A 55303-nucleotide genomic window follows, 5' to 3' on the forward strand; every position below is an offset into this window, starting at 1 on the left:
GCAAGGCCGACCTGCTCAGCCCGGACGAGCGCACAAAGGTGGAAGCAGTGATTCAGGCGCGGGTGAGTGCCTCGGTGAAAACGCTATTTATCGATCAGACCCAGACCACCGACACCACCCAGCTGGAAGCGCTGATGGGCATTGGTGCGGCCAGCGAAGAGCATATTGATAGCATCACTAATCACCACGATAAGCACCATGCCGTCGGCGCTCACCACGATCACGCCCACGATAATTTTGATTCCTGCGTGATTACACTGGGCGAAGTCGATGGCGATGTTCTGGCCGAGAAGCTCCAGCAGCTGCTGAAAAGCTACGAGATCTACCGCGCCAAAGGCTTTGCAGCGATTCCGGGCAAACCCATGCGTCGGGTCATCCAGGCGGTAGGCGAGCGCCTGGAAGGCTACTTCGACCGGCTGTGGAGCCAGGACGAGACCCGCCAGACCCAACTGGTGATCATTGGCAAATCGCTGGACAGCCAACTGCTGCAAGACGAACTTGCCGTGGCTGAAATGAACCCTGAACAGGCGCATACGGCTACCTAATGCATTTATTTGCCGCCAAGCCCGGAGGCTTTGTCGATTATGAAGGCATCATCGACCTGCAACAGAGCCCCGCCGAGGTCGTGATACTCTCCGCCGCCGATAGCAACCTGTCGGCGCTGGCCCAGGCGGTTGACCGTCTGGGCGAGGCGTACCCTTCGGTGCGGCTGGCCAACTGGATGAACCTGGTAAAGCCAGCCGCCTATGATCTCTACGAAGATCGGGTGCTGGAAGGTGCCCGATTGGTCATCGTCTCTCTGCTTGGCGGCAAGGCCTACTGGCAGTATGGCCACGAACGTCTGCTGGCCTGGGCGGCGGCGAAATCCGAGCGCCAGCTGATACTGGTGCCGGGCTGCGATGCCCCGGATGACGCCCTGCTGGAAGACTCCACCATCCCCTTCGATGACGCTTACCGCGTGTGGCGCTACCTGCGTGAGGGCGGCACTGATAACGCCGAGCAGCTGCTGCGCTTTGTCGCCAGCGAGTATATGGATAAGGCTCTGGGCGACTGGCAAGAGCCCAAGGTCATCCCGCCAGCGGTGATTTATGCGCCGCAGGAGCAGCAGGCGTCCAGCCTCAGCGAGTGGCGAAATCGCCAGGTGCCTGGGCGTCCGGTATGCTTATTGCTGTTTTATCGTAGCCATTTGCAGGGAGCGAATACCGCCGTGCCCGATGGCATTATCGGAGCGCTTAAAGACCAGGGGCTTGAGCCGTTGGCGATCGCCGTGGCGTCCCTGAAAGAAGGGCCGTGCATTGATTTTATCAATCACCTGATTGAGCAGACCGGCGCCATGCTGGTGATCAATACCACCAGCTTTGCGGTCAATCGCAACGCCGACGGGCTGAATGCCCAGGGGGAAGAGCTACCTGAAAATCTTTTTGTAGGCCGACCCGTGGTCCTCCAGGCAATACTTGCCAGCAGCACTGCGGAAGACTGGCAGGGCATGGCCGCCGGGCTGCATAGCCGCGATGTAGCCATGCAGGTGGTGCTCCCCGAGATGGATGGCCGCATCATCACCCGCGCCGTGGGGTTTAAAGCCGAGGCCCACTACAACCCGCGCTGCCAGCTGGCGGTGACCCACCACGTGATCCACCCGGAGCGGGCCGCCTTTGTGGCCGAGCTGGCGCGGCGCATTTGTTCGCTGCGGCTGACCCCCAACGGGCAAAAGCGGGTCGCGCTGATCATGGCCAACTACCCCAATCGCGATGGCCGGATCGGTAACGGTGTCGGGCTGGATACCCCCGCGTCGACGCTGCAGATTCTCAGCGCCCTCAAGGAGGCGGGTTATCCGCTCAGCCAGCTGCCGGAAAGTGGCGATGAGTTGATCCGCCAGCTTCAGGGCGCGGTGACCAACGATCACGGCAGCCTCGACCAACGCGCCTGCTGGCAGAGCATCAGCGTTGATGACTACCTGGCCTGGTTTCAAACCCTGCCCACCGAGCTGCAGGAAACCGTATGGACGCGCTGGGGCGCACCTCACGAAGACCCCAAGTGCCGCCAAGGTCGACTGATGATCGCGGGTGTTCGTCTGGGGGAGACCTTCGTGGGTATCCAGCCGGAACGGGACTTTATCGACGATCTCACTCAGTCCTACCACGATATGGAGCTGGCGCCGCCGCATAGCTATCTGGCGTTTTACTACTGGCTGCGTGCGCACTACCAGGTCGACGCGGTCATCCACGTCGGTAAGCACGGCAACCTGGAATGGCTGCCGGGCAAAAGTATTGCCTTGAGCGCCGACTGCTGGCCGGATATTGCTCTGGGGCCGCTGCCGCACTTTTATCCGTTCATCGTCAACGACCCCGGCGAGGGCGCCCAGGCCAAACGCCGCAGTCAGGCGGTGATTATCGACCATTTGATGCCGCCGCTGGCGCGGGCCGAACTCTACGGCCCCATGGCCGAGCTTGAAGCGCTCACCGACGAATATTATCAAGCGCTGGATATGGATCCCCGCCGGGAAGCGCTGATTCGCAGCCAGATTCTCGCCCACCTGCGTGATACCGGCATCGACCAGGAACTGGCGCATGTAGTAGACGGTTTTGACAACAGTGCTGATGACGCCGAGATTCTTAACGAGCTGGATACCTTTCTTTGCGATATCAAAGAGTCCCAGATCCGTCACGGCCTGCACATACTCGGCACGCTGCCGCCGGAAGAGAAGCGGGCGGGCACTTTGGTGGCGTTGTTGCGACTACCCCGGGGCGAGGCGGTGGCAAGCCGCGGGCTGCTGCACAATCTGGCCAGCGATTTAGGCTTGGATTTTGATCCGTTAGCCGCGGGCAACGAGCCCTGGCAGGGGCCTGAACCGGCCATTTTAAGCCAACAGCTCGATACCCCCTGGCGTACCGGGGCGGATGCCCGTGAACGCCTGGAGCTGCTGGCCGAGCGCTGGGTGGCCGACTACGTCTTGGCAAACGGATGCCTGGATGACCTCGCCCAGGATTACCCCGACACGGAAGCGCAGCTGCGCTACGCCCGCGACCAGCTATGGGTCACCATGCAGCGCGGCGTTAAGATGGAGCTTCAGTCGCTGCTCGACGGCCTTGAGGGCATCTTCGTGCCCGCCGGGCCTAGCGGGGCCCCAAGCCGGGGACGGCTGGATACGCTACCCACCGGGCGCAATTTTTTCAGCGTCGATAACCGTTCGATTCCGTCGCCCGCCGCCTGGACGCTGGGCGAAAAATCCGCCCAGGCGTTTGTCGAACGCTACCTGCAGGATCACGGCGACTACCCGCGGCGGCTGGGGCTATCGATCTGGGGCACCGCCACCATGCGCACCGGTGGCGATGACATCGCTCAAGCCTTCGCGCTGATGGGCGTGCGACCTATCTGGTCGCTGGGCTCCCAGCGGGTGAGCGACTTTGAGGTGATCCCCTCGATGCTGCTCAATCGCCCACGGGTCGACGTCACGCTGCGGGTGTCCGGGTTCTTCCGCGACGCCTTCCCTAACGTGATTCGCCTATTTGACGCCGCTGTGCAGGCGGTGGCGAGCTATGCAGAGCCGGGCAACAGCAACACCATCCGCGAGGCGGTGCTTTCCCGCCAGCAGGAACTGGAAGACCAGGGGCTAAGCCCGGAGATGGCTGCCCAGGAGGCGAGCTACCGTATCTTTGGCAGCAAGCCCGGCGAATACGGCGCGGGCTTAAACCGGCTGATTGAAAACCGCGCATGGGACAGCGCCGACGATTTAGCCGAGGCCTACATGGAGACAGGCGCCTACGCCTACGGCCAGTTCAAGGAGTCGGGCACGGCCGCACGCGGCGCCTTCGAACAGCAGCTCCAGGGGCTGGATGCGGTGATGCAAAACCAGGATAACCGCGAGCACGATATTCTCGATTCCAACAGCTACTACGCCTTCCAGGGCGGCATGGCTAACGCCACCCGCTCGCTGAGCGGGAAGGCGCCGGAGATTTACCACGCCGACCACGCTAACCCTGCAATGCCCAAGATCCGCACGCTCAAGGAAGAGCTGGCCAAGGTGATTCGTTCGCGAGTTTTGAACCCCAAATGGATTAACGCCATGCGCGAGCACGGCTACAAAGGCGCTTTTGAGATGGCCGCCACGGTGGACTACCTGTTTGCCTACGACGCCACCACCGATCTGATTGCCGACTACCAGTACGCCCAGGTGAGCGACGCCCTGGTGCTCGACGCCGCCAATCAGCAGTTCCTGCGCGAGCACAACCCGGCCGCCCTGGAAGAAATGGCGGAACGATTACTCGAAGCCGCCCAGCGGGGCATGTGGCAAGCCCCTGGCGAGCACGGTGAAGCGCTGCAAGACTTGCTGCTGGAAATGGACGAAGCCAAAGAGGCCCATGGTCATGCCGCCCAGCCCGCGCATTAAAGGCTGGTGCCCCGGCGCGTGGCGACCCATGGCCACCGGCGACGGTTGGCTTGTACGCGTGCGCCCGCCGCTGGGTCAGCTTTCGCGGGAACAGGTATTGGCAATGTGCGACGCCGCCGAGACCTTCGGCAGCGGTTTGATCGAGCTCACCAGCCGGGCCAACCTGCAGCTGCGTGGGGTGACCGACGAAAGCTGGCCGCCGCTGATGGCGTTTCTGGTCGAACATCAGCTAGTGAGCGACGACCCGGAAGTAGAACGCCAGCCACAGCTGATGCTGGCGCCGGCCTGTCAAAAGGGCGATGACACCCCTACCATTGCCCGCTTGTTGCAGGCGCGGGGCAGTGAATTGGCATCCATGCCCGGCAAGGTCGGTATCGCCATTGATGCGGGAAACGCGCCGTTGCTTGGCGACAGCGCCGCTGATTTTCGAATCGAGCGCTCGATGGAAGGCGGCCTGCTGGTTCGCGCCGATGGCTACGCGCTAGGCACGGCGGTGAGCGATACCGAGGCCGCCGTCGAGCAGCTGATACGGCTGACCCACTGGTTCGTGGACAGCGGCGGCTGGGCGTCAGGCCGTATGCGGCGGCATGCAGCACCGCTGCCCGATTGGGCGCCTGCTGATACCGCCCCCGCATCCCCCGGCGAGAAGCTGGCGCTGGGCGAACATCACGAGGGCATGGTGGTTGGCCTGCCTTTTGGCCGGGTGGCGGCTGAAACGCTTCGCGAGGCTGTCTCCCAAACAAGTGCCCGCGTCGTGCAGGTCACCCCCTGGCGGCGCCTGTTGTTGAAGGATTGCGATACACTACCCGCGGTTGATGGCTTGATCCGTCATAATAGTGACCCGCGGCTAGCGATGGACGCCTGCCCTGGCGCGCCCTTTTGCGAACAGGCGAGTGTCGCCACCCAGCCGCTTGCCGAGAAGCTAAGCGGCTGGGTGGAAGGCACTGTGCATATATCCGGCTGCGCTAAAGGCTGCGCCCGTCGCGCCCCAGCCGATGTGTGCTTGGTCGGGCAAGCAGGTCGATTTAATGTTGTTGTTAACGGCGGTGCCGATAGCACCCCGGTTAAGACAGGCCTCACCGAGTGTGAGGTGGTTGGTTTTTTGAGAAAGCTCAGCGAAAACAGTTAGGTTGTTCCTCGGTAGCAGAGTGTCAGGGCAGGTTGTAGCGAGGGTCTTTTTCCATGGATGGAAAAAGTAGCGCCCAAGGATGGGTTCACAGCGCCCTCGCGTAAACCTGCCCTGGCACGGGTGTCTTGCAGACCAGCAGCGAATTAGTTTATTTGGAGATTTTGGGTGCCCTATAAGTACGAAACCAGTGGCCCGGCGATTTACCGGGAGTCGTTTGCGATTATTCGCAGTGAAGCCGAGCTTGGCCGCTTTTCAGTGGAAGAAGAGACCGTGGCGGTGCGCATGATTCACGCCGCCGGGCTGGTGGAATTGGCCGCGCATATTTATTTTCAAAATGACGTGGTCAATAAGGCCCGTGCCGCGTTAGAGCAGGGCGCACCGATTCTCTGCGATGCCCGCATGGTCTCGGAAGGCATCACCCGCAAGCGGCTGCCCGCTGATAACGAGGTCATCTGCACCCTTAACGATGAACGCACACCCGGCCTCGCCCAGGAAATGGCCAACACCCGCTCGGCGGCGGCGCTGGAGCTGTGGCGGCCGCACCTGAAAGACGCCGTGGTCGCCATTGGCAACGCGCCCACCGCGCTGTTTCACCTGCTCAATATGCTCGAAGACCCGGCGTGCCCACGCCCGGCGGCGATTATCGGCTGCCCGGTCGGCTTTGTCGGCGCGGCGGAATCCAAGGAAGCGCTGCTGGCTAACCCGGCGCTGCCCAGCTGTATCGTCCGTGGTCGTCTGGGCGGCAGCGCCGTGACGGTGGCGGCTATCAACGCCATGGCGGATCGCATCGAATGACCCAGGGAACGGTATACGGTGTTGGGCTAGGACCCGGCTGCCAGGACTTGATGAGCGTGCGCGCCGACCGCCTGATACGCGGGGCGACCCACGTGGCGTATTTCCGTAAAAAGGGCCGCTGCGGCCATGCGCGCACCATCGTGGAGGGCATGATCCCGCCCGGCGCAATCGAGCTGCCCATGGAATACCCGGTCACCACGGAAATTCCCTTCGACGACCCGCGCTACAATGAGCTGCTGGCGGCTTTCTATGAACGCAGCGTGGCCCAGCTGATCGAGATCGCGGAGGCCGGGTGCGATGTAGTGGTGCTGTGTGAAGGCGACCCGTTCTTCTACGGCTCCTTTATGCACCTCTACACCCGGCTGCTAAACCGCGTACCCGTCTCGGTAGTGCCGGGAATTACCGGGATGTCGGCGGCGTGGACGGCCACCGGGCAGCCCATTACCTGGGGCGATGACATCCTGACCGTGCTGATGGCCACGCTACCTGAAGACGCGTTGGCCGAGCGCATCGCCCAGACCGATGCGTTGGTGGTGATGAAAATAGGCCGCAACCTGGCCAAACTTCGCCGAGCGCTGACTCATGCTGGCCGTGAAGGTGAGGCATGGCTGATCGAGTACGCCGCCATGACGCAACAACGTGTATTGCCGCTGGCGGACGTTGGCGAGAGTGTGCCGTACTTCTCGATTGTGTTGATCCATGGCCACGGGAGGCGGCCATGAGCGGCTGGCTGAAAATCGTCGGCCTGGGGCCGGGCTCAGAGGCCATGGTCACTCCCGAGGTAACCGCTGCGCTTCAGGACGCCACCGACGTGGTGGGCTATGTGCCCTACGTTAACCGGGTCGCGCCGCGTTCAGGATTAGTGCGCCACGGCTCGGACAACCGCGAAGAGATCCGCCGGGCGGAGCAAGCGCTACAGCTGGCGCTTGAGGGCCATAGGGTCGTGGTGGTGTCTTCCGGCGACCCCGGCGTCTTTGCGATGGCGGCTGCAGTGTTCGAGGCCTTGGAAGCCGGTGATGCCCAGTGGCGTTCGCTGGATATTCAGGTGCTGCCGGGCATTTCCGCCATGCTGGCCGCCAGCGCAAGCGTCGGCGCACCGTTAGGCCACGACTTCTGCTGCATCAATCTATCCGACAATCTAAAGCCCTGGGCGCTGATTGAAAAGCGCCTGCGCTTGGCCGCTGAGGCCGACTTCGCCATGGCGTTTTACAACCCACGCTCCAAGTCGCGCCCGGCGGGCTTCGAGCGCACGCTAGACGTACTGCGGGAAACCTGCGGGCCGGATAGGCTGATCATCTTCGCCCGGGCGGTGTCCACCCTGGAAGAGTCGATTCGCGTCACCACGCTAGGCGAGGCGACGCCGGACATGGCCGATATGCGCACCCTGGTGATTGTCGGCTCCCAGCAGACGCGCTTGATTGAGCGAGCCGGAGCGCCGCTGGTTTATACGCCGCGCTCGGCTGATTAAGCGAATTGAAGATTAAGAGTGGCTATCGAGCCAGCTAATCACGTCATCAATACGATGAACTTCGTGGCGGGGTGGCAGTGCTGGCCGTTCGATCATCACAATGGGTAAGCCGAGCATGCGAGCAGCGGTCAGTTTGGACGCCGCTCCTTCACCGCCGGAATTTTTACACACGATGCGCTGGATTCGCTGGGTTTCCAGCAGGGCGAGATCGCCTTCCAGCGTAAAGGGGCCTCTATCAATCACGGTGCTGACATCCGGCAGCGGCGGCGGGCTGGTAGGCCGGTCAACCAAACGCAGCACGTAATGGTGCTGGGGCTGGGCGGCAAAGGAGCTAAGGTGCATTCGGCCAATGGCGAGCAGCACCCGCAGGGGCGGGCTAGCCAAGGCGCTGACGGCTTCATTGATACTTGCCACGCTGTGCCACTGGTCGCCCTCAACGGGTTGCCAGGCAGGCCGGGTAAGGGCAATGGCCTTTACGCCGCACTGGGCCGCGGCGGCTAACACATTCGTGCTCATCTGCGCGGCAAAGGGGTGCGTAGCATCGACGATATGGGTGATGCGCTCCTGGGCCACAAAGGCGGCAAGGCCGCTAACGCCGCCGAAACCGCCAATGCGGGTCGGCAGTGGCTGGGGTTTAGGCGTGGCAACACGACCCGCATAGCTGAAAATGGCGGGAAGCCCGCGCTTGGCAACCGCACTGGCCAGGGCGCTGGCCTCCGAGGTTCCCCCGAGAATTAGGATCTTGATCATGGTTGAAATTTCTCACGCTCCAGTGGGTCAGGCTCCCTGGCTGACCCTTTTAGGCTGGGGGGAGGGTGGCACACAGGGGCTAACGGCGGCAAGCCGCGCCGCATTGGAAAGTGCCCAGGTGGTGTTCGGCGCGCGCCGCCACCTGCGCCTTTTGCCGCCCCTAAACGCCGAGGTGATTGAGTGGCCGGTGCCCTTTGCCGATGGCATTCCTGAACTGCTCAGTAAGCGCGGCCGCCGGGTTGTTATGCTGGTCTCCAACGACCCGTTCTGGTTTGGGGCAGGCAGCACCCTGGCGCAGCATCTCAGCGCAGACGAGTGGCTAGCCCTGCCAGCGCCTTCCTCCTTCAGCCTGGTTGCCTCCCGCTTGGGCTGGCCGCTGGAGCGCTGCACTTGCCTGGGCCTGCACGCCAAACCGCTGACGCGCATTCGGCCCTATCTTCATGCCGGTAGTCGTTTGCTGTTGCTGGTAAGAGACGGCGATGCGGTGGCCGAACTCGCCTCGCTGGTCAGCCGGTTCGGCTTTGCGGATTCCCAACTAACAGTGCTGGAAGCCTTGGGAGGCGATAACGAGCGCATTCGCCATTGTCGTGTCGACGCCAACTTGCCCCAGGATATCGCCCATCCGGTCGCGGTGGGGCTGGAAGTCGCCGGTAACGGCCCCGCCTTGCCGCTGACGCCCGGCCTGCCGGATCATTTTTTTGACAACGATGGCCAGATTACCAAACAGACCATTCGCGCCATCACCCTAGCCGCGCTGGCCCCCATGCCCGGCGAGCGGCTGTGGGATATCGGCACCGGGTCGGGCTCCGTCGCCATTGAGTGGCTGCTCGCTCACGCGGATAATCTGGCGGTGGGCTTTGAGCAAAACGCAGAACGGGCAGCGCGGGCGCGCAGCAACGCAGAGAACCTGGGCCTCGATTGGCTGGAAGTAAAACAGGGTAGCGCGCCGGAGGTGCTAAACGATACGCCGCTGCCGGATGCGGTGTTTATCGGCGGCGGGCTATCCCAAGCGCTGTTAGACGACTTATGGCAGCGATTGCCCGAGGGCGTGCGCATCGTCGCCAATGCCGTCACCCTGGAATCCGAAGCGTTGCTGGCGCACTGGCAGCATAAAGTAGGTGGCGAACTGCTGCGCCTGGAACTGGCTAACGCCGCCCCCATTGGCACCCGGCGAGGCTGGAAGGCCAGCTACCCCATCGTTCAGTGGCGGGGCGTTCGATGACAGCACGGGGGTTGAGAATCGCGGGGTTTGGTTTTCGCAGTGAGGCCACGATTGAATCGCTCGCCCAGGCGCTGGATCAGCTTACCGAGCAGTACGGCGCTATCGATAAGCTGGCGGCGGCTCATTCAATGCTGCCGTTAGTCGAAGAACTGTGCCGACTGCGACATATCGAGGTTATCTCCGTGGCGGATGTCGGGCTACCGACGGCGATAACGCTGACTCATTCAGCGCAAAGTTTGCTGGCCCGCGGCACAGGCAGCGTTGCCGAGGCCGTGGCGTTACTAGCGGCGGGCCAGAATGCTAGGTTAGTGGGGCCGAGAATCATCTCAGCGGATCGGCAGGCCACCGCCGCGTTGGCGATAGCAGAAGGAAATAGATAATGACCGTACACTTCATCGGCGCAGGCCCCGGCGCGCCGGATCTGCTTACCCTGCGCGGGCGCGACCTGATCGCCGCCTGCTCGGTGTGCCTGTACGCGGGTTCATTAGTGCCGGAGGAAATCCTCGAACACTGCCCGGCAGGGGCGCGGGTGATCAATACCGCGCCGCTCTCGCTGGATGACATCATGCAGGAAATCAGCCGCGCCCATGCCGAAGGCCAGGATGTCGCCCGGCTGCATTCGGGGGATCTATCGGTATGGTCGGCCATGGGCGAGCAGCTGCGTCGCCTGCGCGAGCTGGATATTCCTTACAGCATAACCCCCGGCGTGCCGTCGTTTGCAGCCGCGGCGGCAACCTTAGGCCAGGAGCTAACGCTACCCGGTGTCGCCCAGTCGGTGGTGCTCACCCGCACGCCGGGGCGGGCCAGCGCCATGCCCAGTAACGAAACCCTGGCCAATTTTGCACGCACCGGCGCCACGCTGGCCATCCATCTCTCCATCCATAATCTTTCCCAGGTCGTCGAAAGCCTGACGCCTTTCTATGGCGAGCAGTGCCCAGTGGCGATTGTGTGGCGGGCAAGCTGGCCCGACGAGCGGGCAGTGCGTGGGCGGCTAGCCACCATAGAAGAGCAGATCGATGACACCATGCAGCGCACCGCGCTAATTCTGGTGGGGCCGGTGCTGGAGAGCGAAGACTTCCAGGAGAGCAGCCTCTACGCCGTAGGCTACGACCGCCGCTTTCGCCCCCAATCGGCGGATTCGCCTTTTGCTACGGCAAGCCAAAATCAAGAGCGCGAATCATGATCACGCTCTCGCTCATAGGCATCGGCACCGGCAACCTTGACCACGTCACCCTGGCCGCCGTGCGCGCCCTCAATAACGCCGACCTGATCCTGCTGCCCCGCAAAGGCGAGGCAAAGTCGGATCTTGTCGACCTGCGCCGCTTACTCTGCGAACGGTTGCTGGAAGCGCCAGTGGCCACCAAGATCGTCGAGTTCGATCTTCCTAGTCGTGATGATGGCCGCGATGGTCGCAATGACTACCTGGGCGCGGTGGACGACTGGCACGCTGCCATCGCCAGCGTCTGGGCGCAGCTAATCGATGAACATCTTCCCAACGGCGGGCGGGTAGGGATGCTGGTGTGGGGCGACCCCTCGCTTTACGACAGCAGCCTGCGCATTACCCAGCGCCTAAGCGCTGCGGGTAAGCAGGTTGATGTAGAGGTAGTGCCAGGCATCACCAGCCTGCAAGTGCTCACTGCTGAACACAAAATCCCCCTTAACGCGCTCGCAGAACCAGTTCAAATCACCACCGGCCGCCGCCTACGCGAGCGCGGCTGGCCAAGCGATGCCGCCACAGTCGCTGTGATGCTGGATAGCGGTGGGGCCTTTACCTCGCTGCCGCAAGAGGATACCTACATCTGGTGGGGCGCCTACCTGGGCATGGATAAACAGTGCCTGATCAAAGGCTGGCTAAGCGACGTCGGCGACCAGATCATCCAGCGCCGAGCAGAGCTACGCGACACCCACGGCTGGATAATGGATATTTATCTGCTGGCCAAACAGCCTCTGCTATAACGCTGGTATAAATATGGAATGTTTTTCCATAAAATGGCGCTACTGACCAACTAATATTCGAGGAATGGCCATGAGCTTTTACGTTTACCTATCCGGCGAGATCCACACCGACTGGCGCGAAGAAATCCAGCGCGGCGCTGACGCAGCGGGCCTGGATATCGTGTTTACCGCGCCGGTCACCGACCACGCCGCCTCTGATGCCGCTGGCGACCACCTGGGCAAGCCGGAAAATGGCTTCTGGCGCGACCACCAGTCCTCCAAGGTCAACGCCATCCGCACCCGCACGATGATCGAGCAGGCCGATCTGGTCGTTGTTCGCTTCGGCGACCAGTACAAACAGTGGAACGCCGCCTTCGACGCAGGCTACTGCGCAGCCCTCGCCAAGCCCTACATCACCCTGCACAGCGAAGACATCGTTCACCCGCTGAAAGAAGTGGATGCCGGTGCTCAAGCCTGGTGTACCACGACGGATCAGGTAGTCGAAACACTCCGCTACGTTCTGAAAGCGTAACGAACCCAAAACCTGACTGGCCCATCTCACTATCATGGCCGCCATGACCGGAAGGGGATAGGGCAACGTGCGGCACGATCAGAGCATATCCAGGCCCGTTGCAATGAGGTTGCTACGGGCCTGGATATTGGGCGACCAAAGCCATCGTGCCCCATGGCTGGTGCAAGGGGTTTGTAGGAGCGCAACTTGTTGCGCGATCAGCAGTTATCCCGCCACAGAAAACCATCGCCCGACGAAGTCGGGCTCTTACAGAGCCTGCTGCATGGGGTATTGTAAGAACCCAATTTATTGGGCGATCAGCGTCTCAGCTGCCACAGCACATCACCGCTCACCAACGCTGGTTGCTGGAACATGCCCGGTTCTATAGGCACTCAGAAATTCTCCTGCTTAGGCGTGACCTAAGCCAAATTTATGAATAGAGTAGAGTTAGTCGAGCAAATGAGTGGGCACGCGAATTTTTTTTGAACTGTTAAGCAGTGAAAAGGAAGCCACATGGAAGTATCACCTGTCACCCTAAAGGGTAAGCATGTTGAGCTGAAACCCTTGAAGCTGTCGCACCGCGATGCTTTTTTTGTTGCAGCATCCGATGGTGAACTGTGGGCGTCTGATTTGACCATTGTTCCCGCGAGTCCTGAGGCAACGGATGAGTATATTCGGGAGGCCATTGAAGGCCAGGAAAGTGGCATCTATCTACCGTTTGTTATCATTCATCGCCAAACGGGCCGAGTAGTCGGAACAACACGCTACCGCGCTATAAATTTCCGCCACCGCCGGCTGGAGATCGGTTCCACCTGGTTAGCGAAAAGCGCTCAGAGAACAGCCGTCAACACGGAGTCAAAATTTTTGCTTCTTCAGCATGCCTTCGAACATCTGGGCTGCCTGCGAGTAGAATTCCTTACCGATGCGCTCAACCAACAATCGAGAGCGGCTATTGAACGATTGGGAGCGACATTAGAGGGAATACTGAGAATGCATATGGTCATGCCTAGTGGCCGGTCTCGAGACTCCGCATATTTCAGCATTATTGAGACCGAGTGGCCGACAGTCAGGGACCGGCTTGAATCCAAACTTGGGGAAAGGAGTTGAGGTTGCTTAACAATTGGCTGCACTGCGACTGATTTTACGCCGCTTTGTGGCTCCAAACCGGCGCGTGAGCCGGGCATTGAGGCTGTAGGAAAACCCCGCTGATGCCTGAGTTTTGGTGGGATCAAGGAAAACACACGAGGAGTGGTCAGCATGCTGCGCTTCAAGTTCTATAATCACGATCAGCCACCCATGGTGGTGATCAACTACTAAGATCAGCTCCAACCCGATACGTTTTAGCACAAGCTAGACTTATCCGTTTTCCATGCCAAGTATCGCAACGACGCGACCAGTCAGCTGGCCTATGATGCAGCTATTCTATAAGTTCAGTATTCTATAAATTCAGGTTATTCAAGGCGATACATCAATATTATGACGAGAAAAACACTAGGCTTGAAGGCGAAAAAACAGATAGATGCCAAGCCCGCCGACGAAGTTGACGATCAATTCCCGAATGATCCCGAACAACGTTTTTTAAATGGCGTCGCTATTCATCCTTCCCCACGCATTTATTTAGAGCCTGGTTCTGAGCAGCGTACTGTGCGGGCGATGGATTTGATTACGCCCATTGGGATGGGTCAGCGTGGGTTAATTGTGGCGCCGCCAGGCTCTGGCAAAACGACGATGTTAAAACATATCTGTCAGGCCGTGGCAGAAGCTCATCCTGACATAAAGCTGTATGCCTTGCTGATTGATGAGCGCCCGGAAGAAGTGACCGATTTTAAGCGCAGTGTGTCGGCAGAAGTCCATGCATCGTCTTCAGACGAAACTTACACACACCATGTGAATATGGCTAATAAGCTCCTTGAGACGGCGCGTAAGCAAGCAGGCGAGGGTCATAATGTGATGATTGTGATCGATTCTCTTACCAGACTCTCGCGCGTTCATAATGCTGAGCAGCGAGGCAATGGTCGCACTATGTCGGGTGGGCTGGATTCCCGAGCGATGGAAATACCCCGGAAATTGTTTGGCGCCGCGAGAAAGATCGAAAACGGCGGATCGCTCACCATTCTGGCTACCGTGCTGGTGGATACGGGAAGCCGTATGGATCAGGTGATTTTCGAGGAGTTCAAAGGCACGGGCAATATGGAACTGGTGCTATCTCGGGATGTGGCCAATCAACGGATTTTCCCGGCGATTGATATTGCCAAAAGCAGTACCCGTCGAGAAGAGATTTTGATTGATGCAAAAGATATTGAAAAAGTGCGCACATTGCGTAGGGCTTTGACAACGCTTAAGCCAGTAGAAGGCGCGCAGAAGTTGCTTGATTTATTGGATAAATATCCAACCAATGCCGAGCTATTAGAGGCGTTTTTACCAGATTCGTGAAATATCTATAAAGAAGCTCGCCTTTCATTCATTCAAGAGGCGAGCATCTCTGTTAAATATTAACGATTATTTTTCACATGGTTTAAGTTTGAAGCGGGTACTTCTTTTCGAGCCGGGAAGCCAGCGATTTCTTTGCGCTCGATAATGGTGTTTAACCGTCTTTCAATGGCACAAAGATTTTTAAAGTCACTCATGTCTACTAAAGAGATGGCTTCACCTGAGGCACCCGCACGGCCGGTTCGGCCAATACGGTGGATGTACTCTTCTGGCTGAAAAGGTAAATCGTAATTCACCACACGGCTCAGTTCACCAATATCCAGACCACGAGCGGCAACCCCTGTAGCGACCAAGTACTTGAGTTCGCCTGACTTGAACTGAGCCAAAACGTTCTCGCGCATGGCCTGGCTTCTACCGCCATGAATGGAGTCTGCCTTGATGCCACGTTTTTCCAGTTGAGCTACAAGCTTGGCCGCATTGTGTTTTTTCTCGGTAAAAATAAGCGCCTGATCCCACTCTTGCTCGTTGATCAGGTGGCTCAACAGGGCGGACTTGTTGTCCTTATCGACCGTGATTAGCCATTGTTTGATGTTAGCAGCGGCGCGGATGTTGGGAGAAATGGATATGTCAGCCGCTAGATCGGTCATCTTGCTATCTGAAAAACCGTAGGCGAGGGCGCGAACGTCGCCGCTCATGGTGGCCGAAAACAGTAGGTTCTGACGGTTTTCAGGTAGGCGTTCTATGATTTTGTTGATGTCGTCGACAAACCCCATGTCTACCATTCTGTCCGCTTCGTCCAATACCAGGACTTGAAGCTCATCAAAGTGCAGCGCACGCTGGTGCGCCAAATCAAGCAATCTGCCCGGCGTAGCGACCAGAATATCCACCCCTTCGATTAGGCGCTCTTTTTGAGCTTCGGTATCAACACCGCCATACACCGCCATAGAGGTTAGGTGCATGTGTTTAGCGTATTGAGCCGCGCTGGCTTCGACCTGAACCGCTAGCTCGCGGGTTGGTACGAGAATTAGCGCACGTATGCGCTTGCCGCGTAATGTCCCCGCGTTGCTGAATTTTTCCAGCAAAGGCAGCACAAAGGCAGCGGTTTTGCCCGTGCCTGTTTGTGCGGTAGCGATTAAGTCTTTACCCGAAAGAATGACAGGAATCGCTTGCTCCTGGATGGGCGTTGGCGTTTTGTAACCTAGTTCCGTAATCGCTTGAACAAGAGGACCGGATAATCCTAGTTTTGCAAAGGGCATAAGGGGCTCTGATAGATTGTCGTAAGGGGCGTCGAAAATAAAAAATGGTACATCATAGCTTAAAAGCAGCCGTTCGTTGCTCGAATAGTGCCATTGGCTTCATAGTGCTGAGTGGCGACTTCTTTGCTGGCTGACATGCGCTGAATGCTTGACCTATTGCTGGAAGCTTTACCACACTCTGAAGGGCTTCGGGAGCGTATACGTTGCGACAAGATGAAAGGCTTCGCACTTCGTTGCCCAGCTACGCCAAGTTTAGAATCTCGAACCAGGGAGGAATTTCAGAGATGGCTAATCAATCTAATACAGAGCAGCAAAATAAGCGCCATGAAAGGCGCACCTCTAACACTTACAACAAATTTCTCAACGAGTTGTGCACGCCCGGCGATATGAGCAAGGAAGAGGCGGAAAAGGCTACCGTAGCGGTATTGGGTGCTTTGGAAAAACGTATCCAGCCCACCGAAACCAGCAAGATGGAAGCACAACTGCCTCAGAAGCTACGGGAGCTACTCGACCATAGCGGAATCGATAAAAGTTTGGCCCCGCAACGCTTCGGCAAGGATGAGTTCATTGAAATGGTCGCCTCGGACCTTGACGCTAGCCCGGAAGAGGCGGAGTCGACCTCCCGGCGGGTGTTCGCCACGGTGCGCGCCCAAATCAGCGATGGCGAAGCCGAGGATGTCGCCAGCCAGCTTCCTCTGGATATTGCTCAGTTGTGGCGCGAACAGCCGACATAAGTCGGCTACTCCCAAGCCTTTGGGCTCATGGAAACAATACCAGTATCCATCTAAATAGGGAGGCGTCGATCGGTTGAGTGACGCCTTTCTGTTGTTATGGATGCCATTACCAAACCTGGTGTTTCAGAGCCGTTTCGCAAAAATGTCTATTTTGTCGATCCGGCGGGATTCGAAGTAGAGTTTGTCGAGTATTTGAGCGATATCCCGGCTGAGCGGAATTTAAATCAAGATGCACCTTAATAAGCAGTTCAGCATCCGCAGGTGGTGCTGAACCGTATTAGATTTAGCTTTAATGTTCCATGAAATATCTTTGAAATAATCTGTTAAAATTCCTGAATCTTTGAGTGGCACTTGGAAGCAAAAAGGCTATTTGGACATGCAGGGAGCTACTTATCCCCTCGGCAAGATCAGAATTACTGAAGGTGGAGAAAGCATTCCTGCCTTACTCTATGGAGCTGCTTAGCCCTTGTATCGATGCAAATTTATCCCAGGACTAGGCAGCTTTTCAGTATCGCCTTTGGCACCGTTGGTCATTATTAGGAACCTGTAGATGATTCGTGAATACCGTGAGTCAGATATTGAACGCATTTTGGATATCTGGCTCTCAGCATCGATTAAAGCGCATGACTTTGTTGGGCCAGCATTTTGGAAGTCAAAAGTTGGCGAAATGCGAAATGTCTATATTCCAGCATCCGAGACCTTTGTATTTGAAGCTGATGAGCAGATAGCCGGGTTTTGCTGCCTTTATGGAAGTACGTTGGCTGCCGTTTTTGTGTCTCCAAGCTTGCAGGGTCAAGGTATAGGATCAGCGCTGATGGATGACGCCAAGAGCAGAAGGTCGTGTTTGCAGCTCAGTGTCTATAGCCAAAATACGCCCAGTATCAACTTTTATAAGCAGCATGGCTTTATTTCACTCGGCGAGCAGATTGATGAGCAAACGGGTCACCCTGAGTTCATCATGGAGCATTACTGTTAATAACGCTTGGTGATAAAGTCGCTGAGTTTGGCGGTTGTTTTTTGTCGGCGACGGCTCTTCCTGAACCACCTTCATTAGACTCATCACACCCCCATCACAAAAACTGCGAAATGTTCATCCTTGGAGCCAGTCTCAAAGGGTATAATGTCGTTGGTTACGGTGGCCTGGCTTCGTTGCAAGCGTTAATTTTCAGCAGGTTTGCCTACTTGTTACTATTTTTAGTTAGAGAAAAGGGTGGTCGTTCATGATTAACACCAAAATATACAAAGCGGTTTACGAACTCGCTGAAAAACTCATGAGGGCTGCTGATAAAGAGGATAGAGAGGCTTTCGATGCGCTCTATGCGGAGTTGGAGGCTATCTGCACCGAGAACGAAAACACCGATAAGGATCACCCAGAGCAGTGGGAAACATTGGCTGACTTTACTGAAGAGCTAGATGAAGCGCTTGCAGCCTACGAAAAAGCCTTTGAAAAAGCCGTCGCGATTAATTCCAAAGATCATATGTCATCCATCGCCTTCTCCATGGCGAAGTTGCAGGTTGAGCTGGGCCAGACCGACGCGGCTATCAACAATCTTAAAAACGCCCAAGCCACCGCCAACAAGATTGAAGATGGTGAGCTTAAAGAAGAAATTGATGAACTGCTTGAGAAGCTGACGGCAGGCTAGGCTTGTTACGTTACTGATTTTCCAGTTCTTCACGATAGATGAACATAACACCTGATTTCGCTGGGTTTGCCTAAGACTAGGAACACTATTTTGACCAATAATGATATTTTTCGCCGCATACGCTACACCTTCGATTTAAAAGATAGCACCATTGTGGACATCTTCGCCTTGGCAGAAGTCAGCGTGACTCAGCAGCAGGTAACGGCCTGGCTGAAAAAGGATGACGACGACGCCTTTGTGCCAATGAAGAACAAAGAGCTGGCAGCGTTTTTGAATGGCTTTATTAGCTTTAAGCGTGGTAAGCGCGAAGGCCCTCAGCCCACGCCAGAATCGCAGTTGAACAACAATATGGTGTTCCAGAAGCTGCGCATTGCGCTGAATTTAAAGGCTGATGATATTTTGGCTGCTTTTGAGCTGGCTGGCTTCAATATAAGTAACCATGAATTAAGTGCGTTTTTCCGCAAGCCGAGCCATAAGAATTATCGCGAGTGCAAAGATCAGGTGCTGCGTAATTTCTTACTCGGTATTCAGCTACAGTTACGGCCCAATCAGGATGCTTCTAGCCCTGAGCTTTAATTAGCCTGGATTCATATAATAACCGCATCCGCCCTAATGACATGAAAGCGATAATTGCTCGCCAAGTGGCATTATTGGCTAACCCGAGTATGCCAGTAACCCGGCTTTCTCGAATGATGGGCGAAAGCAACAATGGTAATTGTTTGGTTATTGGAAACAGTCACAAGGGAAAAAGGGAATTGTTGAAGGATCAAGCGCTTTGCGCCACGTTTGCTTGCTTCGCCTATTACAGGTACTAGTGGTGGGTTTGGTGCGCTTAGCTTTGTGGTAGCTTGTTCAAAGGTATCAATAAGCTGTTCACCAAGCCCCGGTGATTCGAGTTCATACCAAGCTGCGGCTTCCATCAGTTCTTCTGTAGCTTCTGAGCTAACCTTTACCCTCAAAATTAGCTCCTTATCCGAGCTCTGGCTCGCTCTAGGACTTCGCTGACTTCTAACGATTCGGTTTTGCCAGATTCAAGATCATTGATTCTGCGACATATCTCAGTATCCCAGGCTTCCGATACACTGGTTTCAGTCATACCATCCAAGCTTGCTACCAAATCATGTGCCAGTTTGGCTCGCTCCTTCTCCGGTAAAGCCATTGCTTCGCTTGTGATAGTTTCAAGTTGCGCTGTATCCATTTATTCGTCCAGCCTTGTGAGACGGCAATGCCAAAATCATGCAGTAAAGCACACCTGAAGACAAGGCCATCAAGCCTGCCTATGGACTGTTGCGGAACCATATCATCAGCGCAGTTGGTAGACTCGGCGCCGAGGAAATCAATGCCAAAGGTCATATTGAAAGGATTTATCATCGTCCCCGAGCCGGATCTGCACGCTGTTAAAGCAGAGCTCATCAACCATAAGCGGTTAACCCTGGCTGAGCCCGGCTGCCTCGTTTTTGAGGTTGTTCAATGCACTATTAACCCTTATCGATTTGACGTGTATGAAGAGTTTATTGATCGAGACTCTTTTGAGTGCCATCAAGCTAGAGTGAAATCCGCCACCTGGGGTAAGGTTTCAGCCAACGTTGAACGGTATTACAAGATTCTGGAGTGATGCTGGATAAACCACTAATCAAGATAGCTGTGAGCGACGCCATGCACTAGGCGGCGCTTTTTCGTGGCTAGCCCAGCTGCGCCTTAGCTGCCGCTCATCACCGAATCCGGACGCTTCGGCGATACGTGCTAGCGTCCATGTCGTCTCGGTCATTAACGCTTTGGCTCGCTGCAGGCGCAATCCCATAATGTAGTCGCCTACCAGCATGCCGGTGAGGCTTTTGAATTGGCGCCGAAAATGACGCTCGCTCATGGCTGCCTGAGCCGCCAATGTCGCGATACGCCAGGTTTGCGAAGGGGCGGCACATATTGCATCTTGAACGCGATGCAGCCGTTCATCCACATGATTGCGGCCCTCAAGCCAGGCGCCCAGTTGAGGCTCCTGACCACTGCGGCGAAGATACAGCACCATCTCTCGCGCTACCGCTAGCGTCAGCGAGTGGCCGCAAGCACGGGTTAGCCAGTACAGCATGGTATCAATGCCGGTCGAAATCCCCGCGCTGGTTAAATAGCGCCCGTCCTCGGTAAAGATACAATCACGTTGTACCTTTGCTTGTGGGGCTTTGGACTGCAACTGCTCGATAAGCGTGTGGTGGGTGGTACAGCGTCGCCCCGCTAAGAGGCCTGTATCCGCCAGTAACAACGTGCCGGAGCAAACGGTCATCAGCGTATCTGCATAGTGGGCATTCGCCTTGAGCCAAGCAACACACTCTTGCTGCGCTAATGGCTCAAGACTATTTTGGTACTGCCCCGGAATTAGCAGTAAATCTTGAGCAGGAAGCTGTTCAGGCAAGGGGTCAATGCCGCTAAGGGTTAACGGCCCTAGCCACTGCATGGCGGCTTTGGGGCCGATATAGCGCACCTGAACGTCTATTGAAAGCTCGTCTGCACACTGCAAGACCTGAAGTGGCCCAACCAAATCAAGCGGCACCTGGCCGGGCATCATCAATACCGCCACCCGCAGGGTTGTGGCTCTTGGGGATGGCGGTTGGCTATGCTGTTGCTCTTCACTCACGCGTGCTTTGCCATTCGTTGACCATGTCTTGAGTAGTGATAAGGCGCGCAAAGCGGCCTTCAAGTACCAGTTCGGTGCGCGCCTTAATATCATCCGCTGACCAAGTGGTGCCGTGGCGTGTCATGGGGAACGTTAGGGTAGCATCGCTGATAAAGTCGACGCTAAACCCTAAATCTGACGCTACGCGTGCGGTGGTTTCGCAGCATTGCTCGGTACGAATACCGCTAATCGCCAGCCGTTCAATGCCTCGCTCCCGTAACCAGCTTTCAAGCGAGGTATCGCTGAAGGCGTTATGAACCCGCTTATGAAAGGTCACCGCTACGTCATCGTTAAAGTCATCAAGCGGACGAATGAGGCCACCGTCAGGATCGAAAGCCCCTTGGCTGCCGGGCTCTTCATGCAGAATGCGCACGACCGGTATATCGTTAGTCTGGGCTGCATTTAGCACGGCACGCTGCTTGGGGCGCCACGCCTGAGCCAGTGATTCTACCCAGTAATCGCGGGCAGGGAAGGAGGCTTGAACATCAATTAATAACAATGCGGTTTTAGGCTGGGCCATGGCTAATCTCATTGCGTTGAAGTGAGGTTACAGATTAGCTGTTATGTATTCTGCCAACGATGCGTTAGACGGTCACAAAGCGGGCGATTTCGGCCATGCGTGGCCAATGTGTTCTAGTGGGCAGCACGTCAAAGGTTGATTTTCAGGAGCATGCAGTGTTTATTTCTTCACACAGACAAAAATCGCATTACCTGAGGCGTTATCCCAAGGAATGATTTTTTCGTAGTCGTGCTCAAACACGTGAACCTCAAAGTCAGGCGTTAGAAGCGCAATTAACTCCGCAAAGCTGACGGCTACCATGGGATGTTCGTCGTTCCATAGCTGTGTTCCTTCAGCATTGGCTTTTTCAATGCTGAGCCGAAGCGACTGCTTTTCGCCCTCCCCACTGTAGTGCCAGCCCGAGCGGAAGGTGAATAAATCGCTTTCTTGTTGGGCGCTATGTTTAACCGATAAACCATTATCGATTTTGTCTTTATCGACCGCGTTAAAACAGAAAATACCATTGGGTGCGAGTGCGCGATGAACGCTGGCTATACACGCTTTTAACTTTTCAATACCATCGCTGTAGTGGATTGAGTATAAAAAGCAGGTAATTAAGTCTTGAGGTTCGTTGGCCTTGAAGTCACTCATGTCTTGCAGCGTGAAGTACGCTTCTGGGCAACGCGTGGCGGCGATATCCAGCATGGGTTGATTGATATCCAGCCCGCTGCTGGCGTATCCAAAATCAATGAAATGGCGCACGTGTGGGCCGGTGCCACAGGCTAAATCTAGGTGTGTTGTACCGCCGTTACCGAAAATCTGATGCAGCCTGCGAATGGCGTGACTTTGCGCTTGGTAATCAATATCCACGCACATCAAATCGTAGTAGCCAGAAAGGTCGGTATAGAGGGCGTTGACGGACATAGTTATCTAATAGTGACGGCTGAAGTAGTGTGGGTGGCGCATAGTAAACGAGCGGGTAGGGTTTGAGAAGCGGGTACTTGTTACGCAAACACGTCTCACGGCCCTAAAGAAACGCTGGTAATTACCGATACATAACTAAGACCACCGAGATTTCTCTGGTCGTTGCTAAATGCCAAGAGAGCCCTCTATGCTTAAAAAGCTGACTTTTATCATCGCCACATTGCTTCTCATTCTGCCCAGCCAAGCTCAGGCAAACACGAGTGCGGCAGAGGCGGCGGCGTTGGCGTGGCTAGAAGCCATTGATAGCGGTGAGTTTGAGCAAGCCTGGGAGAATTCTTCTACGTTGCTGAAGGTGCCGCTGTCCCCTGATATGTTGTCCCGTACCATTAGCGCGGCCCGTCGCGATTTTGGTACGGTTCAATCACGTCGGCGAGTGAGCCTTATCCTTGAAACCTCTATGCCGGGAGCTCCAAGAGGCGACTATGCAATATTGACGTTTCAAACGCGTTTTGAAAACAGGCCGCAGATCACTGAAACGATTACGCCACACTTAGAAGGGGATACCTGGAAAGTCAGTGGCTACTACGTGAAATAGAAGCATTACGTGCAATAACATCATCGCCAATAAGGCGTTGCTACAAACGGTAGTCTTCAACCCAGTACCTCTAAGCAGCTCACAACTCATTGAGCTGTTTTGCTTTACTAACCTTCTGCTTACGTTCTCTTCATGACGAAGTGCCTAGTCGGTGCTACGTTAAAAAAGACGCCTTTTTAAATATTTGTGCAAAGATTATACAAATAGGTGCATCCTGTGGAATAAAGTTGCTTTTTTATGGCACGATTAGCCAACATTTCAAGCTGGTAATGCGCGCAGCGCGGGGGTGGAAATGCAGGCCCTTTCTTACAAATCGCACTGGCTGTGGTTACTTTTCGCAGGTTTGCTGCTGGCTGCAGGGTCGTTCACTTGGCAGGCCATGGCGCAAACCACGTCGTCCAGCGCATTGGTGCTTAATATAGATGGGGCTATTGGACCGGCGACTAAGGACTACCTTGAGCGCGGGCTGCGCAATGCTCAAGAGCAGGGTAGTGAGGTCATAATCGTTGAGCTTAATACGCCGGGTGGGCTGGTAGAAACCACCCGCGATATGATTCAAGAGATGCTCAACGCTGAGATTCCCGTGGTTATGTATGTTTCTCCTAGTGGTGCGCGAGGAGCCAGCGCAGGTACCTATCTGCTATATGGAAGCCACGTGGCGGCCATGATGCCCTCGACGCATTTGGGCTCTGCGACGCCGGTGCAAATGGGCGGTGGCGGGTTCGGCGGTGGCGCTGATGGGGAGGATGGAAACGGCGCAGAGGATTCAGAGGACGATAGCAGTGCCATGGAACGTAAGGTGTTGGAAGATGCGGTGAGCTTTATCCGCAGCCTGGCTGAGCGCCATGACCGTAATGCCGATTGGGCTGAAGAAGCCGTGCGCGAGGCGGTCAACCTCACGGCGAGTGAGGCGCTGGAGCAAAACGTTATCGACGTGGTGGCGCGCGATATCGATGATCTGTTGGCGCAGATCGACGGTACGAGCGTGGTGATGGAGCGAGGTGAATACACGCTGGCAACGGCTGATCTCACTATTGAGCGTTACGATCCCGATTGGCGTACTCAACTGCTATCGCTGATTACCAACCCCAACATTGCCTACTTCCTGATGATTATTGGCTTTTACGGGCTGATTTTTGAGCTTTCCAGCCCTGGCAGTTTATTCCCCGGCACTATCGGGGTGATTTGCCTGTTGCTGTCGCTTTTCGCTTTTCAAGTGCTGCCGATTAATTACGCTGGGCTGGCGCTTATCTTGGTAGGTATCGCGTTGATCGTAGGGGAAACCTTCATGCCCAGTTTCGGGGTGCTTGGGGTGGGGGGCATCGTTGCTTTTGTGCTTGGCTCGGTCATGCTGATGGATGCCGAGTATCTTGCCATTTCGCTACCGCTGATTGGCGGGGTGGCGTTGGTATCTAGCGGGTTTATGCTGTGGACGCTAATGCGCTTCACAACGCTGCGACGCAGTCAGGTCCATACCGGCGCGGAGCAGCTGATTGGCGCAAGCGCTATAGCACTGGAGGATTTTGATACCAACGGCTACGTACGCCTGCATGGCGAGCGCTGGAATGCGCTAAGCGATGCGCCGGTCAAGCAAGGTGATGAGGTGAAGGTCGTCCGCCTTGAAGGTTTAACGGTCTATGTATCGCCCGAGTAGCACGTGCCTACTGTACGTTTACATCTTAATTAACCAATCGCTAAACGAGGTGTCCTATGTTGCTTTCGTATCTGGTTCCCGTCGTGCTGGTGGTGATTTTGATCGCTGCCTCTATTCGTATTCTTCCGGAATACAAGCGAGGCGTGGTGTTCTTCCTGGGCCGTTACCAAACGGTGAAAGGGCCCGGGTTGGTCATCGTGATTCCTGCTATTCAAAAGATGCAGGTGGTCGATTTACGCGTTATCACCATGGATGTGCCTGAGCAGGATGTGATTTCCCAAGACAACGTGACGGTTAAGGTGAACGCAGTACTCTACTTCCGCGTTATTGACCCCGAAAAGGCGATTATTCAGGTCGAGGATTTCACTCAGGCGACTAGCCAGCTGGCGCAGACCACGCTGCGTTCTGTGCTAGGTAAGCATGATTTGGATGAGATGCTCTCCGAGCGCGATAAGCTTAACGACGATATCCAGGAGATCCTCGACTCTCAAACCGATTCCTGGGGCATCAAGGTGGCGAATGTCGAGATCAAGCATGTGGATTTGGATGAAAGCATGATCCGTGCGATCGCTCGCCAAGCGGAGGCTGAGCGTGAACGGCGCGCTAAGGTGATCCATGCCGAGGGCGAGCTTCAAGCTTCGAAAAAGCTAGTCGAAGCTGCCAATGTGATGCAGGAAAACTCAGCTGCGCTTCAGCTTCGTTACCTGCAAACCATGAGCGATATGAGCAATAAAAACGCGTCCACCATTGTTTTCCCATTACCGATGGACATCATGGAGGCCTTCAGAGACATGAAGGCGAAGCACATGGCGCCAACGCCGGATAAAAAGTCAGACGACGCTTCATAGAAAGGTCTACGAACAGAAAAGGCTCCGTTATAACTAAAGGCCTCTACATTTTGGGATTAATACGGCGATAGATCGCCGCTAGCAGACTGTAGAGGCCAAACGCGAAGAGCCCTAACGCGACAAATGCAAGCAACCACCGTCCGTAGGGTTGGTTGCGCAACGTGCTAAACACTTCGTCTATACCGCCTGCTTCATTAGGGTTGATTTGATAAGCGGCAATGATAAAGAAGCAACCCACAATCACAAAGACAAGACCACGAATCGCTAGACCAAAACGACAGATAGGGTAGGCCCATTGTTGAGTTTCTGGTGGCATAGCAAAGTGTTTGTCGAACTTTGCCTTGTAGCCTTTAAGCGCGTGGGCTATGCCTACGCCAATCATAATGAGGCCAATCCCGCCTACCAGCCAGCGCCCGAAAGGTTGCTGCATCAGCCAGCTGGCCACACCTTGTGAGCCGCCTGAGCCCTCTGAAGAGCCACCGAATTGGAAGATAAGCGTTGCGGCGAAGAAGGCGAGTAGCGTATGCGTCACGGCGCTCGCTAATAAGCCCGCACGAATCGCTAAACCCGTGACGCTGTTGCCGTGATGGTCAGCGTCTTTGAGCGCTTGGATCATCCGCCACATGGCATAGCCCACCAAGCCTATTGCCATTATCGCTAATAGAATTTTTCCGAAAGGGGCAGTAAGCACGCGTTCTAAAGCGCCCCGACTACCTTCTGTTTGACCGCCTTGCCCAAAAGCTGCCAGTGCGGCAAGGCCGCCCACTAATACATACACAATGCCGCGGGAGGCATAACCCATACGGGCGTAAAGCGTAATCGCATCACGGTGATCGGGGTTTTTCATACTGTTGGCCATGGTGTCCTCCTGACAAATTTGGCGTTGCGCTTCCCTATGCAACTTAGTCCTTATAGCGCTTGCTGGCGGCCCATACTGGCTGTGTGCTGTGCTATTGTCCATCCTAGGCCAATTGGCAGGAATAAACGCTATTTCCTTGAACAATACGAGCAGAGCATGAGCAGAGTTTCGTCACCTATCTTCTGGCGCGATGCGCGTATGCCCTATGTGGAGCTGCGTAAAATTAGCGACGCGCGGCAAGTTTGCTACGCGCCGCACAGCCACACTCATTGGTCGCTGGGGGCCGTTACCGCAGGTAATAGCACTTTTTGCTATCGCGGTGCGACGCATCAGATTAGCGCGGGTGACATCGTTATGATGAACCCCCACTGGGTGCATGCCTGCAATCCCATCGAGAATAAGCCCTGGGCGTACATTATGCTCTACGTCGATACCGAGTGGCTTAGTGAGTTGCGTTACCAATTGGGCCTGTTGAATACGCCGTATTGGCAAGATATCGTCACCGCCGTCATTACCCAGCCAGCGCTTTATGCCGGGTACTGCGATATGGCCGCTTGTTTGCTGAATGAACACCGCGACATTGGCGATAAGCAAACGGCACTAGTCGAATACTTGTCCACCATGCTGCAAGTGCTTGCTCAAGAATCCCCCGCAGCATTGCCACAAGCGCCCGGTGCACTAGAAGATGTCGCGGCCTATTTGCGTGGCAATTGTAGCGCTGATATATCACTAGAACGTCTATGTGAGCAGTCCGGCTATAGCGCTGGGCATCTGATTCGCGCCTTTAAACAGCACTTCGGACTAACACCCCATGCCTACCTGATTAATCAGCGCATTCAGATGGGGCAGAAAGCGTTAAAACAAGGGCAACCTATTGTTGAGGCGGCTTTGAACGCTGGCTTTAATGACCAGCCCCACTTTCAAAGAACGTTTAAGCGGTTGGTAGCAGCGACACCCAACCAGTACCGCTATCCGTTACTCAGCCAGTAAGACAAGAGCGCTAGCCGCCAGGCAGATAGCGAGTGCGCGGTTAATCGTCAGTAAGATAATAGGGCGATGAACATAGCGTTTCAGAAAAGCGCCTGCATATACCCAACTGGCTAGCGATAGCCAGCAAATAGGCAGATAGAGGCTGGCGAACAGCCATAGCTGATAGGGCTCACTCGCAGTAGTGTAGGCGCCAATGCCAGCGGCAGACGCCAGCCATGCCTTGGGGTTGAGCCACTGCATCATGACGCCTGCCATAAACCCTGGCGCTTTGACGCCGCCTAGCTCCTGCAAGCGCCCATCGTGCTGTAGCAGTTGATAGCTGAGGTAGAGTAAAAACAGGATGCCTGCCCAGCGTAAAAACGTTTCCAGCAGCGGCGCCACACTCAGCAGAGAGTAAAGGCCAGCGCCGATGGCTAAAAATAGCGCGATAAACCCCAGCGTGGCGCCGGCGACAAAAACAAGCCCTTTAACGATGGGATAGTGCGTACCGCTACTCAAACAAACGATGTTGACCGGCCCCGGCGAAATAGACGCGGCAAGCGCAAATGCGGCCATGGGTAAGGCTGTCGATGCTAGTAAAACGCTCATTGTCATCCTCCTCGGTAGTGACAGGAGTTTGCAATGACAACGGCTGGCGGTATTGCACAAAATTGAGGTCTTTGCTTAACGCGTTACCCTGCTAATGCCCAAAAACCGACCAGCCGGTGCGCTGCACAAACATTTCGAGCGCCTGGGTGCCTAGCAAACTGTTGCCGTAGGCATCCAGCCCCGGCGACCAAACGGCGATGGAGCCGTGGCCGGGGGCAATTGCCAGAATGCCGCCGCCCACGCCACTTTTGCCAGGCAGGCCGACGCGAAAAGCGAACTCCCCCGAGGCGTCGTAGTGCCCGCACATCATCATTAGTGAATTGATACGACGTGCCCGCTGGGGAGCTACCACGCGAATATCGCTGGGTTTGTTGATGCCATCCGAGGCCAAAAACAGCCCAGCATGGGCCAACTGCTCACAGCTCATGGCGATAGCGCACTGGTGGAAGTAGGTGCCCAGCACCTTATCGACATCATGGCGAAGATGACCAAAGGCCTTCATAAAATGCGCCAGTGAGGCGTTGCGGTCACGATGGGCCATCTCAGAGGCAGCCACGGCGGGGTCAAAGTAAATGCTGTCGTCATCGGCTATATAGCGCACAAAGCTAAGAATTTCGCCCAGTGTCTCTTTGGGCTGGTGGCCCATCATGATCGCATCGACCACTGCAATGGCCCCGGCATTGATAAACGGGTTACGCGGTTTGCCGCTTTCGTGCTCTAGTTGAACGATCGAGTTGAAGGGGTCGCCCGAGGGTTCACGGCCCACTTTTGACCACAGCGAATCACCCGCTTGCCCCAGTGCAATGGTCAGCGTAAAGACTTTCGAGATACTCTGAATCGAGAAGGGCGTAGTAGCACAACCCGCCGAGTAAACGTTGCCATCCACGGTGGCGAGCGAAATGGCAAACTGCTGTGGGTCAACATGGCCAAGCTCAGGAATATAGTCGGCGACTTTACCGAGTTCTTCGGCGTTTGCCATGGCGGCTGCAATGTCATTGATCAAGTCTTGCATGGGCGTATCGTGTACCGTCAATTGAGGCGGGGCATCACCCTAGCGAAACTTAGTGGAAATGTCTGTTAAACATAGCGTCTCTTTTAAACATAAACTGTCTGATCACGTGCCAGTGCGCAAGATTCGGGTCGGCAACTCGCTCGTTAAGGCTTAGGCTGAAAGGAACTAAGCAGCCTCGACGGCTAGAGAGATAACACAATGAATGACTATGAGCGTGTTGAAAAAGCCATGGCCTATATGGTGGCTCATGCGGCGGAACAGCCCAATCTGGAAACGGTGGCTGCTCATGTTCATTTGAGTGCCTTCCACTTCCAGCGGCTGTTTTGTCGCTATGCGGGGATTAGCCCCAAACGCTTTTTGCAGGCGCTCACCTTAGAGCGCGGCAAGCAGTTGATGCAGTCGTCCACTTCTCTGCTGGATATCGCCCATGCCCTTGGGCTTAGCGGTGGTTCGCGGCTTTATGACCATTTTGTTCAGTTAGAGGCGGTTACGCCCGGCGAGTATAAGCGCCAGGGTGAGGGCGTGGGGATCGCTTACGGCATTCACGAAACACCGTTAGGCCGCCTATTCGTCGCGGTAACGCCTCGGGGTATCTGTCGAATGGGGTTTGTCGATACGACTACTTCGGAGGCGTTACTGGCAAAGTTGGCCAAAGAGTGGCCGCGCAGCACCTTTCAACATAGCCCTGAGGCCACCCGCTACGCGGTGGAAAGGTTGTTTACTCAGCCCGAAGAGGGGGCCGCCGCTGTCTCACTTCACGTGACCGGCACCAACTTCCAAATAGCGGTTTGGCGAGCGCTGCTAACGATTCCCGGGGGGCAATTTGCCAGCTATTCCCATATTGCCCAGGCGTTGGGATCACCTAAATCGTCACGCGCAGTCGGCAATGCAGTGGGCGCTAATCCCATCGCGCTATGGATCCCCTGTCACCGGGTGATTCAACAAAGTGGCGCACTCGGTGGTTACCGTTGGGGATTAGAGAAAAAGCAGATGGTACAAGCCTGGGAGCTGGCAAAGGTGGAGGATGTAGCGCTTGAGCCTGCCATAAGCCCATAGTGTTGTTTGTTGATATCCCTTGATCCAGCCTTGCAGACCTTCATACCTCCGGCTACAGTCTCGCTCTTATTCACCTGGGCGAGACCTCTCCATGGCCACACTGATGATTCAAGGCACTACCTCGGATGCGGGTAAAAGCACTGTGGTGGCTGCTCTTTGCCGTGCGCTGGCAAGGCGAGGGATATCAGTCGCGCCGTTTAAACCCCAGAACATGGCGTTGAATAGCGCCGTGACTGAAGATGGCGGCGAGATTGGCCGCTCTACCGCGTTACAGGCACAGGCCTGCTATTTAGCACCGCATAGTGATATGAACCCTGTGCTGTTAAAGCCCGAAACGGATCGTGGCGCCCAGGTGATTTTACGCGGCAAAGTGCATGGCCACATGGACGCGCTGGGTTACCACGCCTTCAAACGCACTGCTCAAGAGAGCGTAATGGCGGCATGGCAGGCGTTGGAAAGCCGCTATGATGTAATAATTGCCGAAGGTGCGGGCAGCCCGGCTGAGATCAATCTTCGCGAAGGTGATATCGCCAATATGGGCTTTGCCGAGGCGGCAGACTGCCCCGTATTACTCGTCGGTGACATTGATCGCGGTGGGGTATTCGCTCAACTGGTGGGTACGCTGGCGCTATTAAGCGAGAGTGAACAGGCACGCACCAAGGGCTTTATTATCAATCGCTTTCGGGGTGATATAGCACTTTTAAAACCTGGGCTTGAGTGGTTAGAAGAACGCACTGGGAAACCCGTATTTGGCACGCTGCCTTATCTGCAGGGGCTGTTACTCGATGCTGAAGATAGCATTGGCTTAATCCACGCCGAAAAGGCTAGTCAGACGCTTAACGTGATCGTTCCCGCGCTACCACGTATTAGTAACCACACCGATTTTGACCCGCTAAGGTTACATCCCCAGGTTTCGTTGTCATTTATCCGGACCGACCAGCCGCTTCCTGCCGCCGATGTGATTATCCTGCCCGGTAGTAAAAGTACCGCGAGCGATCTGCAGTGGTTAAAGCGTCAGGGCTGGGATAACGCCATTCAACGTCATCTGCGCTATGGCGGCAAAGTGCTAGGTATTTGCGGTGGTTTTCAAATGCTGGGTGAATGGGTGGATGACCCTGACGGTCTGGAGGGAAAACCTGGAAAAGTAGCTGGGTTGGGTTTATTGCCTCTTACGACGCGCATGGTCGCTGGCAAGCAACTGCGCAACGTTAGTGGAGTCGTGGTGGCAGAAGGCGCTGCCGTTACAGGGTATGAGATTCATAACGGTGTGAGCGAAGGAACAGCACTGAGTACACCGCTATTTGAGATAGACGGTTGCCCAGAAGGCGCGATTAGTGGAGACGGCCAAATAATAGCTACCTACTTACATGGCTTATTTGACCATCCGGAAGCCTGCCAAGCGCTACTTACCCTGTTAGGGCTTAAAGAGGCGCAGCACGTTGACTATCAAGCTCACAGAGAGCGTGAGCTTGACCGCTTAGCCGACATGCTGGAAGCCCAAATTGATGTCAACGCCGTTACTGCGCTTCTGGGAGTTGGCGTTTCGCCATCACGGTGATTTCAACGCTGCTACCGCCGCAAATATGCGCGGACTCGGTGCAGGTACGCGCAGGATAACGCCCTGGTTCAAAGTATTCTGCATAAACGCTATCCATATCTTGAATAGCATGTAGATCCGTCAGATGGATATCTACCCGCACTATGTCCGCTAGACTGCCGCCTTCCATTTCGAGCATGCGGGATAGTGCACGCATCACAAGCCGAGTCTCTTCTTTAACGTCACCCTGTGCGGAGTGACCGTTGGAAAGGTCATCAACAGTTAGCCCAGAAATAAACACATAATGGTCATCTACCACCATGTGACTACCGGGGAAACTGGGTGTAGGTAGAGTGGGGTCGTTCGTAAATGTCGCCATTAAAGTTCCTTCTAAGTCACTGAAAACGCTTACTCACTGTCAGACAGGTTGATATGCTAAGGGTTCATATTAAGTCTCATTGTTTGGGCTTCATCCATAGCACAATGCGCTGTCAAAATGGCTATGATTGCTCTAGGCTTGCGGTTTTTTCTATCGGCAGGGGACGTAAAATGAAGGTCGTACACGTTAGCAAAGAGACCGAGCGCGATGCTTGCCTGGCACGCTTATGTGCCGAGGTATACGGTCAAAAGGCTGGGCTGACGCCATTAGTCGTGTTTGCTGGTACTTGCAGTGTGCTTTTTCCTCAACAAGCTGCGCGTTTATTTGCTGCCGTTGACGGCCAGGGTAAACCTCAAGCGCTGGCGCTGCTAGTGCTCGACGAGGAAGGTGAAGGTATGACGGTAACCCATGCCTGCTCGCTTAACCAAGCCGATGCTAAGCAGCGCCTGATCAGCGAACTGACGCTGAAAGCGCCGCTGCGTGTCGAGGTAGATAACGCCGAACAAGAAGCGTTCTATCAGAAGAGTGGGATTAAGCGCTGGTTTGGGGGAGCAGGTGGAAAGCGCATAGGCTTAGGCGCCCGCCACCCCGCTAAAAGCGTTAGCGAGCTGTCGCCGACTCTGGGTTTGGACGAAGCGCTCATTTTACGCCGCTTTAAACACGACCCAAAAGCCTTTGAGCAGGCGAAGCAGGCATTTTTGGCCGGGCTTGATAACTTTCCTACTGCCTTATAAGGCACTGTGTCGCATAAAAGTGGACTACTTTTTACTTTTTCACCAGTTCACGCATAGCGGTTTCCAAACCCTCCATAGTCATGGGGTACATGCGGTCATCGATGATCTCGCGGATCAGTTGGGTCGAGTAGGTGTACTCCCAGGCCCGGGGTGGTATTGGGTTAAGCCACGCCAGGCGGGGAAACGTTTCGCATAAACGCTTAAGCCACACGCCGCCCGCTTCGTCGTTAAAGTGCTCTACGCTGCCGCCAGGGTGGGTGACCTCATAAGGCGACATAGCGGCATCGCCAACAATCACGACCTGGTAATCTGCGCCGTAGGTGTGCAAAACATCCATGGTCGGGATGCGTTCGTTCCCCCGTCGCATATTGTTGCGCCAAACCCCTTCGTAAAGGCAGTTATGGAAGTAGTAGTGCTCCAGATGCTTGAACTCCGAGCGGGCGGCAGAGAACAGCTCTTCGCAGACGCGAATATGGTCATCCATCGAGCCGCCCACATCCAAAAACAGCAGCACCTTCACCGCGTTATGGCGCTCTGGGCGCATCTGCACGTTGAGTAGCCCGGCGTCCTTGGCGGTTTCACGGATGGTGCTATCCACGTCAAACTCATCTAACGCCCCTTGGCGGGCAAACTTGCGCAGGCGACGCAGCGCCATTTTGATATTGCGCGTGCCTAATTCCAGAGAATCATCGTAATCCCGAAAGCGCCGCTCGTCCCAGACCTTGGTGGCGCGGCGGTGGCGCGAGCCATCCTGACCAATGCGAATGCCTTCCGGGTTGTAGCCATAGGCGCCAAACGGGCTGGTACCGCCGGTACCAATCCATTTGTTGCCGCCTGCGTGGCGCTCTTTTTGCTCTTCAAGGCGTTTTTTGAACGTCTCAATGAGTTCTTCGAGGCCGCCCAGGGATTCAATCTTGGCTTTCTCTTCATCCGATAGCTGCTTCTCAAACTCTCGGCGTAGCCAGTCGTCAGGGATTAGCGCCTCAATGGCGGCGTCCATATCCTCAATGCCTTTAAACCAGGCGGCAAAGGCGCGATCAAAACGGTCGAAGTGGCGTTCGTCCTTGACCATCACCGTGCGCGCTACCTGATAAAACGCCTCCATGTCGGCGAACACCACACCGCGCTCCACCACGGCGTGTAGATCCAGCAGCTCGCGTAGCGATACTGGAACGCCTGCGCGTTTTAACGTCTCAAACAGACCAATAAACATGGCTTAGCGACCTGTGCCTTTCTGGCGACGGAGCATAAACGCCAGGCGCTCAAGGAGCTGGGTGTCCTGCTCGTTTTTGACCAAGGCGCCGGCCATGGGCGGAAGTGCTTTGGACGGGTCGCGGTTGTAGAGCGCTTCTTGGGCAATATCGTCAGCCATCAGTAGCTTGAGCCAGTCGACCAGTTCAGACGTTGACGGCTTTTTCTTAAGGCCTGGCGTTTTACGCAGCTCGAAAAATACCTCTAAAGCTTGGCTGACTAGCTTGGGGGCGATATCTGGGAAATGCACATCGACAATCGCTTGCATGGTCTCGCGGTCAGGGAACTCGATATAGTGGAAAAAGCAGCGGCGTAGGAACGCATCCGGCAGCTCCTTTTCGTTGTTTGAGGTGATGATGATAATCGGGCGCTGTTCGGCACGAATCGTTTCGCCGGTTTCGTAAACGTGAAACTCCATACGATCCAGCTCTTGGAGCAGGTCGTTGGGAAATTCGATATCGGCCTTGTCGATCTCGTCGATCAGTAGCACCACCCGTTGATTGGCGGTAAATGCTTCCCACAGCTTGCCGGGCTTGATGTAGTTGGCGACGTTTTCCACCCCTTCAACGCCTAGCTGAGAGTCACGCAGGCGGCTGACAGCATCGTACTCATATAAACCCTGGGCCGCCTTGGTGCTGGATTTGATATGCCAGGTAATCAACTGAGTATCGAGAGACTCGGCCAACTCTTCGGCCAGCAGGGTTTTGCCGGTACCCGGCTCGCCTTTGATCAATAGCGGCCGTTCGAGCACCACGGCAGCATTCACCGCCTGCTTAAGCGCATCGGTTGCGATATAGGAAGAAGTGGATTCAAACGCCATGGGAGAGCCTCGGCTTGTCGGAAGCGGGTTTATTAAAGGATAAACGGATTCAAACAAGTGTACGTGAGGGTCACCCTCAAGGCCAAGGAACTGCATAACGATGGCCACGGTGGGTGGTATGCCGGTGCCTCAAAAGTACTGGATTAACTATAAAACGGTGGCCAGCTGTACTTGACCACTACAGACGCCCTAGGCCCTGCGGGCGTCTCAGCGTGGTCGACGATAGTGGATGGAGCGACACTGACCCTTTGTGAAGCAAAAAGCCTTCAAAGTGCTCGCTGCTGGTGCAGTTTGTTTGCTGCGCTGCGTTGTAGGTTAATGCTAATTCAGCAATACTATTTTTAAATTATTGTTTTATATTGGTTTTTGAAAAAATGGCACGCAGATCGCAATGGTTAGGGCAGAGGATGAGTGAATAGAGAATCAAGGTCTAGTCTCTTACTTGACATAACCCTTCTCTCCCTTCTTCATCTATATCGCTACCATCCAGTAGCGGTACATCGAGTGAGCTGGCGTGCTCCACCTGGTCCCCTTCGGGGGACTTTTTTTATGCGTGGAAAACTGTTCTTGGAAAACGATCCTTGGGAAAAGCTATCGGGGTTGAATTACCTATAACGATATTTTACAAAAAGTTTGGAAACACTGTTCTAATACTATATGCTGTATAGGTTAGCCGGGTATCCGGCACTGCAATACCAAGCGCAAGGAACTGCGCGCTGCATAATGAGGATGACCCTGATGAGTAATATGAAACTGATTTCTGCTGCTGTAATGACTGCTGGTTTCGCACTGGCAAGCTCCGCGGCTCTCGCTTATAACGCTGGCGATGTATTTGTCCGTGGCGGCGTTGCCCAGACGGATACGGGTTCAGGTAACGGCAATGTAGACGGTGATTCATTAAGTGTTGATGAAGCACGCGGATTCACCTTTGGCGCCGGCTACCTGTTTACCGACAAGGTTGGTGTTGAGCTCAACAGTTCAGAAAAATTTGAGCACGACATTAGTACCGCTAGCAGAGGCGATTTGGGCAGTGTCGATCGTCTGCCTGTTAACCTGTTAGTGAACTATTACCCGATGGGTGGACTGGACTCACGCGTACAGCCTTATGTCGGCGCTGGCCTTAACTACACGCGTTTCTCCGGTGAACCGAGCGGCCTAGACATTGATGAAAGCTACGGCGCTATTGGTCAAGTGGGTGTTGATCTGGCCGTGACTAATAACGTTATGCTCAATGGTTACGCAAGCTACGCTGACGTGAGTGCTGATATTAGTGGTGGTGGTGAAGTTGATATGGAACCCGTCACCATCGGCGGCGGTGTTACTTACCGCTTCTAATCTGTTGCTGATACGTTTAGTGGTTATCCAACGCCCGGCCTTGTGCCGGGCGTTGTTCATTGTGGGGTTGTAAGGATTTTAATAAGAAGGTTAAAGAGTTTTAGGGCGTTAGGTTAACAAAACCGCTTTCTGTCACCGCGACGTTGTCTTCGATGCGGATTCCGCCACAGGGCATAAGCTGATCGACCAACGGCCAGTTAATCGGCAGCGAGGTGCTGCGCAGTGGGTCGAGCAGCATGGCGATAAAATACAGCCCCGGTTCAATAGTGACGACCATGCCAGGGCGCAGCGTCCGCGTTAGCCGCAGCGCCGGGTGCAACTTTGGCGCAGGCGCGTGTGTGCCATCCGAGTGGCGCAGCCCCGCGACATCGTGGACTTGAAGGCCCAGAGAGTGGCCCAGCCCGTGGGGGCAGAATGCTCGCGTGACGCCTTCTTCAACCGCTTGTTCGCCGGTGCCTTTGTATAGGCCATGGGTGACTAAAACTTCCCCTAAGTGGTAATGCATCTGTTCGTGAAGGGTGACAAAGTTAACCCCTGGGGCTACGCCTCTGACCAGTTCGTCTTTTACATCTTGCATCGCGTTAACCAGTTCGCCAAACACAACGGGGGCATCGGGGCCGGCATACGTACGGGTAATGTCAGCACAGTAACCACGAAAGCGACGACCCGCATCTACCAGCAGGCTATAGCGATGTTTAGGCGCAGTAAGGTCGTAGTGCTGATAATGCAGCACGCCAGCATGCTCGTTTAAGCCAATAATATTCTGATAGGGCACGTTTGACTCGCGCTGGCGGCTGGCACCTAAGTAAGCCAGCTGAACATCCAGCTCACCCGATGCGCCAATAAACGCTGCCTGAGCTGCCTGATGGCCCGCTATCGCTAAGCGGTTAGCTTCGCGCAGGCAGGCGATTTCATAGGGCGTTTTCACTAGCCGTAATTCATCAAGGGCGTGCACTATTTGCTCAGGATGACGCTCGGCTTTTAGCGTCCTGGTATCAAGACGTTCAATATCGCCAATGACGGCGGCATTGCCCGCAAGCGCTGGGGGGATTATATCGCTACCGATTTTGTCACTAAATAGATGAACATCGAACGCCTCTACCCAGGGCTCTTCGGGTAGGTAAGTGGGCAAGTGCCAGAAATCGGCGGGCGCATACAGGTAGAGCTGTGGTCGCTTTTCTGGCTGAATGATCAGCCAGCTATGCTGTAAATCGGCTAAACCGACCCAGTGCATAAAATGCCCGTAAGCCTGGAAAGGGGGCGCGTGGTCATCAGCAAAGTGGTCGCTGGTATGACCGCTGTAAATTGCCAGACTATCCAGCTGATGTTCGACCAAAATGTCGCTGTAAGCTCGCTGTAGATGCGCGATATGATCAAGTTGCAGGTTGAATAGGGTGGTCGACATGCAAAGGTGTTCCTCAAGTGCGTGGAAAGGCGAGTTCGCTCCAGAATCCGTCTAGTTCAGCGTGGTGATGAGTCTGGTGCCGGTAGAGTCTAAGTTCCATGGGTACATCCCAGCGAGTATCGCCTGCTCTTATTAGCGTGCCCTGGGCAAGCTCGGCAGCGACGTTGCGCTCGGGCAGCCAGCTCATACCGTAGCCCAGCAGCACCAGCTCTTTAATACCCGCCGCGTATAGGTTTTCACTCTGCGCGTTTAAATAGGTGCTTTGAGGGAGTCTGGCCAAGTGCGCTTTAACCGCAGACCCAAGCAAACCACGCTTGGGGTAGGCAAGCCAGGGCACCGGTTGGTGTCGTGACCCGGGCAGCAGCGCGCGGGGTTCTCCGGCTGGATTTAACCCAGTCACCGGAATCAATCTTTCATGACCGATGACGCGATAGGTGCAGGCACTGGTGTCTATATCCAGATCGCAGCGCCCAATGGGCCAGTAGCAAATCGCCAGGTCGCACTCGGCCCGGCTTAATGCTTGAAAGTAGTCACTGGCCACCCAGCCGGTGGCCCGCAAATAAGGCTGTACACGGTCCTGCCAGCCGGTGGAAGCCAGCCATTCGGGTAAAAAATGCGCCAGCAGACTTTGTGGTGCGGCCACCATAATGCGTCTTTTTTGGCCAGCATTAATCTCCCGCACACGTTCACGGGTCAGTCTTACTCGCTCAGTCACCTGTTCACACAGGGTTAAAAACTCATCCCCTGCGGGGGTCAGCGAGAGAGGCAGCGTTTGTCGGTTAATCAGCGTTACCCCCATTTCCTCCTCAAGCAACTTAATGCGTCGGGAGAAAGTCGGTTGGGTGACGTGCTGATCATCTGCTGCGCGAGAGAAATGCCGGGTTCTGGCCAGGGCAATAAAATCTTCTAGCCAGCGAATTTCCATGCGCTACCTCTTAACATCTGGGTTCGCTGTTTCCAATAGGGCGCGCAGTTCATAAGCGCCCTTCCTCTACAGCGTGGCACGCTACACGGGTTCCGTCAGCCTGTGTTTGCAATATGGGGATTTCCTGCTTACAGCGCGCATTGGCATGTGGGCAGCGGCCGTGAAACACGCAGCCGCTGGGTAAATTAACCGGGGTCGGCACCTCACCGGTAAGACGAATATGCTGAGGGCGATCATCTTTTAGCCGCGGAATCGCCGAGAGCAGAGCCTGGGTGTAGGGGTGTCGCGGCTTGTCAAACAGCGTCGCCGTGCTGGCAATTTCACACACCGTACCTAAGTACATCACTGCCACGCGGGTACCAAAGTGCTCGACCACGGCTAAGTCGTGAGTGATGAACAAATAGGTCAGGTTGCGTGCTTGCTGGGCTTCCATCAGCAGGTTGAGCACTTGGGCTTGAATCGAGACGTCGAGGGCAGAAATAGGCTCATCGGCGACGATGAATTCAGGGTCCACGGCCAGCGCGCGAGCAATGGCAATACGTTGGCGCTGACCGCCGGAGAACTCGTGGCCAAAGCGTGTGCCCCAGTCTGGGTCGATACCCACCGAGTGCATGACATCTTCTACCTTGTCGACAATCTGTGCGCGTTTCCAATCCGGGTGGTGCAGGCGCAGCGGTTCTTCCAGGGTTTGCTGAATGGTCATGCGCGGGTTGAGGGATGCATAAGGGTTCTGAAAGATCATCTGCATGCGCTTACGATACGGCAGTAGCTGGCGCGAGCTTAAGTTGTCGATGCGCTGTCCGTCGTAGTGAATTTCCCCTTCAGACGGAGTAAGCAGCCCCATCACTGTGCGCGCTACGGTGGATTTACCGCAGCCGGATTCGCCCACCACGCACAGCGCCTCGCCGCGTTTGATATCCAGATTCACGCCATTAATAGCGTGGACGTGCTCTTGGTGGCGAACCAGCTTTCCGCCTTTAAAGCGCAGCTGTTCGAGGAAGTCCCCGGATAGCGAGAAGCGCTTTTTCAGGTCGCGAATCTGCAGTAGCGAATCAGCGCTCTCTTCGTTCTGAGTAGGAGGCGCGTTAAGAGTTTCGGCATGGGCACTCATAAGGTTTCCTCCTTCAAACGGCGATCTTCAAGCATTTCAGCCACCATGTGACACGCCACCTGGCAGTTGCCGGATTCGACAAATCCTGGCACCTGTTGCGTACATGCAGGGCGGGGCTTTCCATCGGCGCGGTTGATAAAGTCGCAGCGCGGGTGAAAAGCGCAGCCGCTTGGCAGGTTTGAAAGCGATGGCATGCTGCCGCGGATCTGGTTGAGCTTCTCGCCGGGAGTGGCCATCTGCGGCAGGGCGTTGATCAATCCCTGGGTATAGGGGTGTTGTGGGTCGTTAATAATTTCCCGCGTGGGTCCTTGCTCAATCACTCGGCCCGCGTACATGACCAGCATGCGCTGAGTGACTTGGCTGACCACACCCAGGTCGTGGGTAATGAGAATCAGGCCTACGTTGTGCTGCTCGCAAAGATCCAGCAGCAGCGCCATGATCTCGGCTTGTATCGTTACATCAAGCGCCGTAGTGGGCTCGTCGGCGATAATGATATCGGGGTCGAGCAGCAGCGCAATGGCGATAATAATCCGCTGGCGCATGCCGCCGGATAGCTCGTGAGGATACTGATCCAAACGCGTTTCCGGTGAGGGAATTTGCACCTGTTGCAGTTTATCCAAGGCAATCGCGCGGGCTTCTTTGGAAGAGATGCGCCGGTGAGCTTTTAAACATTCAACCATCTGTTCGCCAATCGATAACACCGGGTTGAGCGTCATCATCGGGTCTTGGAAGATCATTGAAATGCGATTGCCGCGCACCTTGCGCAAGGCCCGTTCCGACATGCGGTTCAGTACCTGCCCATCGAAGTTGACACTGCCACCGGCGATAAAGCCCGGTTTGGCGATCAAGTTGAGCAGCGAGAATGCCGCGACCGACTTGCCTGCGCCGGATTCGCCGACAATGCCTAAGCGCTCACCGCGTTCAAGGCTGAAACTAATATCGCGCAGGGCATGGACATCGCCCTGGCGCAGCGCAAAGCGGACATCGAGGTTGTTGACGTCAAGTAGTGCCATGGTGTCCTCAGCCTTTGTAGAGTCGTGGGTTCATGACATCTCGCAGCCAATCGCCGAGTAAGTTGATCGACAATACCAGCACGACGAGTACCGCCCCTGGAATCAAAGTGATCCACCAGGATCCGGACTGGATATAGTCAAAACCCGATTTGATCAATGAGCCCAGCGACGGGTGTGTCTCGGGCATCCCCAGTCCCAGAAATGACAGCGCTGCCTCTGAAATAATCGCGTTGGCAATCTGCACGGTGGAGATAACAAAGATTGGAGACATGGTGTTGGGCAGCACGTGGCGGAACATAATCCGTTTGCTGCGCAGCCCCATCACCCGGGCCGCATCAACGTACTCTTTGTTTTTCTCAGCCAACACTGAGGCGCGCACGGTACGCGCATATTGCGGCCATTCGGCCAGGCCGATAATCAGTATCAGCATCATTACCGCGTATTGGCTATAGAAGGCGCTGCCCATGGTCGCTTTGACCAGGGCGCCCACCACAATAGCGACCATTAGTGTCGAGAACGACAGCTGAATGTCCGCTAGACGCATCAAAATCGTATCGACACGACCGCCCAGATAGCCCGCCATCAGGCCAAAAGTAACCCCAAGTAACGATTGCAAAAACACTGCGCCAAAACCAATTAACAGCGAGACGCGGGTCCCATACAGCACAATCGACCATAAGTCGCGCCCTTGAGCATCGGTACCCAAGGCATAGCGATCATCGGCGCCGTCAATCCAGAAGGGCGGCAATTCAGATGACATGATGTCAATCTGAGCAAGGTCGTAAGGATTGGTTGGCGCTATCAGCGGTGAGGCAAAGGCAGTAATGACCATGCAAATAAACACGGCCAGACAGAGCTGGGCGGTGCGGTCACGTTTAAAGCTGTACCACATGTAAGAGTCGCGCAGGCGGTCCCAGCGGCTGGGTGAAGCATTGGTCGTCGTTGTCATGCGGGCTTCCCAGTCAGTTTAACGGTGGGGTTCACCATGCCGTAGATCAGATCCACGATCGTATTGGTGACCACAAATATGACGCCGACAATCATCAGGTAGGAGACGATGAGCGGAATATCAGCACGATTAATCGCATCCAAAAACATCAAGCCCATGCCCGGCCATTGGAAAACGGTTTCGGTCAAAATGGTGTAGGCCACCATGGTGCCAATTTGCACGCCGCCCACGGTAATCACCGGCAGCATGGTGTTTTTAAGGGCATGAACAAAATACACCCGGCGCATGGAAATGCCTTTGGCCCGAGCGTATTTCACATACTCCGACTGCAGCACTTCCATCATTTCAGCGCGGATCAGGCGAATGAACAGCGGTAGCATGATAGAGGCCAGCGAGACCGCCGGTAGTACTAAGTGTTGCAGGCCATTCCAGGTGGCTAAATTAGTATCCCAGTTGCCTACTACGTTAACCAAGTCATAGCCGCGGCCAAAGGAGGGCATACTACCTTCGGTCGAGAAGAAATCATTTAACCACGCGCCCCAGCCGGTGCTTTCGGGGAACAGCGTAACGGTAACGCCAATGGCGAAAATTTGAATCAACACGATGGCGGTCAGGAATACCGGAATGGAAATGCCGATAATCGATACGCCCATGAAGAGTCGTGAAATCGGTGAGCGCGGTTTAATAGCGCTGTACACGCCAATCGGTACTGAAAACAGCACAATGATCAGCGTTGACGCAAACACTAGCTCTAGCGTCGCTGGCAAGTGACGAGCAATGACGTCTAACGCCGGTTCACGGTAGAAGTAGGAGAAACCAAAATCACCTTGTACGGCGTTTTTAGCAAAGCGAACGTACTGCACCAGGAAGGGGTCATTCAGGCCAAAGCGTTCGCGAATTTCTTCACGTTCGCTTTCTGGCACCGACTGGCCGACCATCTGCTGTACGGGGTCACCCAGGCTATCCTGGATGGCGAAGGCCAGCACACTGATGACAAACATCACCAATATCGCGTGCATCAGCCGCTTGATTAAAAAGGCAATCATGGCGTACGCCACCTATATGAAGGGTTCAACAAAGGGAGCAGGGGGAATGTTGTGCAGTGTTCTCTTCAACCCGAAATGCAAACAAAAATCTTCGCTCCCTAATTACTTAGGGAGCGAAGCATCTGAGCAGCTAACTCTCTCAGTTCAATGACTAATAAGCGTTGGCTAGTTTAGTCATCGCTGCTTTCAATCACTAGATCGCCCAAGTACGGGAAATCAAGGGCATTGACCACCGGCTCAATATTCACCCCGTCGGCAGCAGCGTAGGCAAGGTTCTGCCAATGCAGCATGATATAGCCGACGTCTTCGTAGAGCATGGCTTCGGCTTCACGCAGCATTTCGTTGCGTTTTTCCAAATCGGTTTCGCTATCCGCGGCGGTAACCAGAGCGTCGATCTCTTCGTTACAGTAGTTACCGTAGTTGTATTGACCCGCTCCGGTCTCTTCATCAATGCAGAAGGAAAGATACTGGAAGAAGTTAGCGGTGTCTTCAGTATCAGCATGCCAGCCGATCATTGCCATATCGGATTGGCGGGTATCGTACTCAGGCCAATATTGCGCCAGAGGCATGGTACGTAGATCAACGTCAATGTTGATTTGGGCCAGCATGTTCGATACCGCTTGAGCGATTTGGGCATCGTTCACGTAGCGGTTATTCGGGGCAATCATTTCAACGCTGAAGCCGTCTTCGTAGCCCGCTTCGGCCATCAGCTCTTGGGCAAGCTCAATGTCGTAGCGCGGCGTTAAATCCGGGTTATGGCCGGAGTAGCCTTCAGGCGAGAATTGCCCTGCAGGGTTCGCAAAGCCACGCATTAAGCGGTCGGCAATCGCCTCTTGGTTAATAGCTAGATCAACCGCTTGGCGAACGCGAGGATCCTGGAAAGCCTCGACGCGCTCTTCATTCATTTGGAAACCAATAATGCGTGTACCGTCAACCGTTACTAGATTGACGTCATCGGCCTCGCGTACGCGTTCCAAATCGTTGGGCGGAACGGCGTCAATGAAGTCAACGCCACCTGAGAGCAGGGCGGCTACTCGTGAGGCGTTCTCTGCGATGGGCGTTAACACGATTTTGGAGACGTTACCTTCGCTTTCGGTATCCCAGTAATCTTCAAAGCGTTCAAAATCAACCCGTACGCCCTGGCGACGGTCGGTGACGATAAACGGACCGGTGCCGGATACGTTGCGCGAAGCAAAGGAGTTGCCAGCTTTAACTATTTCAGTTTTGTCGCTGCCGTCGTCGGTTTCACCGGTATAGAATTCGCTATCCATCGGGAAAATGTAGGTAGCCAGGTTGAGCAGCAGCGGGTAAGGTTCGCTGGTGACGATTTCAACGGTGTAGTCGTCAATGGCTTCGGCGCTGGCTACCGGCTCAAAAATAGCCCGATAGTCAGGGCTCTCTTTTAAACGCTCAATGGTCCACACCACGTCTTTGGCGGTAAATTCGTTACCTGAATGGAAAGTAACGCCTTCGCGCAGTGTCATGCGCATAGTGGTTTCGTCGATCTGCTCCCAATCGGTGGCTAAGCGCGGCTCAAACTGAAAATCTTTTGTCCAGCGTATGAGCGGATCGAACGCTAGGTGAGAGAAACGCAGCATGCCGCCAGAAAGCTGCTCATGGATATCGAGGGTTTCTGGGTCAGCAGAATAACCAATACGCAGAGTTTCAGCGCTTGCGGCCATCGGGATCAGTATGGATCCGGCAAACACTGCACCAATAACGGAAGCCAGTAAGGTCTTCTTGAGCGTCATATTTGTTCCCTTGGGTCGTTGTTTATTGTTCATTTTACTGGCGACCTCCTGCGTAAAATGCAGAAAATGCCAGTAAAACAGACACGGTCAGCTGGTAAGCTGTGTTTACAACATACGCCTATAGCTTAGGCTAACAACATAGAGAGTGCCTATCGCGACATACAATCGAAATAATGACAGGCATCATTCGTCTGCTAAATGACAGGGCTAATAGCGGCATACTAGGCGTTCGGTTTTAGACTAAAGTAGTAGTCCAGAAAGCCAGTAAAGCCGATGGGAGACACCGCATGTGGAAACAAATTGGGATGGCGTTATTCGCTTCTTGGCTACCTCTCAGTGGTTTTGCCGCCGAGCCCGTGGATCAACCAACCCCTGAAATAGCAGGTTCGTTGGATGGTGAACGACGTGAGTGGTTTATTTTAAGTCGTGGCAATGACTCAAATGCCTCATTCGTAGAGCTTGGCGACGACATCAATATTGATATCACTGGCTCTGTTGATGATGAAGTGTGGGAAGGCGAAGAGGCGCTCTTGATTAGCCTGACCGTCAACGAAGCGCAGTTGAGCAATGCGGTGGTACTGCACCCTATCGGGGCTTCTATTTCCCCACCGCTATTCACCTCTGAAGGCGGAAATGTTGCAGTAACGCTAACTGACTATGAACGTACCAACCATATGATTCACGTGGCTGGGAAGATAGAAGGGCTGCTGGCGCTGCAAATCGAGCTAGGTGAACCACCAAGCCAGGAAGAGGGCATTGAGATTGATGTGTCGTTCGATGTGGAGGCACAAAAAATAGAGTACTAAACGGCCAGGTCGACGCCCGCCGACCTGGTGATGAGGCTCCAGTAATCTCCTTATTGCTCATAGGTTGCTTAGCCAAACTGCTTGTGCAGCCACGCAATAATGGTATCTGACTCGTACATCCACTCCTCGCTCCCATCATCATGGGTAATTTTTAAACAGGGCACTTTGACTTTGCCGCCGCCTTCCAACAGCGCTTGTTTGTGGTCAGGGTCGAGCTGGGCATCGCGTCGCTCAATGTTTAATCCTAAGCGCGCCATCTCTTTACGTACTTTGATACAAAAAGGGCAGGTGCGGAATTGGTACAGTGCAAGCTTCTGGCACTCTTGATCCACCTTGGCCTGTTCTTCAGCCGTACGCTCAACGGATTTAGGAGTAGAGAGCTTCTCGGAAATCAGCATAACCGGGGCGAGCAACAAGCGAACACCACGAAAGAAATAGCGAATTACAATGCGCATTGAAAGGCTCCTGTGCTGAGATATTGGCTTACATCAGCGTAACGAGTGGGAAGAAGGAGATAGCCACTATTAATAAACAGTGGTCGCATCCTGCAACAACTCAAGGGATTTGTCACTTGAGGGGCGCTTTGTCACCGTTTATGGCGATGAGTAGATGAGCAAATAGAGTCAACATGCTAGGCTGCTTAGCTATTTTTAAACCATTTGGCTATTTTTACGCCATTTTTTTGGCTTTTAGTAAATTAGCTTACCGGCGATTGAAGGGGCGAGAGCCATGCATCTACATATTATTGGTATCTGCGGCACCTTTATGGGCAGCCTGGCACTGTTGGCGCGGGAGTTAGGGCATCGTGTGAGCGGCTCTGACCAGCATGTTTACCCACCGATGAGTAGCCAGTTGGTTGATGCGGGCATCACCTTGATGGAGGGCTACCACGCCGAGAATCTGTCGCCAGGGCCGGATCTTGTCGTAGTAGGCAATGCCTTGTCGCGGGGTAATGACGAGGTTGAAGCGCTACTTGATAGCGGCCTGCCGTATACATCGGGAGCGCAGTGGCTGGCGGAACACGTATTGCCGGGTCGGCGGGTGATTGCTGTGGCGGGCACTCACGGCAAAACCACCACCGCGAGCGTGTTGGCTTGGCTGCTTGAGAGTGCAGGGCTCGCGCCAGGGTTCTTAATCGGCGGCGTGCCGCGTAATTTTGGCGTATCGGCCCGGCTAGGGGATCCCCAAGCGCCGTTCGTGGTTGAAGCCGACGAGTACGACACGGCCTTCTTCGATAAGCGCTCCAAGTTTGTTCACTACCGCCCGCATATCGCCATCCTTCACAATCTTGAGTTCGACCACGCCGATATTTTCCCTGATCTAGCCGCTATTGAACGCCAGTTTCATCATTTGGTGCGCACCGTGCCGAGCCAAGGCCGCTTATTAGTTGCTGATAATCAGCCTGCCTTAGAGCGAGTGCTTGCACAGGGCGTTTGGACGCCGGTAGTGCACTTTGGCGACCAGGCCGCAAGTGCATGGCAACTTAGGCTAGAGCGTGACGATGCCAGTCGCTTCCAGGTTATTTATAACGGCGAGGAACCCGGAAATAGTCAGGGTGAAGATGGGGTTGTTGAGTGGTCGCTTACCGGCGAGCACAACGCCCACAATGCGCTGGCGGCACTGGCGGCGGCGCATCTGTGTGGGGTTGATTTAGCACGCGGTTGTGCCGCGCTGGCGCGCTTTGAAACGCCCAGAAGGCGTCAGGAAGTGCGCGGTGAGATTAACGGCATTCAGGTCATTGATGATTTCGCCCACCATCCCACGGCAATTGCCGCCACGCTGAAAGGGCTACGTGCGGCGACGACCAAAGGGCGCTTGCTGGCGGTTATTGAGCCGCGTTCCAACACTATGCGATTAGGCGCCCTGCGCGAGCGCTTGATCGGGAGCGTCGCTGACGCTGATGGCGTGTTTTGGTTTCAGCCTGCCGGGCTTGACTGGTCGATGGACGAGCTGGTTGCCAAGCAAGGGGCGCATGCCCAGCTGTTTAGCGACATTGATACGTTGGTGGCGGCAGTGGTTACTCAAGCGTCACCGTTAGACCGCATTGTGGTGATGTCCAACGGCGGCTTTGAGGGCGTGCACGAACGCTTGCTCGCCGCGTTAGCGTTAGCCAAGGAGGGCCGAGCGTGACAGAGAGAGCAGATGCCTCGTTCAAAAAGCCGATTACCGTGGCGCTCACCGGCGCCTCCGGGGCGCAATACGGCTTACGCCTGATCGATGTCTTGGTCACCGCCGGTCATGAGGTGTGGGTGATGATATCGAAAGCGGCGCACATGGTTATCGCCACGGAAACCGCCTTTTCGCTACCCGCGCAGCCCCAGCGATTGGTGGAAGCATTGAGCGAGCGCAGTGGGGCGCGACCCGGTCAGATTCGCTGCTTTGGCCGCGAAGACTGGATGGCGCCGGTAGCGTCAGGCTCGGGCGCTCCTTCTGCCATGGTGGTGTGTCCGTGCTCGACCGGGACGCTTTCAGCGGTGGCCACGGGGGCCAGCAATAACCTGATCGAGCGCGCCGCTGACGTGGCGATTAAAGAGCGTCGAACGCTGGTGCTGGTGCCGCGGGAAAGCCCTTTTTCACCGATTCACTTGGAACATATGCTGGCATTGAGCCGTTTGGGTGTCGTTATCTTGCCTGCTGCACCCGGGTTTTATCACGGCCCACAAAGCATTGATGACCTGATTGATTTTATAGTGGCGCGGATCCTGAATCAGTTGGGAATTGAGCATTCGCTGGTGCCCCGCTGGGGTGAGGTGGGGCACGCGACCAATCCCTCTTTGGTAAAGGACGACTAAACTATGATGTCGTGGGCCACGCTCTCAGTTTTTGTGCCAACGTTTCTATTTGTTTCTCTAACGCCTGGTATGTGCATGACGCTCGCCATGGTGCTAGGGATGACACAAGGCGTTAAGCGCACGCTATGGATGATGATCGGCGAGTTGCTGGGCGTTGGCTTGGTAGCTGCCGCCGCTGGCGCAGGGGTGGCCGCACTGATGCTACGCCAGCCAGAGCTGTTTGTGCTGTTTAAGTGGGTGGGTGGAGCTTATTTAGGCTATTTGGGCATAATGATGTGGCGCTCCCGAGGGCGCATGGCGATTCCCAGCGAGCTGGATGCGGGCCCGCCCGCTAGCCCCCTGCAGTTAGCCATGCAAGGGTTTGTTACTGCGGTGGCAAACCCTAAAGGGTGGGCCTTTTTTATGGTGCTGCTGCCGCCTTTTTTGGACAGTAGCCGCCCGCTGCCTGGGCAACTCAGCCTGCTGATTGCGGTCATTTTGACCATTGAGTTTGCCAGCATGCTGATCTACGCCACCGGCGGCAAAACGCTGCGCAATGTGCTCGGTAAAAGCGGCAATGTACGGCTGCTGAATCGCATCGCCGGAACACTGATGATTGGGGTAGGCCTGTGGCTGGCGCTTGGTTAATTGGCTTTTAAACGGGTGGCAGCAGGCCGACGCGAGCGCTGATAAGCACCAGCGACGCGACACTTAGCAGCGGCCAAGGACAGGGCCGAAGAGGAGAGCGAGGCTGCTGTTGCCAGTGAAGCCGTGTCAGCGCGCAGACGACCAAGCCGAGTAACGCGCCCCCCACCAGGTCACTGAACCAGTGTACGCCCACCACCAGCCTTGATAACGCCATGGGCAGTGCAAGCGCTAGTGCTAACCAGTACACCCAAAAGCGCTTTTGACGGGAAATCTCGGCCGCTACGAACGCCGCTGTTAAGCCAAACAGCACCACGGCCGTCGACGTATGGGCGCTGGGATAAGAGTACGAACCCATCAGATAGTCCGGTGTCTCGGGGCGAGCGCGACCAAACAGCCCCTTGCCCACTATGTTTAGCAGGGCGACGCTAGCAAAAGCGCCACACCAGTGCAGTAAGACCGCCCACCTTTTGGTTATCAGCATCCAAGCCGCCCAAGGCAGCGTTAAAGCGATAATGCCCAGGGTATCGCCTATGCGTGCAAAAACATTTCCTGCTAGGTACGAAACATCACTCTGCAGCCGTGTGGAAAGTTGCTGAATGAACAAATCTATTTCCAGCGGACCCTGGTGGGCAATCACGAGCAGTGTCCAGCCGGACAGGCTACCTAGCGCTAGTACCAGCAGCAGCAGTGAAGCCAATGGCACATCACCGGTTTGGCTCATGGCCAGCCAGGGCCTGCGTAGCAGCGGTAAGCGACGAATGCTTCCGGCAATCGCGCGGTAAAGCTTGCCATGCCGCGAGGCTTGATGGCGCCCCCAAGAGAAAATAATGGCGAGGACAATAATAATAAACGCTAATGTTAGTAGCGCCGCCTCAAGCCCTGGCGGTAGATTTAAATGCTGCTGCCAGGTACGCCCCAGCAAATAACCAGGCAGTATATAAGCAGGCGCCCAAAGTGCCGCGGAGCTTAGGTTGGCGCATAAGAAGGTGCTAGGCGACATGTGCATCATGCCCGCCACCAACGGAATAATCGGCCGTATTGGGCCCACAAAACGGCCGATAAACACCGACCAAATACCATAGCGCTCAAAAAAACGAGCCCCGCGGCCCAGCCATTCTGGGTGTTGGGACAGTGGCCAGCGCTGTGTGACTTGCTGGCGATATTGAAATCCCAGTGCGAAACTGATGCCATCGCCTATAACGGCACCTATAAAGGCGACGCCGATTAGCCACGCCAAGGCAATGTCCTGGTGCCCTGCCAGCGACGCGAACGTGGTTATGAGCATGACGCCGGGCACTAGCAGGCCGACCAAGGCGAGCGATTCAACTAACGCGATCACCATTACCAGGCACAGTAGTAGCAGGGGCGAGAGCGTCAATGCAGACAACGTATCGGCGTACGGCACATGCGTCTCCTGCTAAAACTGGTGCTAAAATAAACGGGTGTAACGCTAAGCATTGGCAAGGGCGGAGCCGCGTGCTTCAAGGCGCTTTAAATAGCGCTCAAAGTTCTCAGCACGATACGGCATGCAAGCCGTAATGCGAACTTCAAGTTGGCCGGTTTCTACTAACACACACTGTGAGAGTACCCGCTGTAGACGCTCGCGCACCAGTAGTGCACCGCTCTCACTGGTATCCGGCAAAACTAGCCAAAATGTGGCGTTGTCCGCCCTACCCAATACATCATGATCGCGACAGCGGCTGTTGACTTCATTACAAAGAGCCGCTAATAGCGCCGACTGTGCACGTGGGCCAAACTGCTCCTGGGCCATATCCAGTTGTGGTAGGTGCAACACCAATACCGCTAATGGCTGATTAAGCATCGCGGCGCGCTGGTATTCACTGTTCAAACGCTCCTTTAGCGTATCTATATGGTAGGCACTGCAGTCGCTGTCGTTTGGGTCGGTTGCACGCAGTAACGCACGGCGGCGTGCATGCTCCCAGCGAGGTAGGGCGAGCAGTAGGGTCAAGGTGACATACCCGAGCAGGACCGTCGGCGGGGCGCTAGCAATCGCCGGAAAGAGCCACCACACAGGCCCCATCGCAAGATTGACCAAAACCGCTGCCCATAAGGGTAAGAGCAGAAAGGCAGCGGTAATAGGTAAACCCAGCCAGATAGGCGGCACACCAGGGTTATAGTAGAAGGCACCCAAGACGACAGCGTAGGTGCAACAAAGTAAAATGATACGCGGCAGTTCGGCGCCCAGCCCCTGACCTATATGCATCAATAGTGCCGCTATCAGCAGTAGCGTTGTAAAGGAGGGGATAAGCAGGTCTCGGTATTCCCCCATGGCATACAGCCACATGGCATAGCTAGCCATTAGCGCAATGCTGACGCCGTAGGCGAGCGTCATCAAACGCTTCGGCGTACGATTCTCAGTCATGTGGTATTCTTCTCTTTATCCACGGGTAGCTTGCATATTTCAGGCATTGTGAGCGTCGCTGGTTTGATGTCAATCAACGCCAAGTGTTTGCTGATGGTATTAGTGGGCATGTCGGCCAGCAGCAGGCTGCGCCGCTGAGCGGCTTCGCTAGGTGAGCGCGAGAGTATCAAGGTGGCAAGGGCAGTACCATCAAGGCGATAGACATTCTCAAAAATGTAGGTTAGCTCGCACAGCTTTTTTGCCGTTGGCCAAAGCTGATGGCGTTTCACGTGCAGAATTAGCACTTCAGCATGAATGCCCTCGCGTTCACAGCGGGTCTGGTCGCGGGTAATATCGCGTAACAGCTGCTCACCTGGCCACAGATTAAGGCCTGGAATCAAGCGTAATCGCTGGCGAATAGAGCCGTTTATATCAATGAGTAGCTGGGCCCGGATTAAGGCAAATAAGCCAAGTACCAGCAGTGAGCTTAGCAACAGTATAAAGGCAGGGCCGTTCATCATGAGGGCTATCATCACCAAACTAACCAGCGCCCCACAGAGGTTAAAGACGGTTACCCAGCGTTTTTGTGGCAACATAAGCATAGCTGCCCATGCCCAGATTAACATTGCATGCCGTTCTGGGTCGGCCGCGATTAACCCCACCAACAGAAGGCTGGGCACCACTTGCCACGGCAGCCCCCGAGAGCGGCGATGGCTAAAATCGAGTACCAGCGCGGTAGCTAATAGCCAGCCAATCGCCAGCCACAGCACGACAGCGGCACCGGTGGGGGAGTTAGGTATCCAGAGCGCCAAGGCCACGGCAGCGGCGAGAAGATTGGCGCGTAGCAGTCTGATTTTGTACTTGCTTTGCATGGTGGCTTACTATTCGCCCTGAATCATCAGATGGGTCGGAACAAGCGAGCGAGTGCAGAATGACAAACGTACACAGCACACATGAGCGCTCTAATCATCTTCAGTATAACGTTGAAGTGGCGTCATATAAGCTCAAACGTAAAAAACACTTTGCTTAGCAAGCGGACCAACCCTATCGCTATTAAAATTGGCATTATCCCCTAACACTTAGAAGGGGCATTTTAAACCTGAGTATGCGCGACGACGCATGGAGATCGCATGAGCGTTTCAACACCGTTCCAAGACGAGGCCCTTCAGCATCTTTCTACCGGAAACGTTGCCGCCTATATGCAATCCTTGGGGCAGACGGCACGGCGGGCCGCAGGTGAGCTGCGCCGAGCCGACTCGGGGTTAAAAAACCGTGCCTTAACCGCTATGGCACAGCGGCTCGCAGCGGCACGCGGAAGTATCTTAGCGGCCAACGCGAAGGATTTGCAGCGCGGCCGACAAAACGGTTTGGATAGTGCGCTGTTGGATCGTTTAGCACTGGATGATGCGCGTATTGATGGCATGATTGAAGGCTTGCGCCAAGTGGCCGCCTTGCCCGATCCGGTAGGCGAGATTGACGATATGCGTTATCGGCCTAGCGGTATTCAGGTGGGTAAAATGCGCGTACCGCTTGGTGTTATTGGGATTATTTATGAATCGCGGCCTAACGTCACCATGGAGGCCGCTAGCCTGTGTTTGAAATCGGGAAACGCTTGCCTATTGCGCGGCGGGTCTGAGGCGATGGAGTCGAATGCGGCGATTAGCGACTGCATACAGGCCGGGCTTGCTGATGTGGGGTTGCCTGCCGGCAGTGTGCAGGTGGTGGCGACGACCGACCGGGCGGCAGTGGGCAAGATGATCAGCATGCCAGAGTATGTGGACGTGATTATTCCACGCGGGGGGAAATCGCTGATTGAGCGTATCTCCCGTGAGGCGCGAGTGCCGGTCATCAAACACCTTGATGGCGTTTGCCATGTCTATATTGATACCACCGCTGATCCGGCCAAAGCGTTAGCCATTGCGGTTAATGCCAAAACTCAGCGCTATGGAACCTGCAATACCATGGAAACCCTGCTGGTAGACGCACCGGTTGCTGATTTATTGCTGCCAGAGCTTGCCCGCGCCTATGCGGAACACCAGGTGGAACTACGTGGTTGCCAACGTACGTTGGCGCTATTGCCCCAAGCGACGGCCGCCACTGACGCCGATTGGTCGGCAGAATACTTGGCACCTATTTTGGCAATAAAAATAGTCGATGGGATTGACGAGGCAATGGCGCATATTGAACATTACGGTTCTCAGCATACTGACGCTATCGTCACCCAGGATTATTCGCTCGCGCGGCGGTTTATGGCCGAAGTCGACTCCAGCTCGGTGATTGTTAACGCTTCAACCCGTTTTGCCGACGGGTTTGAATACGGTTTAGGCGCCGAGATTGGCATTTCAACCGACAAGCTGCATGCCCGTGGCCCGGTAGGTTTAGAGGGGCTAACGACACGTAAGTATGTGGTGTTTGGTGACGGTCAGGTGCGCGAATGAGCCAAGGGGCGAATAATCTAGCGCCGCGGGTCGGCATGCTGGGCGGCACCTTCGATCCCGTACATTTAGGTCATTTGCGCAGCGCGGTGGAGTTACACGAAGCGCTGGGGCTTGATCGTTTGCATTTGATACCTGCCCAGCAGCCGCCGCTCCGCGGACGGCCTCAGGTGTCAGGCCAGCAGCGTCTGGCGCTCTTACAGGTGGGTATTGGTGATACGCCTGGGTTGTTCGCCGATGATCGCGAGCTGCGCCGTGAAGGGCCTTCCTATAGCGCTGATACGCTCGCTGAGCTGCGCGCCGAGTATGGGGGGCAGGCGCGCTTGGTCATGGCAATTGGTTTTGACGCTTTTTTACGGCTTGCTCAATGGCACCAGCCCGAACGCCTATTCGAGCTGGCCCATCTAGTGGTGATTGCTCGTCCTGGCTATAGCGATTCGTTACCCGCAGCATTAACGGAACTGGTTGGAAAGCGTAGAGTCGATAGTATAGAAACGTTGATGTTAACGCCCTGTGGCGGCTACCTAACGTTGGAGCTGCCATCGCTAATGGCAATCTCGGCAACCCGCATACGTCAGCGTATAAGCGCAGGCGAAAGCGTGCGTTATTTAATGCCTTCAGCGGTCGAGCAAGCCATTCAGCACCAAGGACTTTACCAGCAGTGCGAATAGCGCTGGCAGTCAGCAAAGAAGCCGTTACAATGGCCGGCTTTATTGGCCGATTACCCCATGAGGTTGTCTTTAGGAGTCATGCACATCGATACATTGAAAAGCCTAGCGATTGACGCGCTAGAAGAACTGAAAGCACGCGACATCACCCAGTTGGATGTTGCCAAATTAACTGAGGTCACTGATCTAATGTTGATCGCCAGTGGCACCTCCACGCGGCATGTAGCAGCGCTTGCTCAAAACGTGGTTGAAAAAGCCAAGGCCGCCGGTCTAGGGCCTTTAGGGGTAGAAGGCGGCGATAACGCTGATTGGGTGTTAGTCGATCTTGGCGATATTGTGGTGCATGTAATGATGCCCGAAGCGCGCGTGCTCTACGACTTAGAGCGGCTGTGGGCAGACCTCCCTAGTGATTCAGGCGCTATCGATGCGTCACTCGAGCGCTTCAGAGAGCGGGCTAGTATGTCATGAGGATCCGGCTGTTAGCGGTAGGTACTAAAATGCCCGCCTGGGTAGAAGAGGGCGTGGAAACCTATCGCAAACGGCTCCCGCGGGATTTTAATCTCGCTATTGAAGAAATTTCGTTAGGTCAGCGTGGCAAAAACGCCGATATTGCCAAAGCCCGTGCCCAAGAAGCACAGCGCATTCGCGATAAGCTTCGCGGTGATGAATACCTTGTGGCGTTAGAAGTGAAAGGAAAGCCCTGGACCACCGAGCAGTTAGCCCAAGAAGCCGACACCTGGCGAATGACCGGTCGCGATATTGTTTTACTGGTCGGTGGCCCTGATGGTCTTGAACCTTCGCTCTCGGCGATGGCGGAAAAGACCTGGTCCATTTCCCCGCTAACGCTACCTCATCCTTTGGTGCGTATTATGCTGGCCGAGCAGCTATATCGCGCTTGGACATTGCTGGTGGGCCACCCTTATCACCGCTAACGGCTGACTGACATGGTGAGCGATCGCTGTAGAAGGCCTGCTGCGCCTTTTGTTTGATTTAATAGTTCGATTTGAGAGTCATCGTTGCCATGCTCAAGCGCTCCAACACGCTAAAAAACTCCGAGCAAGAACTGCGTATTTTCCGTGTTAGAGCACTACTCGCTGTTTTAGTCGTGTTGACCCTGTCCAGCCTCTTGATGGGGCGTCTTGTGTATTTACAAGTGATTCAGCATGATTTGTACAGTACACGCTCAGAAAATAACCGAGTCCGTGTCGAGCCACTACCGCCGAATCGCGGTTTAATCTACGACCGTAACGGCGTACTGCTGGCGGAAAACCGGCCGACCTATAACTTGACCATTGTGCGCGAGCGGGTCGATGACCTAGACGAAACCCTGGCGCTCCTGGTCGAACTGCTTGAGCTGCCCGAAGAGGAGATTGAGGCGTTCAACACCCGCTCGCGGCAACGCCA

General features: G+C 55.2%; 59 protein-coding genes and 1 pseudogene (2 of these 60 running past the window's edge). 36 read left to right on the top strand and 24 right to left on the bottom strand.

Annotated elements, in window-relative coordinates; all coding sequences use genetic code 11:
- From cobW to cobJ, 6 genes are all read left to right on the top strand, one after another.
- Nucleotides 1–545: the 3' end of a cobalamin biosynthesis protein CobW gene (cobW, locus tag RZA33_RS12440; RefSeq protein WP_317508039.1), read on the top strand. 577 nt of this gene lie to the left of the window's left edge; only the last 545 of its 1122 coding nucleotides appear in the window; its start codon lies off the left edge, out of view; it ends in the stop codon at nt 543–545.
- The gene (gene cobN / locus RZA33_RS12445) at nt 545–4387 is read left to right on the top strand and encodes a cobaltochelatase subunit CobN (protein ID WP_317508040.1); all 3843 of its coding nucleotides are present in this window, start codon (nt 545–547) and stop codon (nt 4385–4387) included. The genes cobW and cobN overlap by 1 nt, the downstream gene beginning before the upstream one ends.
- Entirely contained in the window at nt 4365–5516 is a 1152-nt protein-coding gene (locus tag RZA33_RS12450) for a cobalamin biosynthesis protein CobG (protein ID WP_317508041.1), read from the top strand. Before cobN ends, RZA33_RS12450 begins: the two co-directional genes overlap by 23 nt.
- 165 nt (nt 5517–5681) lie before the next feature.
- The gene (locus RZA33_RS12455; RefSeq protein WP_317508042.1) at nt 5682–6311 is read left to right on the top strand and encodes a precorrin-8X methylmutase; all 630 of its coding nucleotides are present in this window, start codon (nt 5682–5684) and stop codon (nt 6309–6311) included.
- On the top strand, nt 6308–7033 hold the full coding sequence (cobI, locus tag RZA33_RS12460; protein WP_317508043.1) for a precorrin-2 C(20)-methyltransferase: 726 nt from the start codon (nt 6308–6310) through the stop codon (nt 7031–7033). The genes RZA33_RS12455 and cobI overlap by 4 nt, the downstream gene beginning before the upstream one ends.
- On the top strand, nt 7030–7779 hold the full coding sequence (gene cobJ, locus RZA33_RS12465) for a precorrin-3B C(17)-methyltransferase (RefSeq protein ID WP_317508044.1): 750 nt from the start codon (nt 7030–7032) through the stop codon (nt 7777–7779). Before cobI ends, cobJ begins: the two co-directional genes overlap by 4 nt.
- 12 nt (nt 7780–7791) lie before the next feature.
- Here cobJ and RZA33_RS12470 read toward each other — a convergent pair whose 3' ends face one another.
- Nucleotides 7792–8529, bottom strand: a complete 738-nt coding sequence (locus tag RZA33_RS12470) for a cobalt-precorrin-6A reductase (RefSeq protein WP_317508045.1) — start codon at nt 8527–8529, stop codon at nt 7792–7794.
- Here RZA33_RS12470 and cbiE point away from each other — a divergent pair.
- The 7 genes from cbiE (at nt 8528) to rho (ending at nt 14630) form a co-directional block, all read left to right on the top strand.
- The gene (cbiE, locus tag RZA33_RS12475; RefSeq protein ID WP_317508046.1) at nt 8528–9751 is read left to right on the top strand and encodes a precorrin-6y C5,15-methyltransferase (decarboxylating) subunit CbiE; all 1224 of its coding nucleotides are present in this window, start codon (nt 8528–8530) and stop codon (nt 9749–9751) included. The two genes, RZA33_RS12470 and cbiE, sit on opposite strands and share 2 nt — an antisense overlap.
- Nucleotides 9748–10131 (top strand): cobalamin biosynthesis protein, encoded by a 384-nt coding sequence (locus tag RZA33_RS12480; protein ID WP_317508047.1) that lies wholly within the window; start codon nt 9748–9750, stop codon nt 10129–10131. The genes cbiE and RZA33_RS12480 overlap by 4 nt, the downstream gene beginning before the upstream one ends.
- The gene (gene cobM, locus RZA33_RS12485; protein ID WP_317508048.1) at nt 10131–10934 is read left to right on the top strand and encodes a precorrin-4 C(11)-methyltransferase; all 804 of its coding nucleotides are present in this window, start codon (nt 10131–10133) and stop codon (nt 10932–10934) included. The genes RZA33_RS12480 and cobM overlap by 1 nt, the downstream gene beginning before the upstream one ends.
- Complete coding sequence (gene cobF, locus RZA33_RS12490) at nt 10931–11707, top strand: precorrin-6A synthase (deacetylating) (RefSeq protein ID WP_317508049.1); 777 nt, start codon at nt 10931–10933, stop codon at nt 11705–11707. Before cobM ends, cobF begins: the two co-directional genes overlap by 4 nt.
- Nucleotides 11708–11777: 70 nt before the next feature.
- Nucleotides 11778–12218 carry a YtoQ family protein gene (locus RZA33_RS12495; protein ID WP_317508050.1) on the top strand — a complete coding sequence of 147 codons (441 nt, stop codon included), beginning with the start codon at nt 11778–11780 and terminating at the stop codon, nt 12216–12218.
- 492 nt (nt 12219–12710) lie between these two features.
- Complete coding sequence (locus RZA33_RS12500; RefSeq protein ID WP_317508051.1) at nt 12711–13304, top strand: GNAT family protein; 594 nt, start codon at nt 12711–12713, stop codon at nt 13302–13304.
- Nucleotides 13305–13673: 369 nt separating this feature from the next.
- On the top strand, nt 13674–14630 hold the full coding sequence (rho, locus tag RZA33_RS12505) for a transcription termination factor Rho (RefSeq protein WP_317508052.1): 957 nt from the start codon (nt 13674–13676) through the stop codon (nt 14628–14630).
- Between the two features lie 59 nt (nt 14631–14689).
- Here the strand turns inward: rho and RZA33_RS12510 are convergent, their stop codons facing one another.
- On the bottom strand, nt 14690–15883 hold the full coding sequence (locus RZA33_RS12510; protein ID WP_317508053.1) for a DEAD/DEAH box helicase: 1194 nt from the start codon (nt 15881–15883) through the stop codon (nt 14690–14692).
- A 284-nt stretch (nt 15884–16167) separates the two neighbouring features.
- On the opposite strand from RZA33_RS12510, the gene RZA33_RS12515 reads away from it, so the two are divergent.
- The 5 genes and pseudogenes from RZA33_RS12515 to RZA33_RS12535 all read left to right on the top strand — a co-directional run bounded on the left by RZA33_RS12515 (nt 16168) and on the right by RZA33_RS12535 (nt 18836).
- Nucleotides 16168–16617 (top strand): DUF2267 domain-containing protein, encoded by a 450-nt coding sequence (locus tag RZA33_RS12515; protein WP_317508054.1) that lies wholly within the window; start codon nt 16168–16170, stop codon nt 16615–16617.
- Between the two features lie 102 nt (nt 16618–16719).
- A pseudogene (locus RZA33_RS12520) lies at nt 16720–16857 on the top strand (VOC family protein); the annotation flags it as partial.
- Nucleotides 16858–17167: 310 nt separating this feature from the next.
- Entirely contained in the window at nt 17168–17593 is a 426-nt protein-coding gene (locus RZA33_RS12525; RefSeq protein WP_317508055.1) for an N-acetyltransferase, read from the top strand.
- Between the two features lie 244 nt (nt 17594–17837).
- A complete protein-coding gene (locus RZA33_RS12530) occupies nt 17838–18260 on the top strand; it encodes a tetratricopeptide repeat protein (protein ID WP_317508056.1) in 423 nt (140 codons plus the stop codon).
- Between the two features lie 90 nt (nt 18261–18350).
- The gene (locus RZA33_RS12535; RefSeq protein ID WP_317508057.1) at nt 18351–18836 is read left to right on the top strand and encodes a DUF1456 family protein; all 486 of its coding nucleotides are present in this window, start codon (nt 18351–18353) and stop codon (nt 18834–18836) included.
- Nucleotides 18837–18907: 71 nt separating this feature from the next.
- Here the strand turns inward: RZA33_RS12535 and RZA33_RS12540 are convergent, their stop codons facing one another.
- Together RZA33_RS12540 and RZA33_RS19925 are read right to left on the bottom strand one after the other, a co-directional pair.
- Entirely contained in the window at nt 18908–19219 is a 312-nt protein-coding gene (locus RZA33_RS12540) for a type II toxin-antitoxin system RelE/ParE family toxin (protein WP_317508058.1), read from the bottom strand.
- A gap of 2 nt (nt 19220–19221) precedes the next feature.
- Nucleotides 19222–19458 carry an addiction module protein gene (locus RZA33_RS19925; protein ID WP_416337866.1) on the bottom strand — a complete coding sequence of 79 codons (237 nt, stop codon included), beginning with the start codon at nt 19456–19458 and terminating at the stop codon, nt 19222–19224.
- A 141-nt stretch (nt 19459–19599) separates the two neighbouring features.
- Here RZA33_RS19925 and RZA33_RS12545 point away from each other — a divergent pair, with 141 nt between their 5' ends.
- Nucleotides 19600–19875, top strand: a complete 276-nt coding sequence (locus tag RZA33_RS12545; protein ID WP_317508059.1) for a putative quinol monooxygenase — start codon at nt 19600–19602, stop codon at nt 19873–19875.
- An 18-nt stretch (nt 19876–19893) separates the two neighbouring features.
- Here the strand turns inward: RZA33_RS12545 and RZA33_RS12550 are convergent, their stop codons facing one another.
- The 3 genes from RZA33_RS12550 to RZA33_RS12560 all read right to left on the bottom strand — a co-directional run bounded on the left by RZA33_RS12550 (nt 19894) and on the right by RZA33_RS12560 (nt 22351).
- Nucleotides 19894–20889: a GlxA family transcriptional regulator gene (locus RZA33_RS12550; protein WP_317508060.1), complete on the bottom strand. Its 996-nt coding sequence runs from the start codon at nt 20887–20889 to the stop codon at nt 19894–19896.
- Nucleotides 20882–21448: an isochorismatase family protein gene (locus RZA33_RS12555; RefSeq protein WP_317508061.1), complete on the bottom strand. Its 567-nt coding sequence runs from the start codon at nt 21446–21448 to the stop codon at nt 20882–20884. The genes RZA33_RS12550 and RZA33_RS12555 overlap by 8 nt, the downstream gene beginning before the upstream one ends.
- Before the next feature lie 159 nt (nt 21449–21607).
- Nucleotides 21608–22351, bottom strand: a complete 744-nt coding sequence (locus RZA33_RS12560; RefSeq protein WP_317508062.1) for a class I SAM-dependent methyltransferase — start codon at nt 22349–22351, stop codon at nt 21608–21610.
- 187 nt (nt 22352–22538) lie between these two features.
- Between RZA33_RS12560 and RZA33_RS12565 the strand changes: the two genes are divergently transcribed.
- The 3 genes from RZA33_RS12565 to RZA33_RS12575 all read left to right on the top strand — a co-directional run bounded on the left by RZA33_RS12565 (nt 22539) and on the right by RZA33_RS12575 (nt 25448).
- Nucleotides 22539–22946 carry a DUF4019 domain-containing protein gene (locus RZA33_RS12565; protein ID WP_317508063.1) on the top strand — a complete coding sequence of 136 codons (408 nt, stop codon included), beginning with the start codon at nt 22539–22541 and terminating at the stop codon, nt 22944–22946.
- 292 nt (nt 22947–23238) lie between these two features.
- Nucleotides 23239–24600 (top strand): nodulation protein NfeD, encoded by a 1362-nt coding sequence (locus tag RZA33_RS12570; RefSeq protein WP_317508064.1) that lies wholly within the window; start codon nt 23239–23241, stop codon nt 24598–24600.
- A gap of 56 nt (nt 24601–24656) precedes the next feature.
- The gene (locus tag RZA33_RS12575) at nt 24657–25448 is read left to right on the top strand and encodes a slipin family protein (protein WP_317508065.1); all 792 of its coding nucleotides are present in this window, start codon (nt 24657–24659) and stop codon (nt 25446–25448) included.
- 43 nt (nt 25449–25491) lie between these two features.
- Here RZA33_RS12575 and RZA33_RS12580 read toward each other — a convergent pair whose 3' ends face one another.
- Nucleotides 25492–26307 carry a DUF1206 domain-containing protein gene (locus tag RZA33_RS12580; RefSeq protein WP_317508066.1) on the bottom strand — a complete coding sequence of 272 codons (816 nt, stop codon included), beginning with the start codon at nt 26305–26307 and terminating at the stop codon, nt 25492–25494.
- 156 nt (nt 26308–26463) lie between these two features.
- Here RZA33_RS12580 and RZA33_RS12585 point away from each other — a divergent pair, with 156 nt between their 5' ends.
- Nucleotides 26464–27297 carry an AraC family transcriptional regulator gene (locus tag RZA33_RS12585; RefSeq protein WP_317508067.1) on the top strand — a complete coding sequence of 278 codons (834 nt, stop codon included), beginning with the start codon at nt 26464–26466 and terminating at the stop codon, nt 27295–27297.
- Here RZA33_RS12585 and RZA33_RS12590 read toward each other — a convergent pair.
- Nucleotides 27283–27891, bottom strand: coding sequence for a LysE family translocator (locus RZA33_RS12590; RefSeq protein ID WP_317508068.1), 609 nt, complete (start codon nt 27889–27891; stop codon nt 27283–27285). The genes RZA33_RS12585 and RZA33_RS12590 overlap by 15 nt on opposite strands.
- Before the next feature lie 85 nt (nt 27892–27976).
- Nucleotides 27977–28897, bottom strand: coding sequence for a glutaminase (locus tag RZA33_RS12595; RefSeq protein WP_317508069.1), 921 nt, complete (start codon nt 28895–28897; stop codon nt 27977–27979).
- 198 nt (nt 28898–29095) lie between these two features.
- Here RZA33_RS12595 and RZA33_RS12600 point away from each other — a divergent pair, with 198 nt between their 5' ends.
- Nucleotides 29096–29953 (top strand): methylated-DNA--[protein]-cysteine S-methyltransferase, encoded by an 858-nt coding sequence (locus tag RZA33_RS12600; RefSeq protein ID WP_317508070.1) that lies wholly within the window; start codon nt 29096–29098, stop codon nt 29951–29953.
- A 91-nt stretch (nt 29954–30044) separates the two neighbouring features.
- Nucleotides 30045–31511, top strand: coding sequence for a cobyric acid synthase (locus RZA33_RS12605; RefSeq protein WP_317508071.1), 1467 nt, complete (start codon nt 30045–30047; stop codon nt 31509–31511).
- Here RZA33_RS12605 and RZA33_RS12610 read toward each other — a convergent pair.
- Complete coding sequence (locus RZA33_RS12610) at nt 31471–31869, bottom strand: RidA family protein (protein WP_317508072.1); 399 nt, start codon at nt 31867–31869, stop codon at nt 31471–31473. The genes RZA33_RS12605 and RZA33_RS12610 overlap by 41 nt on opposite strands.
- A 170-nt stretch (nt 31870–32039) precedes the next feature.
- Between RZA33_RS12610 and RZA33_RS12615 the strand changes: the two genes are divergently transcribed.
- Nucleotides 32040–32603, top strand: coding sequence for a hypothetical protein (locus RZA33_RS12615; protein ID WP_317508073.1), 564 nt, complete (start codon nt 32040–32042; stop codon nt 32601–32603).
- 31 nt (nt 32604–32634) lie between these two features.
- Here the strand turns inward: RZA33_RS12615 and RZA33_RS12620 are convergent, their stop codons facing one another.
- Together RZA33_RS12620 and RZA33_RS12625 are read right to left on the bottom strand one after the other, a co-directional pair.
- Nucleotides 32635–33816, bottom strand: coding sequence for a VWA domain-containing protein (locus RZA33_RS12620; protein WP_317508074.1), 1182 nt, complete (start codon nt 33814–33816; stop codon nt 32635–32637).
- Between the two features lie 3 nt (nt 33817–33819).
- Nucleotides 33820–34674, bottom strand: coding sequence for a MoxR family ATPase (locus tag RZA33_RS12625; RefSeq protein ID WP_317508075.1), 855 nt, complete (start codon nt 34672–34674; stop codon nt 33820–33822).
- Nucleotides 34675–35412: 738 nt separating this feature from the next.
- Between RZA33_RS12625 and RZA33_RS12630 the strand changes: the two genes are divergently transcribed.
- The gene (locus RZA33_RS12630; RefSeq protein ID WP_317508076.1) at nt 35413–36009 is read left to right on the top strand and encodes an OmpW/AlkL family protein; all 597 of its coding nucleotides are present in this window, start codon (nt 35413–35415) and stop codon (nt 36007–36009) included.
- Between the two features lie 100 nt (nt 36010–36109).
- Here the strand turns inward: RZA33_RS12630 and pepQ are convergent, their stop codons facing one another.
- The 7 genes from pepQ to RZA33_RS12665 form a co-directional block, all read right to left on the bottom strand.
- Nucleotides 36110–37414, bottom strand: coding sequence for a Xaa-Pro dipeptidase (gene pepQ / locus RZA33_RS12635; protein WP_317508077.1), 1305 nt, complete (start codon nt 37412–37414; stop codon nt 36110–36112).
- 13 nt (nt 37415–37427) lie between these two features.
- Nucleotides 37428–38339, bottom strand: coding sequence for a LysR family transcriptional regulator (locus RZA33_RS12640; RefSeq protein ID WP_317508078.1), 912 nt, complete (start codon nt 38337–38339; stop codon nt 37428–37430).
- A gap of 49 nt (nt 38340–38388) precedes the next feature.
- On the bottom strand, nt 38389–39450 hold the full coding sequence (locus RZA33_RS12645) for an oligopeptide/dipeptide ABC transporter ATP-binding protein (protein WP_317508079.1): 1062 nt from the start codon (nt 39448–39450) through the stop codon (nt 38389–38391).
- The gene (locus tag RZA33_RS12650; RefSeq protein ID WP_317508080.1) at nt 39447–40463 is read right to left on the bottom strand and encodes an ABC transporter ATP-binding protein; all 1017 of its coding nucleotides are present in this window, start codon (nt 40461–40463) and stop codon (nt 39447–39449) included. The genes RZA33_RS12645 and RZA33_RS12650 overlap by 4 nt, the downstream gene beginning before the upstream one ends.
- A 7-nt stretch (nt 40464–40470) precedes the next feature.
- The gene (locus tag RZA33_RS12655) at nt 40471–41412 is read right to left on the bottom strand and encodes an ABC transporter permease (protein WP_317508081.1); all 942 of its coding nucleotides are present in this window, start codon (nt 41410–41412) and stop codon (nt 40471–40473) included.
- A complete protein-coding gene (locus RZA33_RS12660) occupies nt 41409–42458 on the bottom strand; it encodes an ABC transporter permease (protein ID WP_317508082.1) in 1050 nt (349 codons plus the stop codon). Before RZA33_RS12660 ends, RZA33_RS12655 begins: the two co-directional genes overlap by 4 nt.
- Nucleotides 42459–42628: 170 nt before the next feature.
- Nucleotides 42629–44209 (bottom strand): ABC transporter substrate-binding protein, encoded by a 1581-nt coding sequence (locus RZA33_RS12665; protein WP_317508083.1) that lies wholly within the window; start codon nt 44207–44209, stop codon nt 42629–42631.
- A gap of 287 nt (nt 44210–44496) precedes the next feature.
- Between RZA33_RS12665 and RZA33_RS12670 the strand changes: the two genes are divergently transcribed.
- Nucleotides 44497–45015 (top strand): hypothetical protein, encoded by a 519-nt coding sequence (locus tag RZA33_RS12670; protein ID WP_317508084.1) that lies wholly within the window; start codon nt 44497–44499, stop codon nt 45013–45015.
- 68 nt (nt 45016–45083) lie between these two features.
- On the opposite strand, the gene RZA33_RS12675 is transcribed toward RZA33_RS12670, so the two are convergent.
- Complete coding sequence (locus RZA33_RS12675) at nt 45084–45470, bottom strand: glutaredoxin family protein (RefSeq protein WP_317508085.1); 387 nt, start codon at nt 45468–45470, stop codon at nt 45084–45086.
- 274 nt (nt 45471–45744) lie between these two features.
- On the opposite strand from RZA33_RS12675, the gene mpl reads away from it, so the two are divergent.
- The 3 genes from mpl to RZA33_RS12690 are packed head-to-tail and all read left to right on the top strand — an operon-like array spanning nt 45745 to nt 48434.
- A complete protein-coding gene (gene mpl, locus RZA33_RS12680) occupies nt 45745–47145 on the top strand; it encodes a UDP-N-acetylmuramate:L-alanyl-gamma-D-glutamyl-meso-diaminopimelate ligase (RefSeq protein ID WP_317508086.1) in 1401 nt (466 codons plus the stop codon).
- Entirely contained in the window at nt 47142–47807 is a 666-nt protein-coding gene (locus tag RZA33_RS12685; RefSeq protein WP_317508087.1) for a flavin prenyltransferase UbiX, read from the top strand. Before mpl ends, RZA33_RS12685 begins: the two co-directional genes overlap by 4 nt.
- A gap of 3 nt (nt 47808–47810) precedes the next feature.
- The gene (locus tag RZA33_RS12690; RefSeq protein WP_317508088.1) at nt 47811–48434 is read left to right on the top strand and encodes a LysE family translocator; all 624 of its coding nucleotides are present in this window, start codon (nt 47811–47813) and stop codon (nt 48432–48434) included.
- A 7-nt stretch (nt 48435–48441) separates the two neighbouring features.
- On the opposite strand, the gene RZA33_RS12695 is transcribed toward RZA33_RS12690, so the two are convergent.
- Genes RZA33_RS12695 through RZA33_RS12705 form a run of 3 tightly spaced genes read right to left on the bottom strand, consistent with a single transcriptional unit; the run spans nt 48442 to nt 51668 of the window.
- Nucleotides 48442–49839 (bottom strand): bifunctional DedA family/phosphatase PAP2 family protein, encoded by a 1398-nt coding sequence (locus RZA33_RS12695; protein ID WP_317508089.1) that lies wholly within the window; start codon nt 49837–49839, stop codon nt 48442–48444.
- A 45-nt stretch (nt 49840–49884) separates the two neighbouring features.
- Nucleotides 49885–50817, bottom strand: coding sequence for a diguanylate cyclase domain-containing protein (locus RZA33_RS12700; protein WP_317508090.1), 933 nt, complete (start codon nt 50815–50817; stop codon nt 49885–49887).
- Nucleotides 50814–51668 (bottom strand): hypothetical protein, encoded by an 855-nt coding sequence (locus tag RZA33_RS12705; RefSeq protein WP_317508091.1) that lies wholly within the window; start codon nt 51666–51668, stop codon nt 50814–50816. The genes RZA33_RS12700 and RZA33_RS12705 overlap by 4 nt, the downstream gene beginning before the upstream one ends.
- 258 nt (nt 51669–51926) lie before the next feature.
- Here RZA33_RS12705 and RZA33_RS12710 point away from each other — a divergent pair, with 258 nt between their 5' ends.
- The 5 genes from RZA33_RS12710 to mrdA all read left to right on the top strand — a co-directional run.
- The gene (locus tag RZA33_RS12710) at nt 51927–53234 is read left to right on the top strand and encodes a glutamate-5-semialdehyde dehydrogenase (RefSeq protein ID WP_317508092.1); all 1308 of its coding nucleotides are present in this window, start codon (nt 51927–51929) and stop codon (nt 53232–53234) included.
- Nucleotides 53231–53902 (top strand): nicotinate-nucleotide adenylyltransferase, encoded by a 672-nt coding sequence (gene nadD, locus RZA33_RS12715; RefSeq protein WP_317508093.1) that lies wholly within the window; start codon nt 53231–53233, stop codon nt 53900–53902. Before RZA33_RS12710 ends, nadD begins: the two co-directional genes overlap by 4 nt.
- Before the next feature lie 78 nt (nt 53903–53980).
- Complete coding sequence (gene rsfS / locus RZA33_RS12720; RefSeq protein ID WP_317508094.1) at nt 53981–54367, top strand: ribosome silencing factor; 387 nt, start codon at nt 53981–53983, stop codon at nt 54365–54367.
- Nucleotides 54364–54831 (top strand): 23S rRNA (pseudouridine(1915)-N(3))-methyltransferase RlmH, encoded by a 468-nt coding sequence (gene rlmH / locus RZA33_RS12725; RefSeq protein WP_317508095.1) that lies wholly within the window; start codon nt 54364–54366, stop codon nt 54829–54831. Before rsfS ends, rlmH begins: the two co-directional genes overlap by 4 nt.
- Before the next feature lie 89 nt (nt 54832–54920).
- A protein-coding gene (gene mrdA / locus RZA33_RS12730) for a penicillin-binding protein 2 (protein ID WP_317508096.1) crosses the window boundary here: on the top strand, nt 54921–55303 show its start. 1525 nt of this gene lie beyond the right edge of the window; 383 of the gene's 1908 nt are visible here — the first part of the coding sequence; the start codon lies at nt 54921–54923; its stop codon lies off the right edge, out of view.

Origin of the sequence: Halovibrio sp. HP20-59 (assembly GCF_033052795.2) — a bacterium.
Lineage (GTDB): Bacteria > Pseudomonadota > Gammaproteobacteria > Pseudomonadales > Halomonadaceae > Vreelandella.

Bases quoted from the DNA above. Each gene is read 5' to 3' on its own strand.
- cobN (WP_317508040.1), top strand. From the start codon at position 545: ATGCATTTATTTGCCGCCAAGCCCGGAGGCTTTGTCGATTATGAAGGC.
- RZA33_RS12450 (WP_317508041.1), top strand. From the start codon at position 4,365: ATGCCGCCCAGCCCGCGCATTAAAGGCTGGTGCCCCGGCGCGTGGCGA.
- cobI (WP_317508043.1), top strand. From the start codon at position 6,308: ATGACCCAGGGAACGGTATACGGTGTTGGGCTAGGACCCGGCTGCCAG.
- cobJ (WP_317508044.1), top strand. From the start codon at position 7,030: ATGAGCGGCTGGCTGAAAATCGTCGGCCTGGGGCCGGGCTCAGAGGCC.
- cbiE (WP_317508046.1), top strand. From the start codon at position 8,528: ATGGTTGAAATTTCTCACGCTCCAGTGGGTCAGGCTCCCTGGCTGACC.
- RZA33_RS12470 (WP_317508045.1), bottom strand. From the start codon at position 8,529: ATGATCAAGATCCTAATTCTCGGGGGAACCTCGGAGGCCAGCGCCCTG.
- RZA33_RS12480 (WP_317508047.1), top strand. From the start codon at position 9,748: ATGACAGCACGGGGGTTGAGAATCGCGGGGTTTGGTTTTCGCAGTGAG.
- cobM (WP_317508048.1), top strand. From the start codon at position 10,131: ATGACCGTACACTTCATCGGCGCAGGCCCCGGCGCGCCGGATCTGCTT.
- cobF (WP_317508049.1), top strand. From the start codon at position 10,931: ATGATCACGCTCTCGCTCATAGGCATCGGCACCGGCAACCTTGACCAC.
- RZA33_RS12495 (WP_317508050.1), top strand. From the start codon at position 11,778: ATGAGCTTTTACGTTTACCTATCCGGCGAGATCCACACCGACTGGCGC.
- RZA33_RS12500 (WP_317508051.1), top strand. From the start codon at position 12,711: ATGGAAGTATCACCTGTCACCCTAAAGGGTAAGCATGTTGAGCTGAAA.
- rho (WP_317508052.1), top strand. From the start codon at position 13,674: ATGACGAGAAAAACACTAGGCTTGAAGGCGAAAAAACAGATAGATGCC.
- RZA33_RS12510 (WP_317508053.1), bottom strand. From the start codon at position 15,883: ATGCCCTTTGCAAAACTAGGATTATCCGGTCCTCTTGTTCAAGCGATT.
- RZA33_RS12515 (WP_317508054.1), top strand. From the start codon at position 16,168: ATGGCTAATCAATCTAATACAGAGCAGCAAAATAAGCGCCATGAAAGG.
- RZA33_RS12525 (WP_317508055.1), top strand. From the start codon at position 17,168: ATGATTCGTGAATACCGTGAGTCAGATATTGAACGCATTTTGGATATC.
- RZA33_RS12530 (WP_317508056.1), top strand. From the start codon at position 17,838: ATGATTAACACCAAAATATACAAAGCGGTTTACGAACTCGCTGAAAAA.
- RZA33_RS19925 (WP_416337866.1), bottom strand. From the start codon at position 19,458: ATGGATACAGCGCAACTTGAAACTATCACAAGCGAAGCAATGGCTTTA.
- RZA33_RS12545 (WP_317508059.1), top strand. From the start codon at position 19,600: ATGCCAAAGGTCATATTGAAAGGATTTATCATCGTCCCCGAGCCGGAT.
- RZA33_RS12555 (WP_317508061.1), bottom strand. From the start codon at position 21,448: ATGGCCCAGCCTAAAACCGCATTGTTATTAATTGATGTTCAAGCCTCC.
- RZA33_RS12560 (WP_317508062.1), bottom strand. From the start codon at position 22,351: ATGTCCGTCAACGCCCTCTATACCGACCTTTCTGGCTACTACGATTTG.
- RZA33_RS12565 (WP_317508063.1), top strand. From the start codon at position 22,539: ATGCTTAAAAAGCTGACTTTTATCATCGCCACATTGCTTCTCATTCTG.
- RZA33_RS12570 (WP_317508064.1), top strand. From the start codon at position 23,239: ATGCAGGCCCTTTCTTACAAATCGCACTGGCTGTGGTTACTTTTCGCA.
- RZA33_RS12575 (WP_317508065.1), top strand. From the start codon at position 24,657: ATGTTGCTTTCGTATCTGGTTCCCGTCGTGCTGGTGGTGATTTTGATC.
- RZA33_RS12580 (WP_317508066.1), bottom strand. From the start codon at position 26,307: ATGGCCAACAGTATGAAAAACCCCGATCACCGTGATGCGATTACGCTT.
- RZA33_RS12585 (WP_317508067.1), top strand. From the start codon at position 26,464: ATGAGCAGAGTTTCGTCACCTATCTTCTGGCGCGATGCGCGTATGCCC.
- RZA33_RS12590 (WP_317508068.1), bottom strand. From the start codon at position 27,891: ATGACAATGAGCGTTTTACTAGCATCGACAGCCTTACCCATGGCCGCA.
- RZA33_RS12595 (WP_317508069.1), bottom strand. From the start codon at position 28,897: ATGCAAGACTTGATCAATGACATTGCAGCCGCCATGGCAAACGCCGAA.
- RZA33_RS12600 (WP_317508070.1), top strand. From the start codon at position 29,096: ATGAATGACTATGAGCGTGTTGAAAAAGCCATGGCCTATATGGTGGCT.
- RZA33_RS12605 (WP_317508071.1), top strand. From the start codon at position 30,045: ATGGCCACACTGATGATTCAAGGCACTACCTCGGATGCGGGTAAAAGC.
- RZA33_RS12610 (WP_317508072.1), bottom strand. From the start codon at position 31,869: ATGGCGACATTTACGAACGACCCCACTCTACCTACACCCAGTTTCCCC.
- RZA33_RS12615 (WP_317508073.1), top strand. From the start codon at position 32,040: ATGAAGGTCGTACACGTTAGCAAAGAGACCGAGCGCGATGCTTGCCTG.
- RZA33_RS12620 (WP_317508074.1), bottom strand. From the start codon at position 33,816: ATGTTTATTGGTCTGTTTGAGACGTTAAAACGCGCAGGCGTTCCAGTA.
- RZA33_RS12625 (WP_317508075.1), bottom strand. From the start codon at position 34,674: ATGGCGTTTGAATCCACTTCTTCCTATATCGCAACCGATGCGCTTAAG.
- RZA33_RS12630 (WP_317508076.1), top strand. From the start codon at position 35,413: ATGAGTAATATGAAACTGATTTCTGCTGCTGTAATGACTGCTGGTTTC.
- pepQ (WP_317508077.1), bottom strand. From the start codon at position 37,414: ATGTCGACCACCCTATTCAACCTGCAACTTGATCATATCGCGCATCTA.
- RZA33_RS12640 (WP_317508078.1), bottom strand. From the start codon at position 38,339: ATGGAAATTCGCTGGCTAGAAGATTTTATTGCCCTGGCCAGAACCCGG.
- RZA33_RS12645 (WP_317508079.1), bottom strand. From the start codon at position 39,450: ATGAGTGCCCATGCCGAAACTCTTAACGCGCCTCCTACTCAGAACGAA.
- RZA33_RS12650 (WP_317508080.1), bottom strand. From the start codon at position 40,463: ATGGCACTACTTGACGTCAACAACCTCGATGTCCGCTTTGCGCTGCGC.
- RZA33_RS12655 (WP_317508081.1), bottom strand. From the start codon at position 41,412: ATGACAACGACGACCAATGCTTCACCCAGCCGCTGGGACCGCCTGCGC.
- RZA33_RS12660 (WP_317508082.1), bottom strand. From the start codon at position 42,458: ATGATTGCCTTTTTAATCAAGCGGCTGATGCACGCGATATTGGTGATG.
- RZA33_RS12665 (WP_317508083.1), bottom strand. From the start codon at position 44,209: ATGACGCTCAAGAAGACCTTACTGGCTTCCGTTATTGGTGCAGTGTTT.
- RZA33_RS12670 (WP_317508084.1), top strand. From the start codon at position 44,497: ATGTGGAAACAAATTGGGATGGCGTTATTCGCTTCTTGGCTACCTCTC.
- RZA33_RS12675 (WP_317508085.1), bottom strand. From the start codon at position 45,470: ATGCGCATTGTAATTCGCTATTTCTTTCGTGGTGTTCGCTTGTTGCTC.
- mpl (WP_317508086.1), top strand. From the start codon at position 45,745: ATGCATCTACATATTATTGGTATCTGCGGCACCTTTATGGGCAGCCTG.
- RZA33_RS12690 (WP_317508088.1), top strand. From the start codon at position 47,811: ATGATGTCGTGGGCCACGCTCTCAGTTTTTGTGCCAACGTTTCTATTT.
- RZA33_RS12700 (WP_317508090.1), bottom strand. From the start codon at position 50,817: ATGACTGAGAATCGTACGCCGAAGCGTTTGATGACGCTCGCCTACGGC.
- RZA33_RS12705 (WP_317508091.1), bottom strand. From the start codon at position 51,668: ATGCAAAGCAAGTACAAAATCAGACTGCTACGCGCCAATCTTCTCGCC.
- RZA33_RS12710 (WP_317508092.1), top strand. From the start codon at position 51,927: ATGAGCGTTTCAACACCGTTCCAAGACGAGGCCCTTCAGCATCTTTCT.
- nadD (WP_317508093.1), top strand. From the start codon at position 53,231: ATGAGCCAAGGGGCGAATAATCTAGCGCCGCGGGTCGGCATGCTGGGC.
- rsfS (WP_317508094.1), top strand. From the start codon at position 53,981: ATGCACATCGATACATTGAAAAGCCTAGCGATTGACGCGCTAGAAGAA.
- rlmH (WP_317508095.1), top strand. From the start codon at position 54,364: ATGAGGATCCGGCTGTTAGCGGTAGGTACTAAAATGCCCGCCTGGGTA.